The 54,277-nt window shown below is 68.9% G+C and carries 60 protein-coding genes and 3 pseudogenes (1 of these 63 cut by a window edge); 21 read left to right on the plus strand and 42 right to left on the minus strand.

Going from position 1 to position 54,277, the window contains the following annotated elements:
• Positions 1-78 precede the first annotated feature (78 nt).
• Positions 79-351 (minus strand): hypothetical protein, encoded by a 273-nt coding sequence (locus tag JAP66_RS29655; protein ID WP_199435177.1) that lies wholly within the window; start codon positions 349-351, stop codon positions 79-81.
• Positions 352-448: 97 nt separating this feature from the next.
• Positions 449-1,081 carry a dihydrofolate reductase family protein gene (locus JAP66_RS29660; protein WP_199435178.1) on the minus strand — a complete coding sequence of 211 codons (633 nt, stop codon included), beginning with the start codon at positions 1,079-1,081 and terminating at the stop codon, positions 449-451.
• 163 nt (positions 1,082-1,244) lie between these two features.
• On the opposite strand from JAP66_RS29660, the gene JAP66_RS29665 reads away from it, so the two are divergent.
• A complete protein-coding gene (locus tag JAP66_RS29665) occupies positions 1,245-2,135 on the plus strand; it encodes a LysR family transcriptional regulator (RefSeq protein WP_199435179.1) in 891 nt (296 codons plus the stop codon).
• A 96-nt stretch (positions 2,136-2,231) separates the two neighbouring features.
• On the opposite strand, the gene JAP66_RS29670 is transcribed toward JAP66_RS29665, so the two are convergent.
• The 3 genes from JAP66_RS29670 to JAP66_RS29680 form a co-directional block, all read right to left on the minus strand.
• Complete coding sequence (locus JAP66_RS29670) at positions 2,232-4,346, minus strand: PQQ-dependent sugar dehydrogenase (RefSeq protein WP_199435180.1); 2,115 nt, start codon at positions 4,344-4,346, stop codon at positions 2,232-2,234.
• 79 nt (positions 4,347-4,425) lie between these two features.
• Positions 4,426-5,385: a sugar phosphate isomerase/epimerase family protein gene (locus tag JAP66_RS29675; RefSeq protein ID WP_199435181.1), complete on the minus strand. Its 960-nt coding sequence runs from the start codon at positions 5,383-5,385 to the stop codon at positions 4,426-4,428.
• Positions 5,386-5,721: 336 nt separating this feature from the next.
• Complete coding sequence (locus tag JAP66_RS29680; protein ID WP_199435182.1) at positions 5,722-6,303, minus strand: TetR/AcrR family transcriptional regulator; 582 nt, start codon at positions 6,301-6,303, stop codon at positions 5,722-5,724.
• Between the two features lie 38 nt (positions 6,304-6,341).
• On the opposite strand from JAP66_RS29680, the gene JAP66_RS29685 reads away from it, so the two are divergent.
• Positions 6,342-6,788: an SRPBCC family protein gene (locus JAP66_RS29685; protein ID WP_199435183.1), complete on the plus strand. Its 447-nt coding sequence runs from the start codon at positions 6,342-6,344 to the stop codon at positions 6,786-6,788.
• A gap of 40 nt (positions 6,789-6,828) precedes the next feature.
• Here JAP66_RS29685 and JAP66_RS29690 read toward each other — a convergent pair whose 3' ends face one another.
• The 6 genes from JAP66_RS29690 to JAP66_RS29715 all read right to left on the minus strand — a co-directional run bounded on the left by JAP66_RS29690 (position 6,829) and on the right by JAP66_RS29715 (position 11,285).
• A complete protein-coding gene (locus tag JAP66_RS29690) occupies positions 6,829-7,701 on the minus strand; it encodes a YybH family protein (protein ID WP_199435184.1) in 873 nt (290 codons plus the stop codon).
• Positions 7,702-7,772: 71 nt separating this feature from the next.
• A complete protein-coding gene (locus tag JAP66_RS29695) occupies positions 7,773-8,798 on the minus strand; it encodes a sigma-70 family RNA polymerase sigma factor (protein WP_307849776.1) in 1,026 nt (341 codons plus the stop codon).
• A gap of 59 nt (positions 8,799-8,857) precedes the next feature.
• The gene (locus JAP66_RS29700) at positions 8,858-9,364 is read right to left on the minus strand and encodes an alpha/beta fold hydrolase (protein WP_199435185.1); all 507 of its coding nucleotides are present in this window, start codon (positions 9,362-9,364) and stop codon (positions 8,858-8,860) included.
• Between the two features lie 108 nt (positions 9,365-9,472).
• Positions 9,473-9,775, minus strand: coding sequence for an ArsR/SmtB family transcription factor (locus JAP66_RS29705; RefSeq protein ID WP_199435186.1), 303 nt, complete (start codon positions 9,773-9,775; stop codon positions 9,473-9,475).
• A 64-nt stretch (positions 9,776-9,839) separates the two neighbouring features.
• Positions 9,840-10,013, minus strand: a complete 174-nt coding sequence (locus JAP66_RS33370) for a hypothetical protein (RefSeq protein WP_372449025.1) — start codon at positions 10,011-10,013, stop codon at positions 9,840-9,842.
• 120 nt (positions 10,014-10,133) lie between these two features.
• Positions 10,134-11,285: an alkaline phosphatase PhoX gene (locus JAP66_RS29715; RefSeq protein ID WP_199435187.1), complete on the minus strand. Its 1,152-nt coding sequence runs from the start codon at positions 11,283-11,285 to the stop codon at positions 10,134-10,136.
• A 336-nt stretch (positions 11,286-11,621) separates the two neighbouring features.
• Here JAP66_RS29715 and JAP66_RS29720 point away from each other — a divergent pair, with 336 nt between their 5' ends.
• Positions 11,622-12,281 carry a lytic polysaccharide monooxygenase auxiliary activity family 9 protein gene (locus JAP66_RS29720; protein ID WP_199435188.1) on the plus strand — a complete coding sequence of 220 codons (660 nt, stop codon included), beginning with the start codon at positions 11,622-11,624 and terminating at the stop codon, positions 12,279-12,281.
• 82 nt (positions 12,282-12,363) lie between these two features.
• On the opposite strand, the gene JAP66_RS29725 is transcribed toward JAP66_RS29720, so the two are convergent.
• The 4 genes from JAP66_RS29725 to JAP66_RS29740 all read right to left on the minus strand — a co-directional run bounded on the left by JAP66_RS29725 (position 12,364) and on the right by JAP66_RS29740 (position 15,589).
• A complete protein-coding gene (locus JAP66_RS29725; protein WP_199435189.1) occupies positions 12,364-13,605 on the minus strand; it encodes an RNA polymerase sigma factor in 1,242 nt (413 codons plus the stop codon).
• Positions 13,606-13,607: 2 nt separating this feature from the next.
• Positions 13,608-13,937 (minus strand): YciI family protein, encoded by a 330-nt coding sequence (locus tag JAP66_RS29730; protein ID WP_199435190.1) that lies wholly within the window; start codon positions 13,935-13,937, stop codon positions 13,608-13,610.
• Positions 13,938-13,990: 53 nt separating this feature from the next.
• Positions 13,991-14,599, minus strand: coding sequence for a dihydrofolate reductase family protein (locus tag JAP66_RS29735; RefSeq protein ID WP_199435191.1), 609 nt, complete (start codon positions 14,597-14,599; stop codon positions 13,991-13,993).
• Positions 14,600-14,689: 90 nt separating this feature from the next.
• Complete coding sequence (locus tag JAP66_RS29740) at positions 14,690-15,589, minus strand: alpha/beta fold hydrolase (RefSeq protein WP_199435192.1); 900 nt, start codon at positions 15,587-15,589, stop codon at positions 14,690-14,692.
• Positions 15,590-15,761: 172 nt separating this feature from the next.
• On the opposite strand from JAP66_RS29740, the gene JAP66_RS29745 reads away from it, so the two are divergent.
• Positions 15,762-17,231 carry an AlkA N-terminal domain-containing protein gene (locus tag JAP66_RS29745; RefSeq protein ID WP_199435193.1) on the plus strand — a complete coding sequence of 490 codons (1,470 nt, stop codon included), beginning with the start codon at positions 15,762-15,764 and terminating at the stop codon, positions 17,229-17,231.
• A gap of 14 nt (positions 17,232-17,245) precedes the next feature.
• Positions 17,246-17,752 (plus strand): methylated-DNA--[protein]-cysteine S-methyltransferase, encoded by a 507-nt coding sequence (locus tag JAP66_RS29750; RefSeq protein WP_307849777.1) that lies wholly within the window; start codon positions 17,246-17,248, stop codon positions 17,750-17,752.
• A 9-nt stretch (positions 17,753-17,761) separates the two neighbouring features.
• Here the strand turns inward: JAP66_RS29750 and JAP66_RS29755 are convergent, their stop codons facing one another.
• Together JAP66_RS29755 and JAP66_RS29760 are read right to left on the minus strand one after the other, a co-directional pair.
• A complete protein-coding gene (locus JAP66_RS29755) occupies positions 17,762-18,322 on the minus strand; it encodes an anthrone oxygenase family protein (RefSeq protein ID WP_199435194.1) in 561 nt (186 codons plus the stop codon).
• A gap of 59 nt (positions 18,323-18,381) precedes the next feature.
• Positions 18,382-19,626: an erythromycin esterase family protein gene (locus JAP66_RS29760; RefSeq protein ID WP_199435195.1), complete on the minus strand. Its 1,245-nt coding sequence runs from the start codon at positions 19,624-19,626 to the stop codon at positions 18,382-18,384.
• A gap of 107 nt (positions 19,627-19,733) precedes the next feature.
• On the opposite strand from JAP66_RS29760, the gene JAP66_RS29765 reads away from it, so the two are divergent.
• Positions 19,734-20,357 (plus strand): TetR/AcrR family transcriptional regulator, encoded by a 624-nt coding sequence (locus JAP66_RS29765; RefSeq protein WP_199435196.1) that lies wholly within the window; start codon positions 19,734-19,736, stop codon positions 20,355-20,357.
• A gap of 18 nt (positions 20,358-20,375) precedes the next feature.
• On the opposite strand, the gene JAP66_RS29770 is transcribed toward JAP66_RS29765, so the two are convergent.
• Entirely contained in the window at positions 20,376-20,990 is a 615-nt protein-coding gene (locus JAP66_RS29770; RefSeq protein WP_199435197.1) for a TetR/AcrR family transcriptional regulator, read from the minus strand.
• 174 nt (positions 20,991-21,164) lie between these two features.
• On the opposite strand from JAP66_RS29770, the gene JAP66_RS29775 reads away from it, so the two are divergent.
• The 3 genes from JAP66_RS29775 to JAP66_RS29785 all read left to right on the plus strand — a co-directional run bounded on the left by JAP66_RS29775 (position 21,165) and on the right by JAP66_RS29785 (position 23,126).
• The gene (locus JAP66_RS29775; RefSeq protein WP_199435198.1) at positions 21,165-21,485 is read left to right on the plus strand and encodes an alpha/beta fold hydrolase; all 321 of its coding nucleotides are present in this window, start codon (positions 21,165-21,167) and stop codon (positions 21,483-21,485) included.
• Positions 21,430-22,062, plus strand: coding sequence for an alpha/beta fold hydrolase (locus tag JAP66_RS29780; RefSeq protein ID WP_199435199.1), 633 nt, complete (start codon positions 21,430-21,432; stop codon positions 22,060-22,062). The genes JAP66_RS29775 and JAP66_RS29780 overlap by 56 nt, the downstream gene beginning before the upstream one ends.
• Positions 22,063-22,283: 221 nt before the next feature.
• The gene (locus JAP66_RS29785) at positions 22,284-23,126 is read left to right on the plus strand and encodes an SDR family oxidoreductase (RefSeq protein WP_199435200.1); all 843 of its coding nucleotides are present in this window, start codon (positions 22,284-22,286) and stop codon (positions 23,124-23,126) included.
• A 152-nt stretch (positions 23,127-23,278) separates the two neighbouring features.
• Here JAP66_RS29785 and JAP66_RS29790 read toward each other — a convergent pair whose 3' ends face one another.
• The 3 genes from JAP66_RS29790 to JAP66_RS29800 form a co-directional block, all read right to left on the minus strand.
• A complete protein-coding gene (locus JAP66_RS29790; RefSeq protein ID WP_199435201.1) occupies positions 23,279-24,472 on the minus strand; it encodes an MFS transporter in 1,194 nt (397 codons plus the stop codon).
• 87 nt (positions 24,473-24,559) lie between these two features.
• Positions 24,560-25,156 (minus strand): TetR/AcrR family transcriptional regulator, encoded by a 597-nt coding sequence (locus tag JAP66_RS29795; RefSeq protein ID WP_199435202.1) that lies wholly within the window; start codon positions 25,154-25,156, stop codon positions 24,560-24,562.
• 191 nt (positions 25,157-25,347) lie between these two features.
• Positions 25,348-26,052, minus strand: a complete 705-nt coding sequence (locus JAP66_RS29800; RefSeq protein WP_307849778.1) for an ANTAR domain-containing protein — start codon at positions 26,050-26,052, stop codon at positions 25,348-25,350.
• 1,148 nt (positions 26,053-27,200) lie between these two features.
• Here JAP66_RS29800 and JAP66_RS29805 point away from each other — a divergent pair.
• The 5 genes from JAP66_RS29805 to JAP66_RS29825 all read left to right on the plus strand — a co-directional run bounded on the left by JAP66_RS29805 (position 27,201) and on the right by JAP66_RS29825 (position 32,287).
• Positions 27,201-28,115 (plus strand): polyprenyl synthetase family protein, encoded by a 915-nt coding sequence (locus tag JAP66_RS29805; protein ID WP_235999738.1) that lies wholly within the window; start codon positions 27,201-27,203, stop codon positions 28,113-28,115.
• 125 nt (positions 28,116-28,240) lie between these two features.
• Positions 28,241-29,215 (plus strand): 4-hydroxy-3-methylbut-2-enyl diphosphate reductase, encoded by a 975-nt coding sequence (locus tag JAP66_RS29810; RefSeq protein WP_199435204.1) that lies wholly within the window; start codon positions 28,241-28,243, stop codon positions 29,213-29,215.
• Between the two features lie 217 nt (positions 29,216-29,432).
• Positions 29,433-30,239 carry a class I SAM-dependent methyltransferase gene (locus JAP66_RS29815; RefSeq protein ID WP_199435205.1) on the plus strand — a complete coding sequence of 269 codons (807 nt, stop codon included), beginning with the start codon at positions 29,433-29,435 and terminating at the stop codon, positions 30,237-30,239.
• A gap of 152 nt (positions 30,240-30,391) precedes the next feature.
• Positions 30,392-30,976, plus strand: a complete 585-nt coding sequence (locus tag JAP66_RS29820; RefSeq protein WP_199435206.1) for a TetR/AcrR family transcriptional regulator — start codon at positions 30,392-30,394, stop codon at positions 30,974-30,976.
• A 360-nt stretch (positions 30,977-31,336) separates the two neighbouring features.
• A complete protein-coding gene (locus JAP66_RS29825) occupies positions 31,337-32,287 on the plus strand; it encodes an NAD-dependent epimerase/dehydratase family protein (protein WP_199435207.1) in 951 nt (316 codons plus the stop codon).
• Between the two features lie 46 nt (positions 32,288-32,333).
• On the opposite strand, the gene JAP66_RS29830 is transcribed toward JAP66_RS29825, so the two are convergent.
• Both JAP66_RS29830 and JAP66_RS29835 read right to left on the minus strand, forming a co-directional pair.
• Complete coding sequence (locus JAP66_RS29830; RefSeq protein WP_199435208.1) at positions 32,334-32,966, minus strand: VC0807 family protein; 633 nt, start codon at positions 32,964-32,966, stop codon at positions 32,334-32,336.
• Positions 32,963-33,712, minus strand: a complete 750-nt coding sequence (locus JAP66_RS29835; RefSeq protein ID WP_307849779.1) for an alpha/beta fold hydrolase — start codon at positions 33,710-33,712, stop codon at positions 32,963-32,965. Before JAP66_RS29835 ends, JAP66_RS29830 begins: the two co-directional genes overlap by 4 nt.
• Positions 33,713-33,930: 218 nt before the next feature.
• On the opposite strand from JAP66_RS29835, the gene JAP66_RS29840 reads away from it, so the two are divergent.
• Positions 33,931-34,527 (plus strand): TetR/AcrR family transcriptional regulator, encoded by a 597-nt coding sequence (locus JAP66_RS29840; RefSeq protein ID WP_199435209.1) that lies wholly within the window; start codon positions 33,931-33,933, stop codon positions 34,525-34,527.
• Between the two features lie 134 nt (positions 34,528-34,661).
• Here the strand turns inward: JAP66_RS29840 and JAP66_RS29845 are convergent, their stop codons facing one another.
• A complete protein-coding gene (locus JAP66_RS29845; RefSeq protein WP_199435210.1) occupies positions 34,662-35,066 on the minus strand; it encodes an MmgE/PrpD family protein in 405 nt (134 codons plus the stop codon).
• On the minus strand, positions 35,032-35,718 hold the full coding sequence (locus JAP66_RS29850; RefSeq protein ID WP_443706219.1) for an acyclic terpene utilization AtuA family protein: 687 nt from the start codon (positions 35,716-35,718) through the stop codon (positions 35,032-35,034). The genes JAP66_RS29845 and JAP66_RS29850 overlap by 35 nt, the downstream gene beginning before the upstream one ends.
• 11 nt (positions 35,719-35,729) lie before the next feature.
• On the opposite strand from JAP66_RS29850, the pseudogene JAP66_RS29855 reads away from it, so the two are divergent.
• A pseudogene (locus tag JAP66_RS29855) lies at positions 35,730-35,975 on the plus strand (alpha/beta hydrolase fold domain-containing protein); the annotation flags it as partial.
• A 71-nt stretch (positions 35,976-36,046) separates the two neighbouring features.
• On the opposite strand, the gene JAP66_RS29860 reads toward JAP66_RS29855, so the two are convergent.
• The 12 genes and pseudogenes from JAP66_RS29860 to JAP66_RS29915 form a co-directional block, all read right to left on the minus strand.
• Positions 36,047-37,126, minus strand: a complete 1,080-nt coding sequence (locus JAP66_RS29860) for a sensor histidine kinase (RefSeq protein ID WP_199435212.1) — start codon at positions 37,124-37,126, stop codon at positions 36,047-36,049.
• Positions 37,119-37,792, minus strand: a pseudogene (locus tag JAP66_RS29865) (response regulator transcription factor). The gene JAP66_RS29860 and the pseudogene JAP66_RS29865 overlap by 8 nt, the downstream one beginning before the upstream one ends.
• Before the next feature lie 38 nt (positions 37,793-37,830).
• Complete coding sequence (locus JAP66_RS29870; RefSeq protein ID WP_235999731.1) at positions 37,831-38,370, minus strand: VanZ family protein; 540 nt, start codon at positions 38,368-38,370, stop codon at positions 37,831-37,833.
• 77 nt (positions 38,371-38,447) lie between these two features.
• Positions 38,448-39,713: a serine hydrolase domain-containing protein gene (locus tag JAP66_RS29875; RefSeq protein WP_199435214.1), complete on the minus strand. Its 1,266-nt coding sequence runs from the start codon at positions 39,711-39,713 to the stop codon at positions 38,448-38,450.
• A gap of 190 nt (positions 39,714-39,903) precedes the next feature.
• Positions 39,904-40,332, minus strand: coding sequence for a DUF7878 domain-containing protein (locus JAP66_RS29880; protein ID WP_199435215.1), 429 nt, complete (start codon positions 40,330-40,332; stop codon positions 39,904-39,906).
• 132 nt (positions 40,333-40,464) lie between these two features.
• Positions 40,465-40,989, minus strand: coding sequence for a GNAT family N-acetyltransferase (locus tag JAP66_RS29885; protein WP_199435216.1), 525 nt, complete (start codon positions 40,987-40,989; stop codon positions 40,465-40,467).
• 2 nt (positions 40,990-40,991) lie between these two features.
• Positions 40,992-42,020 carry a DUF1349 domain-containing protein gene (locus tag JAP66_RS29890; RefSeq protein WP_199435217.1) on the minus strand — a complete coding sequence of 343 codons (1,029 nt, stop codon included), beginning with the start codon at positions 42,018-42,020 and terminating at the stop codon, positions 40,992-40,994.
• Positions 42,021-42,023: 3 nt separating this feature from the next.
• Positions 42,024-42,566, minus strand: coding sequence for a dihydrofolate reductase family protein (locus JAP66_RS29895; protein ID WP_199435218.1), 543 nt, complete (start codon positions 42,564-42,566; stop codon positions 42,024-42,026).
• Positions 42,567-42,708: 142 nt separating this feature from the next.
• Entirely contained in the window at positions 42,709-43,566 is an 858-nt protein-coding gene (locus JAP66_RS29900) for an alpha/beta fold hydrolase (RefSeq protein ID WP_199435219.1), read from the minus strand.
• A gap of 45 nt (positions 43,567-43,611) precedes the next feature.
• Entirely contained in the window at positions 43,612-44,979 is a 1,368-nt protein-coding gene (locus JAP66_RS29905) for an erythromycin esterase family protein (RefSeq protein WP_199435220.1), read from the minus strand.
• A gap of 163 nt (positions 44,980-45,142) precedes the next feature.
• The gene (locus tag JAP66_RS29910; RefSeq protein WP_199435221.1) at positions 45,143-45,511 is read right to left on the minus strand and encodes a hypothetical protein; all 369 of its coding nucleotides are present in this window, start codon (positions 45,509-45,511) and stop codon (positions 45,143-45,145) included.
• A gap of 152 nt (positions 45,512-45,663) precedes the next feature.
• Positions 45,664-46,203, minus strand: a complete 540-nt coding sequence (locus JAP66_RS29915; protein WP_199435222.1) for a hypothetical protein — start codon at positions 46,201-46,203, stop codon at positions 45,664-45,666.
• Between the two features lie 245 nt (positions 46,204-46,448).
• Here JAP66_RS29915 and JAP66_RS29920 point away from each other — a divergent pair, with 245 nt between their 5' ends.
• From JAP66_RS29920 to JAP66_RS29930, 3 genes are all read left to right on the plus strand, one after another.
• Positions 46,449-47,612: a sensor histidine kinase gene (locus JAP66_RS29920; RefSeq protein ID WP_199435223.1), complete on the plus strand. Its 1,164-nt coding sequence runs from the start codon at positions 46,449-46,451 to the stop codon at positions 47,610-47,612.
• A gap of 5 nt (positions 47,613-47,617) precedes the next feature.
• Positions 47,618-48,268: a response regulator transcription factor gene (locus tag JAP66_RS29925; RefSeq protein WP_199435236.1), complete on the plus strand. Its 651-nt coding sequence runs from the start codon at positions 47,618-47,620 to the stop codon at positions 48,266-48,268.
• Between the two features lie 113 nt (positions 48,269-48,381).
• A complete protein-coding gene (locus JAP66_RS29930; RefSeq protein WP_199435224.1) occupies positions 48,382-48,816 on the plus strand; it encodes a VOC family protein in 435 nt (144 codons plus the stop codon).
• 239 nt (positions 48,817-49,055) lie between these two features.
• On the opposite strand, the gene JAP66_RS29935 is transcribed toward JAP66_RS29930, so the two are convergent.
• Positions 49,056-49,601, minus strand: coding sequence for an amidohydrolase family protein (locus tag JAP66_RS29935; RefSeq protein WP_210770790.1), 546 nt, complete (start codon positions 49,599-49,601; stop codon positions 49,056-49,058).
• Between the two features lie 125 nt (positions 49,602-49,726).
• Between JAP66_RS29935 and JAP66_RS29940 the strand changes: the two genes are divergently transcribed.
• Positions 49,727-50,335, plus strand: a complete 609-nt coding sequence (locus JAP66_RS29940) for a sigma-70 family RNA polymerase sigma factor (protein ID WP_235999732.1) — start codon at positions 49,727-49,729, stop codon at positions 50,333-50,335.
• Between the two features lie 88 nt (positions 50,336-50,423).
• Positions 50,424-50,615: a hypothetical protein gene (locus JAP66_RS32540; RefSeq protein ID WP_235999733.1), complete on the plus strand. Its 192-nt coding sequence runs from the start codon at positions 50,424-50,426 to the stop codon at positions 50,613-50,615.
• 407 nt (positions 50,616-51,022) lie between these two features.
• Here the strand turns inward: JAP66_RS32540 and JAP66_RS29945 are convergent, their stop codons facing one another.
• The 4 genes and pseudogenes from JAP66_RS29945 to JAP66_RS29960 all read right to left on the minus strand — a co-directional run.
• Positions 51,023-51,796, minus strand: coding sequence for a DUF7662 domain-containing protein (locus JAP66_RS29945; protein WP_199435225.1), 774 nt, complete (start codon positions 51,794-51,796; stop codon positions 51,023-51,025).
• Positions 51,797-51,954: 158 nt separating this feature from the next.
• On the minus strand, positions 51,955-52,434 hold the full coding sequence (locus tag JAP66_RS29950) for a DinB family protein (protein ID WP_199435226.1): 480 nt from the start codon (positions 52,432-52,434) through the stop codon (positions 51,955-51,957).
• 346 nt (positions 52,435-52,780) lie between these two features.
• Positions 52,781-53,335, minus strand: coding sequence for a peptidoglycan-binding domain-containing protein (locus JAP66_RS29955; protein ID WP_199435227.1), 555 nt, complete (start codon positions 53,333-53,335; stop codon positions 52,781-52,783).
• A gap of 438 nt (positions 53,336-53,773) precedes the next feature.
• Positions 53,774-54,277 (minus strand): annotated as a pseudogene (locus tag JAP66_RS29960) (dihydrofolate reductase family protein); it runs 63 nt beyond the window's last position.

A 54,277-nucleotide genomic window follows, 5' to 3' on the forward strand; every position in this document is an offset into this window, starting at 1 on the left:
AGACCCGGACATGCTCACCGGCGATGTGACCGGCGGCCAGTCCCTCACCGGCCTCCGCCAGTGGCGCGGGACGGACCCTCACCGCCGACCTCCCGTCCGGGCTGGGTCGCCTCCGCCTCCGCCAGCGCCCCCGGATCCCACCGCCGAGAGGTGCAGCTCCTCACGCAGGAACCCGGTGATGCCGCGATACCCCAGACCTACGGCCATACCCCGCCGCACTGCTTCCCCCAGCGCCTCCAGCATGCGGGCGTGGTGGCAGCGCGCCACGGCCTCACCCTCGATCAGGGCCGCGGCCAGCTCCCGATCACTCACCTGCCACCACGCCGACACGGCAGCAGCAGAAGAGGTCATCGTCTCCGGCACACACCGAGCCTACCAAAACTATCGAACACATGTTCGACACCTTCGGGTGAGACGCGTGTCGGCTGGGTTGCCCGGTCGAGCCGGTTCAGCTGCCGGCCCGGGTGAATGTCACATGCGCGACTCCGCTTGGCGAGGAGGTGGCCTCGATCTCGTAGTTCTCTTCGAGGCCCTCCAGTCCGTCCCAGAGCCGCACGCCCCGGCCGAGCAGGATCGGGACCAGCACCGTGTGCATGTAGTCGACGAGCCCGGCAGCGAGGAAGTCGCGAATCATGGTGGGACCTCCGCCGATGCGTACGTCCTTGCCGCCCGCAGCCTCGCGGGCCGTCTTGAGCGCCTCGTCGGGCGAAGCGTCGATGAAGTGGAACGTCGTGCCGCCCTCCATCTCGATCGACGGGCGAGTGTGATGAGTGAGGACGAACACCGGTGTGTGGAACGGCGGGTTCGGACCCCACGCACCCTTCCACTCCGGGTCCTCGTGCCATCCGGGGTGGCCGAACTTCCCTGCACCCATGATCTCGGCGCCGATCCCCGGATCGTACTGCTGGACGAAAGCGTCATCGACGCCGCCGCTGCCACCGGGCCGCCACCACCGGGTGGCGAACATCCATTCGTGCAGCCTTTCCCCGGCATGACCGAAATGTGCCTCGTGACTCTGCCCCTCACCGGTGCCGAAGCCGTCGAGTGAGATGGCGAAGTTGTGGACGCGGGCGCGTGACATGGCCGGTGCTCCTTCGGTGTTCGGGGGCATTGGTTTGCTCGACCAAGTCGGTCAGATTGCCGACGTGGTGCGGCAGGGTCGGGGTCATGCCACTGAGCGTGCGACGGAGCGACTCATACGTCTAATGTCAATGCTCATGCAGACTCATAGATAGGGTCGATACATGCTGGATGTCACCCGCCTGCGCGTGATCGACGCGGTCGCGCGGCACGGCTCGGTCACCGCGGCTGCGAGGGAGTTGCACTACACGCAGCCGACGGTCAGTCACCACCTCGCCAGGCTCGAGGCTGAGACCGGCGCGCAGCTGCTGCAGCGGACCGGGCGCGGGATCAGGCTCACCCCCGCCGGGCAGCTGCTGGCCTTCCGGGCGACCGAGATCCTCGGGCGAATCGATGCCGCCGACGCCGAACTGTCCGCACACGTAGGACTGAGCGCCGGGCGGGTGCGCCTGGCCAGCTTCTCGTCCGTGATCGGCTCGCTCATCCCGCGGGCGGTGGCGGCGCTGACCGACAAGCATCCCGGCCTGCAGATCGGCCTGACGGACACGCAGCCACCCGAGGCATTGGAAATGCTGCGTACCGGCAGGATCGACGTCGCGGTCATCTTCCGCTACGACGACACCGACCCCGAACCGGACGACGTTCGCCTGCATCACCTGCTCGACGATCCGCTGTACCTGCTGTCCACCCGACGCGGGCACTCGCTGGACAGCCTGCGCGACGCCACCTGGATCGCCGGCTGCGACCGGTGCCGCAGCCACCTGTTGTCGATATGCGCCGGTCGAGGGTTCGAACCCAGGATCGGCTACACCTCCGACGACATGGTCGTCATGCAGGCGCTGGTCGCCGCCGGCCTTGGCGTGACGACCAGCCCCGGGCTGGCCCTGCGCGCCCACCGCGTCAAGGGCATCGTGGCGAGCGAAGTGCCCGGATCGCGCCAGCACATCTACGCGGCGACCTACGGCGAACCACCCGACCCGCCCGCCACCACCGCGCTCCTGGCAGCACTCACCGAAGCCGCGGCATCGGTCGGCGATGTCCGGCCAGCGGACTGATCACTGCGCGGGGCAACCAGACTGCGCCATCGACGAGCCCGCCCGTGGTGCCCCGCAACGAGCGGGGCACCACGGGCGGGCGAATGCCGTGCGATGTCAGCCGGTCGGCTCCAGTGCGACCTCGGCGTGACCGGTGAGCGCGGGCACGCCGTCGGCACCCGGGTCGGTGTAGGTCGCGTGGAACACGCCGCGCAGGTCGTCGTGCTCCGGGTCGTGGCCGCTCGGCTCCGTGGTCTGGATGGACCCGGTGCACCCGGCTGCCGTCGTCTGCCCGTGACCGTGGTCGTCGTGGCCCAGGATGTAGGCCACCTCGACCCGCGAGCAGTCGACCGGCTGGTCGTCGGCGACCTTCACCTCGAACTCGACCGTGTCACCGAAGGCGAAGGGCTGCCCCTCGACGGGCTTGACGAGCTCCACCACTGGCGCGGCGTTGCCGACCACGACCTCGACTTCGGCCGAGGCCGAGCGGCCGCGGTGCTTACCGCCGACGTCGGTCACCTTCAGCGTCGAGGTGTAGACGCCGTTCTCCTGGTACGTGTGCGTGGGGTTGGCCCGCCGGGAGTCGACCGTGCCGTCGGAGTCGAAGTCCCACTCGTACCGCAGCCGGTCGCCCTCGGGGTCGTGGGTGCCTTCGCTGGAGAACGAGACGGTGAGCGGAGCATGCCCGCTGGTCACGTCGGCCGATGCCTTCGGTTCCGGCGTGTGGTTGCCGTTCGGCCCGATGTAGTCGATCCGGGCCAGCTGCGCCTCCGGAAGCTCCGCGAAGTAGCCCTTGCCGTACTCCAGGATGTAGAGCGCGCCGTTGGGACCGAACTCCATGTCGATCACACCGAACACCGGGATCGACGGGACCACGTCCTCGATGGAGGCGACCCCGCCGTCGTCGCCGAGGCGGAACGCCTTGATGTAGTCGCGGGTCCACTCGTAGAACAGCGGCGCCCCGTCGTAGTACTCGGGCCACGCCACCGGCGCCCGCCCGCGCGTGTCCGCCGGGTCGAAGTCGTAGGCCGGTCCCGCCATGGGGCCGATCCCGCCGGTGCCGAGTTCCGGGAACCGCTCGGACTCGCTGTAGGAGTACCACACCTCGGGCTGCTCGACCGGCGGCAGCTCGGTCAGGCCGGTGTTGTTCGGCGAGTCGTTCACCGGTGCGGAACAGTCGAACGGCTCCCCCGACTGCTGGGTGGCGAAGTCGTAGTCCACATAGGGCATGTCCGGCGTGACGCAGTAGGGCCAGCCGTAGTTGCCCGCGTCACGCGCCACGACCCAGCGGCCCTGCCCGGCAGGCCCGCGCTGCGGGTCGGGTGACCCGGCGTCCGGCGAGTAGTCGGCGACGTAGAGGTCACCGGTCTCCTTGTTGACCTCGATGCGGAACGGGTTCCGCAGGCCCATCAGGTAGATCTCCGGGCGCGCGCCCGAGGTGCCCGGCTCGAAGAGGTTCCCTTCCGGGATCGAGTAGGAGCCGTCCTCGTTCACGTGGATGCGCAGCACCTTGCCCCGCAGGTCGTTCGTGTTCGCGGAGGTGCGCTGGGCGTCGAACGCGGGGTTGCGGTTCGCGCGCTCGTCGATGGGGGCGTAGCCATCGGACTCGAACGGGTTGGTGTCGTCACCGGTCGACAGGTACAGGTTTCCCTCGCCGTCGAAGACGATGTCGCCGCCGACGTGGCAGCAGATGCCGCGATCTTCCTTGACCTCAAGGATCTGCTGCTCGGTGGTCAGGTCGAGCTTGTCGCCGACCAGCTGGAACCGGGACAGGCGCTGGACTCCCTCGAACGGCGCGAAGTCCGCCGGTGTACCGGTCGTCGGCGCGTCGCCCTCGTTGACGTCCGGTGTGGACGGGTCGTCGGTGGGCGTGTCCATCGGGGGTGCGTAGTAGAGGTACACCCACCGGTTGCTCTTGCCGTCGAAACCGGGGTCGACGGCGACGCTCTGCAGCCCTTCCTCGTCGTGGCTGTAGACGTCCAGCTCCGCGGCGAGCTTGTTCAGGCCGGTGTCCGGGTCGTTCAGCCAGAGTTCGCCGGCACGGGTGGTGTGCAGCACCCGGCCGTCCGGCACGACCGCGAGATCGATCGGCTCACCGGGGGTGTCGTTGAGCGTCACCTTCTGGAACGCCGCGTCGTCGGGCCGCGCGGGCTCCGCCGTCGACGCCGGCGGCGCTATGGCGAGGGCGACCCCCGCTGCGGCGAGCGTTGCCACCATGCGTGATCTGCGCATGGTCACCTACCTCTCATCACTGTTCGGTCGGGTGGGGACGGTTCGATCGAGGAGGGGATCCGGTCGGATCGGCCCTGCCTCAGGTACGCAGATCACGGAGGTAGCGGTAGCCGACCTCGGCGCTCCGCAGCGGGCTCACGTCCGGGGTGTCGTTCTCGACGATGTACTCGAGCACCGAATGAGCCCGGAGGATCCGCGGGAAGTCGATCATGCCGGTACCGAGATCGGCCATGTCGCCGCTGTCGGCGTGCCGGTCCTTGACGTGGTACTGCAGGACCCGCTGCGGCGCGCGGCGGATGACGTCGATGGCGAAGCCCTCGGGGTCGGCGGCGCCGTCGCCGCTCTCGATCCCGCCCCGGACCACCCAGTACAGGTCGATCTCCAGGTGCACCAGCGAGGGGTCCAGCTCGGCGGTGAGCACGTCCCACGGGGTCCTGCCACCGCCGAGGTCGATGGTGAACTCGTGCGCGTGGTTGTGGTACCCGTAGCGCAGCCCGGCCGACCGTGCGACCTCCGCCTCCTGGTTCATCTCCTCGGCCCAGCGGCTCCAGTCGTCGGCACTGGACGAGTTCAGATACGGCACGACCATGAACGACTGGCCGAGGGTGGCGGCGTTGGCGACCTTGGTGTCCAGGTCCTGCCGGTTCGCGCTGATGCCGTCATGGCTCGAGGTCGCCGAGATCCCGAGGTCGTCGTAGAAGGCACGCAGCTCCCCGGCGGTGCGGCCGAAGTAGCCGAGGGCCTGCTCGACCTTGGGGTACCCGAGGTCGGCGATGGAGCGCAGCGTGGCGTCGAACCCTGGCGAGCCCCACAGCGCGTCGCGCAACGTCCACAGCTGGATGCTGATCAGGCCGGGTGGAACGTGCGGCCTGCCGGTCGCGCGGCCTGCGGCGTGTGCGGGCGCCGCACCGATGCCCGCGGCGAGCAGCCCCGCCCCGACGACACCGGACAGCGCTCCGCGCAGCACGGCACGGCGGTTCGTTCCGCGTTCGGCGAGCGAGCGCCCCAGCGCCGCGTCACCGTCGAATCCGTAACACATGGTGGCTCCTACCTTCTCTCGATCGGTGGTGCTGAAAGCGGCATCGTCGGAGCCCCCCTCGGGCGCAGCGCCCGCCGCCGGGCGTCCCGTGACCGGCAACTGTCCGCTGGGTTTCGTATGACCGGGAACACTAAGCGGACTTTTGATTACGGTCAACATAGGTTTGCCCAGGTTGAACTGAAGAGCGATCTTCTGGATCACATCCGGCGTCAAGTTACCGCCAAGTAACTTGCCGATGCTCGTGAGTGCGCACGCGAGTTAGAACACTGTTACGCATTCACGACCGGTGACCGGCACCAGTCGAGATGACGGATACGCCCGCTGCCACCGGCGAGGTCACTCGCGGCTGTCGGCGCCGAGTACCAGGTCGACGAACGCCTCCATCGCCTCGTCGGCCGCCCGCACGTCACCGGTGACGAGCACATCGTGGAGCAGGCCGCGTGCGACGGCGAGACCGAGGCGGGCATGCACCCTGGCGGACGCCGGGTCGTGGCCTGCGCGCTCCAGCAGTCCGGTCAGCGCGTCGAGCCACGGACCGACCAGGTTCGCCCGCAACGCCTCCGCGTGCGGCTGTGCCTGCATGGCATGAGCCGACAGTTCGAAGAACAGTGGCCCGTACCGCAGCGCGGGCCCGACAACGAGAGACCAGAAGCGCAGCACCGCCACGCGCGGGGCGACATCCGCGGCGTCGGCCAAGGCTTCGAGAGTGTCCCGTTGCCCGCGTTCGACGACATCGACGATCTCGGCGAGCAGTCCCTCGCGTGAGCCGAAGTGGTAGATGAGCATGCGGTGGCTGGTGCCGATCGCCGCCGCGAGCCCGCGCAGGCTCCGGTCGGTCACACCGTTGTCCGCGAGGTGCTCGATCGCCGCGTGCAGCAACCGGTCCCGCCCGGCGACCGTGGTCGCTCCATCCCGCATGTACCATATGGTACAGACGGCGAGCCGGAGGTGCGCTGATGGTTGTCACGGCGGAGGAAGACGTCGACGCGGCACCGGCGGCACTGTGGGCGATCCTGGCGGATCCGGAGGCATGGCCGCGGTGGACGGGGTCCATCGACAACGTCGAGGTGCTCGACGGGAACCTGCACCTCGGGTCGCGGGTGCGGATCACCCAGCCCGGGATGTGGCCGCTGCTGTGGACCGTCTCCGAGTTCGAGCCGGGACGGGCTCTCACCTGCACCGCATCGGCGGGCGGGGTCGGCACCGCCGCGTCCCACACGGTCGGCCCGCTGGACGGGGGACGGCGGAGCCGCCTGCACCTCGGACTGACGCAGCGCGGAGTGATGGCGCCCGTGGTCTCGCTGTTGCTCGGCCACCGCGTGCGCCGCTACGTCCGGCTCGAGGCCGCGGGCCTCAAGGCCGCCGCCGAGGACCACGCCCGGCGAGCGGCAGGCGAACACTGACGGCCGATGACCAGGCCCCGGGCCGGTGAGGCGGTGCGGCTCAGCCGGGACGCAGGGTGGTCTTCGCCTCGCCGGTGGCGGGATCGTGGGGAAAGGACAGATGCTGATGGATCATCAGCCAAGCGCCGTCTCTCCGTTCGAACACCCGGGTCCCGCGTGACCAGGTGTCGACGGTCTCGCCGGAGCCGTCCTCGACCCGGACGTGGTTGAGTCCCCACGTGACGGCGATGTCGCCCCGGACGAGGATCTTCAGGTCGGGTACGTCCAAGCTGACGGAGGCGTCGGCGGCCGCCGCGAGGCCGCGCGCGCAAACCTCCCGCACCGCCTCGGCCCCGACGTACTGAAGGGGCTCGTCGTGCTCGTAAGAGACGACGTCACCGGCGATGCGGGCCATCATCCCGTCCAGGTCCTTCGCCGCGGTTTCGTTGAACCAGTTCCGGTGCAACAGGCGCACCTCCTCCTCGGCCTGCTCGGGGTCGGCGCCGTCCTGCCGATCGCCGTCCTGGGGTGGAGCCGGGTCGGCGAGGGGGAACGAGTGATGCTCGTGTGCGACGACCCATCGGCCGTCCTGCTTGCGCAGGCCGAGCGTCAGCCGCAGGCGGTTCTCCGGGTCGGCGGCGAGGTCCTCCGGTGTGCCGCAGCGCAGCAGGGCGTAGGCGAAGGCGACATCGTCACCCGCGACGATGTCGAGCGATTCGATGTCGAACGAGGCGCCTTGCGCCTGCCAGCCGAAGAACGGAGGCCAGGTCTCGCGGTAGGCATCGATGCCGCGCACGCCGCGGTGGGGTGGTGGCACGTCGAACATCACGATGTCCGTGGCGTGGTCGGCGAGGACACCGTTCATGTCGCCGGAATGCACTGCTGCCGCCCAGCGCTCGATCAGGGTCCGGATCTGCTTTTCGTCTGCGGGCATCGCGCTTCGTCCCTTCCAGTGGAAGCTCTGTCAGGACTACAACCCGCGCGGATCCGGAAAATCATCGCGAGTCACCGCATCGATTTCGGCAGCTCCGCCGGCAGGCCGAACGCGGTGAGGTCGGCATCCAGGAACGAGACCACCTCGGCCACCCGCCGGCCACGCAGGACCACCAGGTCCAGGCCCGCCGCGGCATGGACGGCCCTGCTGTCGTCCCACATGTACGTGCCGAAGGCGAGGTGCCCGTTGGCCCACGTCGGCAGAAAGCGCCAACGATGCCTCAGGGGTCCCTCGAGCAGGAAACGGCGAATTCCGTCGTGACCGGCGTACCACGCCGGCAGCGGCGGCATCGCGTACTTCGCGTCCTCGGTCAGCATGGCGACGATCGCGTCGACGTCCCCGGCCTCCCACGCGCTCATGTACCGCCGGGCGACCTCGCGTACGGACCCGTCGCCGAGCGCTTCCAGGGTTCCCTGCTGCGTGGCCTCCGGCAGCAGTCCGGCCATCGTCCTCCGGGCCCGCTGGAGGCTGCTGTTGACCGCGGCGACCGTGCTCTCCAGCACGTCGGCGACCTCGCCGGCGGCGTAGCCGAGCACGTCGCGGAGGAGCAGGACCGCCCGCTGCGCCGGCGACAGGTGTTGCAGGGCGGCGACGAAGGCCAGCTCCACGCTCTCCCGCGCCACGACCCGCTCCTCCGGGGTCAGTTCCGTCGTCCAGCTCATCAGCCGGTCCGGGTACGGTTCGAGCCAGACGGCCTCGGCCACGGCCGCGCCTTCGGGACCGAGATCGGTGGGCAGCGCGCGGCGGCCCCGTCGCTCGATGAGCGTCAACGACCTGTTCGTCGCGATCTTGTACAGCCACGGCCGGATCGACCCGCGGTCCTCGAACCGTCCCAAACCTCGCCAGGCCCGATCGAACGTCTCCTGCACCGCGTCGTCCGCGTCATGGACGGAGCCGAGCATCCGATAGCAGTGCGCGCGCAACTCCTCCCGCAACGGCCCCACAAGCCGGCCGAAGGCCTCGTCGTCACCGGCGCGCGCCGCGGCCAGCAGATCCGCCGCCGTCGCCTCGTCCATTCCCCGCCCTCTGCTCGTCACAGGAGCAAGACTACGAAGCCCGGCTCGGACCCCGCCGTCACCCGGTGCCGACGCGATCGTCAGCCGAGCAGGAAAGTGCCTGCTTGCCGGGTGACCGGTTCCGGCGCCGTCCAGAACGCGGAATGGTCGTGGTCAGGCAGAGTCAGCACGGTGACGTTAGGCAGGATCGCGGCCAGCGCGTTGGCGCCCTCACGGATGAAAGCCTCACCGTTACCGCCGACGGCCACCGCGATCGGCACGTCGATCGACCAGCGGTCGGTGGGCAGCGGTTTGCCGTCCTGGAGCCCGCGGAGGATCCGGCCGTCGTAGGCGTAGGTGTGCGCGTACTCGGCCATTGCGTCCCAGGAAGGGTCCTGCTTCATCGCTGGGATGTACTCCGCCGGGACACCGATCATCTCGGTCATGAAGTACTCGACGGCCTCGCTGCGCCTGCCCGCCGCGACCAGCGCTTCCTGGTGTTCGACGTAGTCGGCGGGCGCCGGAGGCCGGGAGTCGTCGACGATGAACGGCGGCTCGTAGAGATAGAGCCCTTTCACCTTGCCGCCCAGTGCGCCGGCCGCGTCCATGGCGAGCCCGCAGCCACCAGAACCGCTGTCAGCGCCGCAGAGCCGCCTGCGACATCGATCAGTGCGGCGATGTCGTCGATCTCGCGCGCCGGGTCGTAGGGCTGCGGGTCACCAGGAGCCGAGGGGATCCATCCGCTCCGACCACAGGGCGGCGAATCCCTGCACCCAGTCGCTCAGCTCGCGGATCGATTCGGGGCGCAGCCGGTAGATCCGCTGCTGGGACCGCTTGGTCACCTCGACCACGCCCGCCTCGGCGAGCAGCCGCAGATGCCGGGACACCTGCGGCTGACCCATACCCAGCGCGTCGACGATTCCACCCACCGGCTGCGGGCCGTCCCTGAGCAACTCGACGATCCGGAACCGGTTCGGCTCCGAGATCGCCGTCAATCGCTGCTGCACGCTGTCGACCACGCCCTGAACATACAGGGTAATATATATACACGCAAGCACATTTATAGGCCGGACGTTGCCCGAGCTAGTCGGAAGCTGTCACAACGCTTATGGTGCGGCGGTGACCTGCTCGGTCAGGAGCAGGTAGATGAACCGCAGGCTGACATCGCCGCGCGGAGTGGGCCCTGGTGTCGTCGAGGTCGAAATCGGCGGCGATCACGCGGGAACGTTCGCTGGCGCGTACGAACTCGGCGATCACATCGGCCAGCGTTTCGCCGTCGGTGACAACGAAACTGCCGTCGCCACCCGTGGCGTTGCGGACGCTTCCGGCCCTTGTCAGACGGTCCTCGGGGAATACCGGTTACCGACTGCCGCCTGTTTACCGGGAGGTGCGGAAGGGGCCGGTGATCTCGTAAGTGATGCCGCCGATGGGCAGGCCCCAGGTTCCGCGCTGTGAGGAGAAGTACAGGCGGTCACCGGCGGGGTTGAAGGCGACCCCGCAGAGCTCGGAGTCGGACTGGCCGGTCACGCGCAGGAACGGTGCGACGATGTCGTCGGGGGTGATGACGCAGATCTCCATGTTGCCGCCGTCTTCGGCGACGTAGAGGTCGCCGACGTGCGTGTCACCGGTGATGTTGTCGACGCCGGTCAGCGGGGGGTTGGAGGTGGAGTCGTCGTCGTAGACGGTGCTGAGGGTGTTGGCCGCGGCGTCGTAGGCCCAGACCTTGTTGTCACCCTTGGTGGTGAAGAAGCACTTGTCGTTGGTGTAGTAGGCGCCCTCGCCACCGTTGAAGAGCTTGGCGCCGGATACCTGCTTCATGGTGGGGGTGGGCACGCCGTCGGGATCGGGAACGTCCATCCAGGACAGGCTGCCCGCGCTGTCGACCAGCACCTGCAGCGTGCCCGCCGACAGGTCCGGCCACACGGTGGGGACGAAGCGGTAGAAGCATCCGTCAGAGGTGTCCTCGGTCTGGTAAACCACCTTGCGGACCGGATCGCAGGCGGCGGCTTCGTGCTTGAACCTGCCCATCGCGCGGCGCCGCACCGGGGCTTTGCCGCCCCACGGGTCGGTTTCCCAGGTGTAGCCCAGGTCGTGCTCCTCGCAGGACAGCCAGGTGTTCCACGGAGTGGCGCCGCCGGCGCAGTTGAGGCTGGTTCCCGACAGGATCGGGTAGGCGTCGACGATCCGCGCGTTGCCGTCGAACTTCACCGCGCCCACGCCGCCGAGCAGCGGGATCTCCGAGTTGGATACGTAGATCCAGCCGTCGCCGTCGCTGAAGCAGGCACCGCCATCGGGCGCGCTGTGCCACACGTGGCCAGTGCCGGGCACGGTCCGGAGCGACCGCGCGATGACTCGGCTGGTGAAGCCGGCGGGCAGTTGGATGCCGTTGGCGTCAGCAGTCCGCAGCGGGCCGTACGGGCTCGGACCGGTCTGAGCCGGGTAGGCGATCGCCTGCCGGGTGACGCTGAAGCCCAGTGCGGCCGCACTGGTTCCGACAACCGCGGCGCGGAGGAAGCTGCGACGGTCCACGGCTCTTCCCTTCTCCCAGGTGATGTCGCGCCGGCCCCCGTCCGCGGCAGCCGGACGAAACGAACCGTAGCGACACAACGTCGCAACCCGGTGCGGCGTCTCTGAACCCCAGGTTGCCAGATGACGACATCGAGCGATATCGGGCAGGTGAACCATCAACCGCCACCAGGGAGGCTCCGAGAACCGTGCGATCACCTCACGAGACGCGGAACGGTCCGCACACGATATCCCGTCCCCGTTGAAGTTCACGCCCCTCGCGTATACGCTTACTCCCTGTGTGGGAGCGCTCCCAATATTGATCATCATTCTGATCAACGGGAGAATGGAGGCTCAACCATGCGTATACGCACTACCTCCGGGTCGGTTGGCAGACGGCGCCGCATCCTGGCACTGGTCATCAGCGCGATGGCCTTCCTGGTCATCGGGACCCCGGCGGCCTCGGCCCACGGCACCATCGTCGATCCCGCTTCCCGTGCCTATCATTGCTGGCAAGCCTGGGGCGACGACCACACGAACCCTGCCATGCAGCAGGAAGATCCCATGTGCTGGCAGGCATTTCAGGCCAACCCCGACACCATGTGGAACTGGATGAGCGCGCTGCGGGACGGTCTCGGCGGAAACTTCCAGGCAAGGACCCCCGACGGTCAACTGTGCAGCAACGGGCTCACGCGCAACGACTCCCTGAACAACCCCGGACACTGGAAGACCACCAACGTAGGCAGCAACTTCTCGATGCGACTGTACGACCAAGCCAGCCACGGTGCTGACTTCTTCCGGGTCTACGTGAGCAAGAACGGGTTCGACCCAACCACTCAGCGTCTCGGCTGGGGAGACCTCGACTTCATCATGCAGACCGGCAGCTACCCGCCGGCGAACAACATCACGTTGAATGTCCAGACCTCTGGCTACAGAGGACATCACATCGTCTTCACGATCTGGCAGGCCTCGCACCTCGACCAAGCCTACATGTGGTGCAGCGATGTGAACTTCGGCTGAGAAGGTCCGGCCAACCAGCACTCCGAAGCACCTCAGCCCGGCGCCGGCCTGTACTCGGCGCCGGGCTGCCCTTCGACGGGCACTACCCCAGCTGGTCGCGGCGGCGGGTGAGGTAGGCGATCTCGGCGGTGTTGCCCGCCAGCTCGATGGCTTTGTCGTAGGCCGCGCGTGACTTCTGGCCGTAGCCAAGCCGGCGCAGCAAGTCGGCGCGGGTCGCATGGTAGGCGTGATAACCGGCCAGCTTGTCGTCGAGACGGTCGACGGCCGCCAGTGCCACCTCCGGGCCGTCGAGCTCGGCGACCGCGATGGCCCGGTTGAGGGCGACGATCGGCGAGGGGTCGAGGCGGACGAGCTGGTCGTAGAGGGCGAGAACCTGCGACCAGTCGGTGTCGCGTACGTCGCGGGCGGAGGTGTGCACGGCGTTGATCGCGGCGAGGATCTGGTAGCGCCCCGGAGCCACCCCGGTAGCCGCGGCGGCGAGGCGCTCGCGCACCAGCCGATGGCCCTCGGCGACCAGCGCCGCGTCCCAGGCCCCACGGTCCTGCTCGCCGAGGGGGACCAGTTCGCCGCTCGCCGAAACCCGGGCGGTGCGACGGGCCTCGGTGAGCAGCATCAGCGCCAGCAGCCCGGCCACCTCACCGTCCTCCGGCAGGAGGGCACGGATCAGGCGGGTGAGCCGGATCGCCTCGGCGGTCAGGTCGTGACGCACGGGATCGGTGCCGGGACCGGTCGCCAGGTAGCCCTCGTTGAACACGAGGAAGAGGACGGCGAGTACGCCGGAGACGCGTGCCGGAAGATCCTCCGCGGACGGCACCCGGTAAGGGATGCGGGCCGCCTTGATCTTGGCCTTCGCGCGGGTGATCCGCTGCCCCGTGGTGCTCTCGTGCACCAGGAAGGCGCGGGCGATCTCGGGCACGGTCAGACCGCCGACCATGCGCAGCGTCAGCGCCACGCGGGTCTGCATCGCCAGGGCCGGGTGGCAGCAGGTGAAGATCAGCCGGAGCCGCTCGTCGTCGACGGCGCCGAGAGGCTCCGACGGCACAGCCGGGTCGTCCCACACCATCCGAGCCTCCTTCTGCTTGTCGTCGCGCTTGTTCTCCCGCCGGATCCGGTCGATGGCCTTGCGGTTGGCGGTGGTGGTCAGCCAGGCGCCGGGATTGGGTGGTACGCCGTCGGCAGGCCACCGCTCGACGGCGGTCGCGAAAGCCTCGGCCGCCGCCTCCTCAGCGATGTCGAGGTCGCCGAAACGCCTGGTCAGAGCGGCGACCACCCGCGCCCACTCCTCGTGGTGGGCGCGGGTGATCGCCTCCCGGACGCCGGTCACGCTCACTCGCCCAGGAACGGCCGCACCTCGATCTTCCGATCGCAGACCTTCGACGCCTCGGCGGCGAGCTCGAGCGCCACATCCAGATCGGGGGCCTCCCACACCCAGACACCGGCGAGGTACTCCTTCGACTCCACGAAAGGCCCGTCGCTGAACACCGCCTCCTCGCCCCGGTTGTCGATGACCGTGGCCGCGTCGGTGTCCGCGAGTCCGCCCGCGAAAACCCAGTAGCCCTCGGCGATCAGCCGGTCGTTGAACGCGCTGATGGCAGGCCGCCTGTCCGTGCGGCCGGGATTGCTCTTGTCATCGATCACGGAAACCAGGTACTGCATCTGAAGATCATCTCCTGTGGTGTCAAGACAGCGTGGTTCAGTGGTCAGCGACTTCAGGCCGTCGCATACCGCGGGCGCCCGCCGGGCCGGTAGACCTGGATCGTCACGCCTCCCGAGGTGGCTCGCGACTCGACCAGGTCAAGCGCCGTGTCCGGGCCGGTGGCGGGGAACAGCCGCGTGCCCTGGCCGACGACCACGGGATAGGTGAGCAGGATGATCTCGTCGACCAGCTGGTTGCCGAACAGCCAGCGGACCAGGCTCCCGCTGCCGTGCACCTGCAGCTCACCTCCCGGCTTGGCCTTCAGTTCGCGGAGGGCGGCCGCGACGTCACCGGAGAGGACGGTCGTGTCCGCCCACTGCGGGTCGGTGAGCGTGGTCGACGCCACGTACTTGGGCCGCGTGTTCAGGGCCGCCGCGATGGGGCTGCTGCTCGGATCCTCCATCACGCCCCAGGAGCCGGCGAAGATCTCGTAGGTCCGCCGGCCGAACAGGAAGGCGTCGGTGCGCTGGTAGACCTGACCGAGGAGCGTCTCGGCCTCGTCGTCGAACAGCGGCAAGGCCCATCCGCCGCGCTCGAATCCGCCCCTGCGGTCCTCGTCCGCCCCACCGAGCCCCTGCATCACTCCGTCGACGGAGACGTTCGTGACAGTCGTCAGTTTCATGGGTTCCTCCTCCTTCAGGCGCCCCTCGTGGGCGGGCCTCACCCCTTCCACGAACACGACCGCCCCGATCCGACACCGCTCCCGGATTTCTCAAGCCCCGTTGCCCAGATGGTCGCGGATGGTTCGGTTGACCAGGCCGGGGTGTTCGTCGGTGATCCAGTGAGTTCCGCCAGGCACGTCGATGAACGTCAGGTCGGTGACGTAGCGATCAAGTCCTCGGCGGGAGGCGGGACGGATCCATCTGTCGTCACCGGCATGCATGACCAAGGTGGGTACGGTGACGGTCAGCGGGGAGATGTGCCGTACCACGTTGCCGTTGGCCGGTGTTCCGTCGGGTGATTCGGGGCCCTGGCCTTCGGCGTGGAACCAGCGCAGCGCGGCCGCGAGAGCTCCGGGTTCCTGCCAGCCCTCGACGTACCGGGCGAGTGTGCCGGGCTGTATGAACGGCTCGTCGAGCGCGGCGCGCAGCACGGCGAAGTCGTTGGCCGAGAAGAACTCGACGGCATCGGGGCGCCGCGCGGTGAGCATGTAGCGACTGGCCTCCTGCTGGTCGGAGTCGTGGTGCAGCGCATGGTCGAACAGGGCCGGATGCGGTGCGTCCAGGATGACCAGCGCCCGCAGCATATCGGGATGGTGCAGGGCGAACGACCAGGCGACCGCGCCGCCGACGTCGTGGCCGACGAGTACGAACCGCTGGTGCCCGAGATCCAGGGCGAGCCGGCGAATGTCCTCGACCATCGTGCAGGTGGTGTAGGCGTGGACATCCTCGGGTTTCGCGGACAGGTTGCAGCCGCGCAGGTCCGGCGCGACGGCATGGTGGTCGCGGGAGAACTCGGCGAGCTGTTCGCGGTACTGGTACCAGCACTGGGGGAACCCGTGCAGGAACATGATGAGCGGACCTGCTCCCGCGCTGACGTAGTGCAGCCGGGTGCCGTTGACATCGGCGTAATCGTGGCGGACAGCGGTTTCGTCGAACTGGGTCGTCGTCATATCGCTCTTTCCTTCGGCGGAAGTGTGAGTGCGGCACCGGGGATTCGTGCGTTGACGAGTTCACCAGTCGCTGCGCGGGTGGTCTGGCGAGTTCACGACCGCACCACCGCTCGCCCACGGTGACGTCGCATTCTCGCTAGCTCTGCCCGTGCCCTTCGACCATGCTGGACGGGTGCATCAGGACGTGGAGCGGTGTGTTCGTGCGGTGCGGTCGAAGGACGCGCGATTCGACGGCTGGTTCTTCACGGCGGTGGTCACGACCGGGATCTACTGCCGCCCGAGCTGCCCCGTGGTGCCGCCGAAGGTCGAGAACATGCGGTTCCACCCGAGCGCGGCGGCTGCTCAGCAGGCCGGGTTCCGGGCGTGCAAGCGGTGCCGGCCCGACGCCAGCCCAGGCTCCCCGCAATGGAACGAGCGCGCCGACCTGGTCGCGCGGGCGATGCGGTTGATCGCCGACGGGGTGGTCGACCGGGACGGTGTCACCGGTCTGGCCACGCGGCTGGGCTACAGCGTCCGGCAGATCCAGCGGCAGTTGCTGGCCGAGTTGGGGGCCGGGCCGCTCGCGCTGGCGAGGGCGCAGCGCGCGCAGACGGCGCGGCTGTTGATCGAGACCAGCACGGTGCCGATGGGCGATGTCGCGTTCGCCGCGGGGTTCGCCAGCGTGCGAACGTTCAATGACACTGTGCGTGAGATTTTCGGCCTCACACCAAGCGAATTGCGCGAGCGCGCCGTGCGGCGACAGCCGTCCGCCGCGCCGGGATCGCTGGTGCTGCGGCTGCCGTACCGGGCGCCGCTGTGCCCGGCCGACCTTTTCGGTCAGCTCGCGGCCGCCGCGGTGCCAGGGGCGGAGGAATGGCGTGCCGGAGCCTACCGGCGCACGCTGCGCCTACCGCGTGGCCACGGCTTCGTCGCACTCCGCCCGTTTCCCGAGTACATCGACTGCCGGCTGACCCTCACCGACCTGCGGGACCTGTCCACCGCGATCGCCCGTTGCCGGTGGCTGCTCGACCTCGACGCCGACCCGGTCGCCATCGACGACCTGCTCCGCGCCGACCCGGTGCTCGCCCCCCTGGTGGACAAGGATCCTGGCCGCCGAGTACCGCGCACCGTGGACGCCGACGAGTTCGCGGTGCGCGCCGTGCTCGGGCAACAGGTATCCACCGCGGCAGCCCGCAGACACGCGGCGCGCCTGGCCGCCGCCCACGGCTACCCGGTTTCCGATCCGGCAGGCGGCCTGACCCGCGTGTTCCCCGATGTGGCGGCGCTGGCGGCCCTCGATCCGGCCACGCTCGCCGTCCCCCGAGCCCGGCGCGCGACACTCGCCACGCTGATCAACGCCCTGGCGCGGGGCGAGATCGATCTCAGTGCCGGCACCGACTGGCGCCGGGCCCGCGCCCAACTCGCCGAGGTGCCCGGGATCGGCACCTGGACTGTCGAGGCGATCGCGATGCGCGCGCTCGGTGATCCCGACGCCTTCGTCCCGACCGATCCGGGCCTCCGGCGCGCCGTCCGTGACCTGGGTCTGCCCGGCACAACCTCGGCGCTGGCCGGGCGTTCGGCGGCTTGGCGGCCGTGGAGCGCGTATGCCGTGCAGTACTTGCGGGCGGCCGGCGACCACGCCAGCAACCGGCTTCCGGCGTGAGGAAGGGACCGGTCGTGCACAAGGCACACACCGTCGTGGACAGCCCTGTCGGCCCGCTCACTCTGGTCGGCGTCGACGGAGCGCTCACCGGCCTCTACATGGCCTGCCAGCGGCACCGGCCGCCGCAGGAGACGTTCGGCGAGCCCGACGCCGCGCCGTTCGGCCTCGTCATCGAGCAACTGGCCGAGTACTTCACGGGGGTCCGCGGCGAGTTCGACGTGCCGATAAGGCTGACGGGCACACCGTTCCAGCGCACGGTGTGGACGGCGCTGCGCGACATTCCCTACGGCGAGACGGTGTCCTACGGTGAGCTTGCCCAGCGGATCGGGAGGCCGACCGCCGCGCGGGCGGTCGGCTTGGCCAACGGCAAGAACCCGATCGGCATCATCGTGCCCTGCCACCGCGTCGTGGGTGCCACCGGCCATCTCACCGGCTACGGCGGCGGGCTGGAACGGAAACGGCACCTGCTCGACGCCGAACGAAATGTGGTCGTCCACGGCAGGTCTTCGTCTCGGCCGTGATCCGGCCGCCTAGCCGTGGGCTCGGCGGGTGGCGGCGTGTCGCATGTCGTCGGCGGTTTCCGGTGCCCTCGCCGACCTGGGCCGCCGCGCCATGCGAATCGCCAGGATCAGAAGCACGAAAGCGCCGACAGCGGCGGCGAATCGGATGTCGTGGAAGACTCCCCAGGTGCTCAGCCGCTCCTCGTAGTCGTCCGGGAGACGCCCGGCCGCCCATTCCCTGATCTCGCCGTTGATCGGTACGTTGCCGAAGACGGTCGTCACCAGCGCGGTGGCGGCGAGACCGGTCGCGGCTGTCAGCAAAGCCCGCGCAGCACCGCGGGTGACGACTGCGGACCAGACCAGAGTCACGATCGTCGTGCCCATCAACAGCGGCATGATCGTCCCGTTTCGCTGCATCAGCTCGACCCGGTAGGTCAGGTGCACGTCCAGCGGGACGGCGGCGAAGGTCGGCGCGACGTTGGCCCAGCCGTACAGGAACGCGCCGGCGAGCAGGCCGGCCGAGAGCAGGGCGAGTCCCGTGGCGAGCCTCGCGTGCACAGTGGGGGGAGGGTTCGTTGTCATGGTGGACATGAGCTCGCAAGCTCCTTCTACGGCCGGCCGCCGGACGATGTCGGCGACGATGGTTCGGGTCACCGCGGTCTGATGCGTTGGTCGGTGGTCTGCAGTCGTGGCACGTAGGCCACCGCATCCAGCGCGTCGAACGCCGGTATGCCAAGGAAACCGTTCTCCGCGCGGAACTTCCGGACGGACGCGGCGTCGTCGATCTCGGGCCGCGCGGCGCGCAGATCGGCGATCGTCAACGCCGCGTCGCTCTCGAAAGCCGCCTCGACGCTGTCCGGCTCGGGCTCGGGCAAGGCATGTTCGACGAGTTCGAGGCCGGTCGGTTCGTCGGGGTTGAGCGCTCCCGCGGCGATCCGCCCGTGGTTTCCGGTCGCGGCGATCGCCACGTAGTCGTCCCCGAGTGCGTTTCGCAGATGGTATCCGGCGGGGAAGAGCCCCGCCGCTCCTTCGTGCTCGACCGGCGTCGCGCGAATGTGGACGTTGTGGACCGCCAGTACGATCTTGCTGTCAGGTTCGAGTTCGAGTCGCCGCAGAACCGACTCGGCCATGAAGGCGTCCAGTGAAGTCGTCCCGACCGCCAGCCCTTGCCCGGCCATGTCCCGCTGGAAGTGGTCCACGAGCCAGGCACCCCGCAGGTAGCTCATTGCCGCGTCACGTTCGGCCGTCCGCCGGGTGGACATGCTTTCCATCCGGCCGAGGAGCCTGCTCAGCGTCGCCGTGACGGTGTCCCGGACTCGCTCGTCGGTCGCCAGGTAGTTGTGCAGGGCCTTCATCGGTGCCGCGTCGTGGTAGGTGCCGGCCGCGGTGATCGCCCGTTCGAGCAAGGGAAGCGTGTCCGGGTCGGCCTGCCTCGACCAGTCGGCGACCCTCCGCAGTTCGGGAAGGGGTGATCCGCCACCATCACCGGCAAGGGTGCCTGCGAAACGCACGGCGCGGCTCGCCGTCGCGTTGTGCGCCCGGAGCCAGCGCAGCGCATCGTGCATCTCCCGGCAGTCGGTCAGGGCCATGGTGGCGGTTCCGGTGAGTCCGGCCAGCTCGCCCGGGCCACCTCGGACCCAGTCGTCGACCGCCTCGGACGCGACATACGGTGCTTCGAAGGCGTACACGGTGAAGCCGCAGCGTTCGACGAGGAAACGCAACAGGCGGTGTCGCAACAGGTAGAACTCGCGAACGTGGTGGGCGCTCTCCCCGATCGCGACCACGCGCGCGTCACCAACCAGCGCGCGCAGCGGTTCGAGATCGTCGAGCGGCGCGGCCGGGTCGATCGTGTCGGCGGCCATCGCGCTGGCCTTGACCCACTGCGCGAACCTCATGACCACTTCCCCCCGCCGGCACGATCACGACTGGACCGTTAACTCTTACAGCAATGACAAAGCTAGCGATCTCTTACGTGCATGTCAAATATTGCTAGAGTGGGAGAATGCCCGAAACGAGGACCCGCCGACCCCGGCGCGCCGACGCCGAGCGCAGCCGAGCCGCGATCTTGCACGCGGCCGCGCGAGTTCTCGGTGAGCAGCCGGACGCCGGCCTCGACGACATCGCCGCGGCCGCGGACGTCACCCGCCAGACCGTGTACGCCCATTACAGCTCCCGCCAGAACCTGATCAGCGCGGTGATCGACCACGTAACCGCCGAGGTCGTCGCGGCGCTGGACGAGGCCGGCGCGGAACACGCGGAATCGGCCGAAGCCGCCATCGTGCGGTTGCTGGACGCGAGCCGGGTAGCGGTCGACCGCTACCCGTTGATCCTGCGGCCACCGCCGGTGGACCCGCACGAGTCGCACGGTCTCCACCGCCCGATCTTCGACCGGTTCGCCGAGGTCATCGAGCGTGGCAGGCGCGCTCACGAGTTCACCGACCGGCTCCCGCTCGACTGGCTGGTCGCGGCGACCATCGCGCTCGCCCATACCGCCGCCGCCGAGGTCGCCGGCGGACGAATGACGGCCGACGATGCCGAGGACGCCCTGCGGCAGAGCGCGCTCAAGATGCTCCGCGACGAGGTGTCCCCGGGTGCCCGGGGACCGACGATCACGACCGCGCATTGACCATGGCCCGGAGAACGATCAGTCGTTCCGCGGTAGCAGCCCGTTGGCGACGATGTCGGTGGCGCTCTGGAGCAGGTCGCGCAGTTCGGGTTCGGACCGGCGCAGGCGGTCCGGGCGCCAGCCGAGGCTGATGATTCCGTTCCAGGCCGACCAGAGGACGGTGGCGACCTCTTGCGGGTCGACCGGCCGCACCGCTCCTTCGTCGATGCCGCGCCTGATCGCGTCGACCATCCGGCGGTTCTGTTCGTCCACCGACCGGGCGAGGCGGTCGGCCAGTTCCCGGCCTGCGGGGTACTGACCGGGCTCACCCGGGAAGGCGAGCATCCGGAAGTACTCGGGATTCTCGAGGTAGAACCGCAGGTACTCCTCCGCCGCCGCATAGAGCCGCTGCACCGGATCCCGGTCCGGCGTGTACGCCAGGTCCATGAACCGCCGGTCCGCGTCGAGGGCGCCCTCGACGACGGCCGCGTGCAGGCCGGCCTTCGAGCCGAAGTGGTTGTAGATCGACCCGACCGCCACTCCGGCCCGGCCGGCGATCTCCTCCACGGTCACGTCCTCGATCGAACGCTCGGTGAGGATCTCCTGCGCGGCGCGCAACAGCGCGTCGATCGTGCGCCGGCGGCGCGGGTCCATGACCACCCCCGGATCTTGTATCCATTGCAAGAAGTGCGACCGAATGCTAGCTTAAGCTGGCAAGTTCTTGTAACCACTGCAAGAAGTTGGCCGGAGGCTCAGCGTGATGTTCGGGCGGGCAGGGTGGTCGGTGGCGGTCGGTCGCGGTGAATCCGCACCACGAAGGCGCCGGCCATGACGGGCCACGCCTTCCGGGACACCCGCCTCGGCGCCGCGCGTGAGGTCGAGCTGCCCTCGGGCACGGTGCGCTACCACGACGCCGGGACGGGACCCGTCCTCGTCTTCGTGCACGGCTACCTGGTCAACGCGAACGTCTGGCGCAAGGTCGTGCCACCGCTCGCCGGGCACTTCCGGTGCATCACGCCGGACTGGCCGCTCGGTTCCCACACGGTGCCGATGCGGCGGGACGCCGACCTGACTCCCCCCCGGCATCGCCGGGGTGATCGCGCAGTTCCTCGATGCGCTCGATCTGCGCGAGGTGACCCTGGTGGGTAACGACTCGGGCGGCGCCTACAGCCAGATCGTCGCCGCCGCGCACCCCGCGCGCATCGCCCGCCTTGTGCTCAACAGCTGCGAGACCCCCGAGTGCACCTGGCCGCCGACGCCGGGCGGGTTCGGCCTGCTCAAGGCCACGGCCGCGCACCCGGCGAGCTACCGCACGCTCTACCAGCTCCTGCGGATATCCCGCACCTGGCGCTGGCGCAACACCTACGGGTGGCTGGCGAAGTACCCCATCGACGCACACGTGATGAACAGCTTCGTTCGCCCCGTCCTCACCGACCCGGCGATCCGCCACGACGGCCGCAAGGCGATCGGTAGCGTGTCGGCCCGCCACAGCCGCGCCGCCGCCGACCACCTCGCCGCGCATTTCACCAAGCCGCTGCTGCTGGCCTGGGCCGCCGACGACCACGTCTTTCCGCTCACCCACGCGCAACGGTTCGCCACCCGGCTCAACGCACCCCTCGAAACCATTCCGGACAGCTACACCTACACGGCCGAGGACCAACCACACCGCACAGCCGCCATCCTCCGGGACTGGATGCACTCCACCGTCGACAAGGGACGACCATGACGAACAGGCCCGGCGACTGGTAGTGTCGGCGATCTCGGATCCGCAACCTCCCTCCTGATCATCGGGGGCGGCGCAAGATCTCCGTTGTCACGTTGGAGGGTCTTGCGATGGATGGAATCACACGCGTCCCGAACACATCGCACGCCCGTCTGTGCCTGCTGACCGTCGTCAGCGCCAGGAAGGACGCGGGAAGCAGCCCCACGAGGATCGTCGGGAGGAGCTTGGCGCGGCAGCTGCTGGACGCCGGGGACCGGGTGCGTGTTCTCGCCGAGCCCGAGCAGGTGGACGGCTGGCCTGACGGGGTCGAGGTCGTCGAGGGGTCCATCACCCGGCCGCTGGAGCACGCCGGGGTCTTCACCGGCGTTGACGGCGTCTTTCTCGCCGGGGCCATACCGGCGACGGTGCGGGATGCGCTGGAGATCGCCAAGGGTGCCGGTGTGCGGCGGATCGTCGTGCTGTCCTCGCACGGGCCGGAGTACGAGGAGACCTATTCGCCGGAGACCTGGTTCTGGCTGGCCATCGAGCGTGCCGTCGAGCGCTCGGGGATGGGGTGGACGCACATCCGCCCGTCGGCGGTGATGGGGGCGATGATCGAGGGCACCTATCCGGCCACCGGATCGGACTGGCCGGACACGATCAGCGGTGAGCGCATCGTGCGGGAGGCCTTCCTGGACGGCGGCCACTATCCCTTCATCCACGAGGACGATCTCGCCGCCGTCGCGGTGGCGGCGCTGCGTACCGACGACCATGTCGGCGCCGTCGTGGAGGCCGTCGGACTGCCGATCAACACCCGGTCGCGCGTGACGAGCATCGCCGAAGCCATCGGCCGCGATATCTCCGCCGTCGAGGTGGCGCCGGAGGAAAGTCGCGCGACCTGGCGGCGTCGCGGCTGGCCCGACAGCGGCATCGACGTGACGCTCTACGCCCTGCAGGAGTACGGCGCGCGGCTCACCGAACTCACCCGGTGGACGCTCGACCAGCGCCCGACCGTGCGCGAGAGCACCGGTCTCCCCATGCGCGGCTTCGACGACTGGGCGAGCGAGAACGCCCACCTGTTCCGCTGAACGTCCACTCCGCCACGAAGTGCGCATCTCCTTCGGCGTGATCCCCGACCACGCCGAACACCGGACACCGACCCCCGGCCCGCGCGAAGTCGCCCTCTACAAGGCTTTCCGGCAACTCACCCAACAGGCGGTCACGGACTCGGCGCACGAACCTACGTCACTGTGGAACTGCTGCGGTCCAGCTCACCCCGTCGTGAAGCGGGGCCGGGCTTGGGGCGCCCGGCGAGTTCCGGGATGAGGGTCGCGATCCCGAGCACCGCCATCGCGGCTCCCACCCACAACGGGGCGCGCAGACCGAAACCGCTGATCGCCAGGCCGCCGATCGAGGATCCGAGGATGACGCCGAGGGTGATGAAGGAGGAGTGGACCGTGTTGACCAGCGGGCGGGCATTCGCGGTGCGCTGGACCCGGGTGATCATCGCCGGGTTCATCGTCACCCCGACCAGGCCGATGCCCAGCATGAATCCCACCGCGGGGAGGCGCAGATCGGCCAGCAGCGCGAACCCGGTCAGGAAGAGCAGATTGAGGATCAGGCCGTAGACCAGTACGGGGATCGTGTACCGGTCGGCGAGGCGGCCGACCGCGGTGTTGCCGACCACGGTCGCGGCCCCGTAGGCGACGAGCAGGAGCGGCACCGTTCCCGCGCTGATCCCGGTGACCTCGGTGAGGATCGGGGTGAAGTAGCTGAACGCGGAGAACGTCGCACCGATGATGAGCGTGCTCGTGGCAAACACCAGCCACAGCCTGGGATTGCGGAAGGCGGCCAGCTCCCTTCGGACGTTGCCGCCGTCGTCGGCGGGCCGAATGCGGGGCACCGCGGCGATCGTGCACAGGGCGGCGAGGGCCGTCAGTACCGCGATGGCCCAGAACGCGGCGCGCCAGCCGAACCGGGTGCCGATCAAGGTGGCCAGTGGCAGTCCCAGCAGTGTGCCGAGCATCAGGCCGTTCATCACCGCCGCGATGGCTCTTCCGCGTACCTCCGGGCGCGTGAGCTGGGCGCTCAGTGAGATGGAGACTCCGAAGAACGCGGCCGCCGCGGTCCCGGTGATGAGTCGGGCCACGAGCATGACTCCGTAGCCGGACGCGGTGGCCGCCAGCAGGTTTCCCCCGAGAAAGATCACGAACAACGCCAGCAGCGCGTGCTTCGGCGGCAGTTTGAGCACCGCGACGGTCAGCAGCGGGCCGCCGAAGCTCATGGCCACCGCGAACGCGGTGATGAGGTAGCCGATCTGCGGGATGGTGGCAGCCAGCCCCTGCGCCATCTGCGGCATCAGCCCGGCCACGACGAACTCGCTGGTGACCATGGCGAAGATTCCCATGGCCAGGACGTAGACAGCACGAGGCACTGTGGCGCTCCTCAATGTCGCACTAGTTTTGTATAGTTCAGTTCAAAACTCGGGCACAAAAGGGCGGGAGTGGTACCCGCAGGGTGCTCAGCAGGTCAGGGCGTCCAGCGCGGTGGCCGCGATACCGTCGAGAGCCGCCCGATCCGCTCCCCCTTGGCCGGCGACACGGATTCCGGCGATCACACCGTTGACGAAGCGGGCCAGCGAGTCGGCATCGCGCGTGGACGTGATGTCGCCCTCGCGCTTTCCTGTCTCGATCGTGGCGCGCAGAACGGTCAGCCTGTGCGCCAGGTCGAGCTCCAGCATTCTCGCCGTCTCCGGATCACGCCCAGCGAGCTCCACTGTCGTGTTCACGGTCAGGCAGCCGATGCTGCCGCCCTCGCGCCTGTTGCGGAACTCGCCGTCGACCACGAGGGCGAGCAGCGCCCTGATCCGCTCGATCGCCGGCCGTTGGCGGTCTTCGAGGAGGGCGAACTGGGCCGCGTTCATGGCATCGATGTAGCGGGCGAGAACACGGGTGAACAGGTCGTGCTTGCTGTGGAACGTGTTGTAGATGCTGCTGCGGCCCAGGCCGGTGGCCGCGCACAGGTCCTGGGTCGACGTCGCCTCGTAGCCGTTCGCCCAGAAGGTGCGCATGGCCGCGTCCAGTGCCCGCTCCTCGTCGAACCTTCTCGGTCGTGCCATAACCGCACCGTAGCATGTTTTGGACTGGACGATGCAAAATTCGCCGTGATCGTCGACACCCGCATCCGCCACCCCGCGACGCCCCGCAAGACTCGGAGCCTCCGCGATTCTTCCGGACAGCCTGAACAAGAAGCCAGGTTACGGCCAAAAACACGAATATGTAGAAGAGCCACGAGAGACCGAGTGCGACTCTATCGGCGTGGGAGGTCGCCGGTGGTCGTGATGGTGTTCGCGAGCTTTCGGATCTTGATGTTGCGGTCTTGCGAGATGCGCATGAGCAGGTCGAACGCCTCGTCCTCGGTGAGTTTGTGGCGCTCCATGATGATGCCGAGGGCTTCGCCGATGTCCTGGCGTGTGCCGATCGCCTCGTGCAGTTGTGCGTTGGTGTGGGCACTGGCGAGCGCGACAGCGGCGTGCGAGGCGAGGATCCATCCCGTTTGCTCGGAGCGTTCGGTGAACGCGCCCGGCTGGGGGGAGTACAGGTTCAGCGCTCCAAGATCATTCTTGCCGTCGGTGAACAGCAGGAAGCCCATCATGCTGCCGACGCCGAGCTCGCGTGCCTTGGGTGCGAACCGGGGCCACCGTTGCTCGGTGGTGGTCATATCGGCGATCCGGTAGACCTCTTCTTTGTTGTAGGCCGCGTCGAAACACGGCCCTTCTCGTAGGTCTGCCTGCATGCGGTCGGAGGCTCGGACCACGTTGTCGGTAGCCGTCATCGTCACGACGCGGCCGCCACGCAGGACGAGGATTCCGGCAGCCTCGCAGCCCTCCACCAGGTCCGCCGCATGAACCACGATCCGGTCCAGGGTGTGCTGCACCGAGTCCTGGGCCAGCAGGTCACGAGCCATTCGTGCCATTGCGATCGCCAGCTCCTGCCAGCCTCGCGCCTCCGACACGATCCCTCGCCCTTCTCGATCTCAGCCCTCAGGCAACACCGTGCCGCACCAGGAGACCGGTATAGGTTGCCTACAGTCGTGGAAGATTAGCGTACCCGCCCACAGGGCACTCTGATCACCAGAGCTGCCACTGCGCCCGGGAGCGGGGCAGCTTCAGATTCCGCCGGTTGAGCAACGGCAGCCGGCGGAATCACCCCTTCCATGCGGTGGCGCAATGCCTACAGGCCGGGCCGGGTGCCCCCCGCCGTGGCGACGGCCACGATGACCTGTCGGTCCATGGTTCTCTGAGTGCCCGCCAGGTGGTCAGGCTGGCGAGGCCGTACTGGTCGGCGAGATGGAGGTAGCTGGGTTCAGGGATCTTGCGCACACGTGGAGCATTTACGCCATTGTCCAAGGACTTGTGAAACCCTATGCGCGGAGAAGCGAGGTAGCTCAACCGAACGATCAGGACCGCCTCAAGCTCCACGGACCATGAAGCACGCGGGCCGTAGAGTCGCCGAGTTTCGTCACCAGACCACTCCTTGTCGGCGCCAGAACTGGTCGGTTACGAGGAGACCGAGACGCATCACCCGATGCAGTACCGGTTCGGTGTGGTCACCCACCGAGCCGATAATCCGCTATGACATCGCCAACCGGACCTGCAGGTGCATCCGTCCGCGCTGATGCGGCTGCAGGCGACGTGCACGATCACGTCACGGCGTTTAACAGGCTCGACTTCTATACATGTTCCGCCCGAGCCGAGGTTCCTCCCGGCGCATCTTCCTGCTTTCCTGAGGACATCGGCCGGTCCACGGAGATGGTTTCCGAATTCGAGGGACACATGTACCAATATGTCGACAAAATCGGGGACGACTGCTGGATCTCGGACGAGCAGGAACGCCGAGTGTGGATACCGGAGGCGTTGTGCGACCGCTGACGGTCCGCGCTCTGAACCGCCTGGGCCTGCCCCGGCGTTCGGATGCCTGGGAGTGGGACGCGGATCCCCTCTGCACCACCAGCACGGACGGGAGGTTGACCTCGTGACCGCGACCTCGCCACGCGAGGCTACCCCGACCGGCTCAGTACCGGGCTGGCTGGCCCATGCCGAGGCCACCGTGGCCCCGGTGCTGCGATCCACGCTCGATCAGCTCCACCCTGACCTGGTGCAGATGGCGACGTATCACAGGGGATGGACCGATTCCGCCGGGAGGCCGACACCGGACGCGTCCTCGGGCAAGGGTTTGCGGCCGGCGCTGGCACTGTGGTCCGCTCAAGCCGCCGGAGCGTCACCCGAGACCGGAATCCCGGCCGCGGTCGCGGTCGAACTCATCCACGACTTCAGTCTGGTGCACGACGACATCATGGACGGTGACACGATTCGCCGCGGACGAGACACCGTCTGGACCGTATATGGCACCGGCCCGGCCGTCCTGCTCGGCGACGCACTGCACGCCCAAGCCACCGTCACCCTCGTCGCCGCAAGGTCGCACAGTCGCCAGGCCGTCGCACGCCTGGCCGAGACGACCGCCGAGCTGTGCCGCGGGCAGGCTCAGGATCTCGCGCTGGAGCATCGCGACCAGGCCAGTGTGCAGGACTACCTGGCGATGGTCGAAGGCAAGACCGGTGCACTGATGCGATGCGCCACCACCCTCGGCGCGATCCTGGTCGACGCCGAACCGGATCTGATCAGTGACCTGGACCGGATCGGCCACCACCTCGGGGTTCTGTTCCAAGTCGTCGACGACATGCTCGGCCTCTTCGGAGATCCGTCGGTCACGGGCAAATCGATACGGTCGGACCTGTCGCGACGCAAGAAGACCCTCCCGATCCTCGCCGCCGCGGCTTCGACCACAACGGCCGGGCAGGAACTGGCCGACCTGCTGCACCGGTCCACACTGGACGAGCACGACCTGAACCGGGCGGCCCGGCTCGTCGAGGAGGCCGGGGGAAGCGCCCGAGCGTGGGACGAATGCGTCTGGCATCACGATCAGGCCGTCGCGGTGCTCACGCGGATGCGCCTCGATGCCGACAGCGACGCCGTCCTGCGTGACCTGCTGACCTACCTGCTCAACCGCATCCGCTAGCCGCAGCCCGCCACCCCGCTCTCGGCGACTGTGGTCACACCAGCGCCGCTGCGCTCACCCCGCACCGGCTACATCTCTGCCTGTCCCCGGCAAGCCGCACCGGCCGAACCACGGAGAAGGAGACGATGAGCGCCTCGTCCAAACGAGTTCTGCTGGCCGCGCCGCGTGGATTCTGCGCCGGGGTGGACCGGGCCGTCAACGTCGTGCGGGAAGCCCTGGCACGCTACGGGCCACCGGTGTACGTAAGGCACCAGATCGTGCACAACACCCAGGTCATCACCGAACTCACCGCCGCAGGCGCGATCTTCACCGACGACCTCGACGAGATCCCCCACGGCGCGCGGGTCGTCTTCTCGGCACACGGCGTGTCCCCCGCGGTAAGTCAGCATGCCCACCGTCGCGGCCTGCGAGTCATCGACGCCACCTGTCCCCTCGTGTCGAAGGTCCACACCGAGGCCCGTCGATTCGCTCGTGATGACCAGCAGGTCGTACTCATCGGGCATCCCGACCACATCGAGATCGAGGGCACCCGCGGGCACGCACCCGAGCACACCCACGTGGTCGACCCCGACGACCCGGACGCGGTGGACCGCCTGGAACTGGACCCCGACCGGGGGGTGGTGTGGCTCTCGCAGACCACCCTCGCGGTCGACGATGTCGCCGGCGCCGTACAGCGACTCCGCGAACGGGTCCCGGCGCTACACGACCCGCCCAGTGATGACATCTGCTATGCCTCCACCAACCGCCAGCAAGCCGTGACCACGATCGCGCCACGCTGCGAGCTGGTACTGGTCATCGGCTCGGACAACTCGTCGAACTCGCGGCGCCTTGTCGAGGTCGCGCTGCACGCGGGAGCTCCGGCCGCGCACCTGCTCGACCGGGCCGCACAGCTACGACCGGAGTGGCTGGACGCGGTGACCACAGTGGGTGTCACCGCAGGCGCCAGCGCTCCCGAAGTCCTGGTGGAGGACCTACTCGCGGTGCTGGCCACGCACGGTTTCGCCACCGTCGAGCTCGTCACCACGGCCGAAGAGAACATCCGCTTCGGGCTTCCGGCGTCACTGCGACCCGCATCCGGACAAAGGGGAAACCCCACGTGAGCCCGCCACGAGTTCCGACACAGTCCGGTTCTCTGCGGCGAATCCGGATGGACCGCTGGTGGGACCCAGTCACGAAGCCGTACTCACAGCGGTCGACCTGCCCACACCATCACCTTCACGTTCGACGACAACCACACTGCCGCCGCAACGATCGCGGTGCACTCGTGACTCGATCAGAACCTACCTCGGATTCCCGCCCCAACGGATTGGAGCGTCGATGACCACTACGCCGCCCCGATACGACGCGGTATTTCACGCCGAAGCCGGCCGGGAACACACCCGGCTGGCGGCGCTGGCGGACACCTTCGACCCCTTCAGCCACGCACGCGTGGCGGACCTACCACTGGCGTCACATCCACGGGTGTTGGAGATCGGGCCGGGCCTGGGCACCCTTGCCCGCTGGATGACCGGCACCTACCGGCCGACCGAGCTCGTGCTGCTCGGCCGAGACCAGGCGCTGCTGGACCAGCTGCGCGGGATCTCCACACGACAGTTCAGAGTGGACCTGACCGCCCCGGGGCTCGCCGAAATGGTCCCTGCGGACACTTTCGACCTGATCCACTGCCGGTTCGTGCTCATGCACCTACCCGACCCTCAGCACGTCCTCGATCAGGTCGTGACCTGGCTGCGACCGGGCGGTTGCCTACTCGTCAGCGACGGCATCGACCTCACACCGGCCTCCGGAGACGCGGACGTGCGTGTCCTGATGCGCACGCTGTGGCGCACCGCGCGAGAACGCATCGGGACCAACCCCGACTGGGCACGTCACTACCCCACACCATTGCGGCAGGCCGGTCTGACTCGTGTCGGGATCGCAGCTGACGTTCCCATCCTGACCGGCGGTGGTCCGTGCGCCACGTTCCTGCGCCTCACATTCGACGAGCTCGCCCCCGACCAGCCGGATACGGCGCTCGGCGAGCACCCCGGCATGCGCCGCCTGCACCAGTCTGACCTGATGACGCCCGCACCGATGGCCATGATCACCGCATGGGGAAGACGCCGTTCCCCCACCGCGCACTGCTGAGGCGACGGCGGCCCCTACCTCCGCCCATGGGTTGCTCCGGCCGTGCCACCGCAGACACGCTCCCTGTCAAGCTCGGCGACGAGTGTCGACCATGGCGGCGAGGCGGAGCGGCCCGGGTTGCGCGCGGCCCTAGTGAGTGTATAGTCACTCACATGGCCAGGGAGCGAGTGTCACTGTCCACCGCCGAGGCCCGCCGTGAGGCCGTCGTGGCCAGCGCCGTGACCGTGTTCGCGCGGGGCGGGTACGCCGGCACGCCCATCACGGCGGTGGCCGAGCACGCCAGGATCTCGCCCGCGTACGTGTTCAAGCTGTTTCCCTCCAAGGTCTCGTTGTTCGTCGCGGCACTGGAGCGGTGCTACGAGCGGATCGTCGACGCGCTCGAGGGCGGTGCCGCGCGGGCGGAGACACCAGCCCCCGCGGACGTGCTGCACTCGATGGGCGCGTCCTACGCCGCCCTGATCGCCGACCGCGACCTGCTGATGCTGCAAGTACACGCCCAGGCCGCGACGGGTGCACCGGAGATCGCCGAGGCCGTCCGGCGCGGCATCGCCCGTGTCACGTCCTTCGCCTCCAGCCGCTCCCGCGCCTCCGCCGACGAGGTGCAGCAGTTCATCGCCTACGGGCAGCTCTGCCACCTGCTCACCACGCTCGACGCTTTCGGTGTCGACGAGCCGTGGGCGGCGACGCTCACCGCCGGCATCCGTCACCACTGGCCGGAGGGAGGTGAGCAGACATGAGCCGCCCCGCCGTGCGTTGGATCTCCCTGATCCCGCTGGCAGTTCTCGACGTCATCATGTTCGTCGCCTGGAGCTGACCCCACCCACGCTCGCGGCCCCGACAGCGGGCCGTTCTTTTGAGCCTTCGAAGTGATTGACCAGTCACTCACAACCATAAGGAGTTGTCATGTCGCCGGAAGCCGGCAACCGGGGCCGGGTGCCCACCGAACGCATCGCCTGGCAGGCCACGCTCACGGTCCTGCTGACGGCCGCCGTGCTCATGCTGACGGCGTGGAACTGACGGGGGTGGCGTGCCCGGCCGGGCCGGCCGGGCACGCCACCCCCGTCAGTTCCAGCACAGACCCAGCCCGGGAGAAACTCATGAGCAGCACCAGCACAGAACTCCACGTCGTACTCGGCGCCGGACCGGCGGGCACCGCCGTCACCGCCGAGCTCGCCGGCCGCGGCCTCCGGGTACGGCACGTCGACCGGAAACCGATCAGCGGCGCGCCCGCCGGCGCCGGGACGTACCAGGCCGACGTCTCCGTGCCCGAGGAGGCCGTTGCCGCCACCGGCGGCGCGTCCGTCATCTACCACGCGATCAACGTGGCCTACCACCGGCAGGTGGACGTCCTGCCCACGATCACCGACAACATCCTCGCCGCTGCCGAGCGGCACGGCGCGAAGCTCGTCGTGCTCGACACGCTCTACCCGTACGGCGAGGCCGACGGCGAGCACATCACCGAGACCACCCCGTGGGCCGCGACCGGCCGCAAGGGCAAGCTCCGTGCCGAGCTCGACCGGCGCTACCTCGACGCGCACTCGTCCGGCGCCGTGCGCACCACGATGGGGCGCTCGGCCGACTTCTTCGGTCCCGGCGTGTTCAACTCCACCCTCGGCGGCGCGTTCTTCCCGGCTGCGCTGACGGGGCAGCCCGCACTCGCGCTCGGCGACATCCAGCTGCCCCACAGCTACAGCTACATCCGCGACGTCGCCCGCGGGCTCGCCACGCTCGGCACCACCGACAGCGGCGATGGACGGATCTGGCACCTGCCAACCGTTCCGGCGGTCAGTACGGCCGAGATCCACCGCATCGTCGAGGACATCATCGGCCGGTCCGTCACGGTCGACCTGCTCACCGAGCCGGAACCGTACGGCCCGTTCGACGAGGTCTTCATGCGGGAGTACGCGGAGATCTTCTACCAGCACCGGATTCCGCAGAACATGGTGTCCACCGCCTTCGAAGGCACCTTCGGGCAGGTCCCCACCCCGCTGCGGGAGGCGTTGCGGGCCACCGTCGAGTGGTACCGCGACCACGTGCTCCGAACCTGAAGCACGTCCGTCCACAGTAGAGGACCGGAGCACCCGGCCCGGTCCTCTACCGCTTCGAGGACGTGACCTCGGCGCGGGCCTGGACCCGGCCCGCGTACCACGCGGTCCAGGCGGACAGCGCGGCGACCAAAGCGATCAGCAGCGCGACGCTGAGCCCGGCCATCACGTCCACCGGCAGCAGGTAGACGAGTGGCACGCGCAGGGCGGCCTCCAACAGGAGGGCGAGGCCCCACACCGCCGTCATCCGGACGAAAGCCCGCCGGAACCCCGGGAGCTCGGCGCACAACCGGTCGATCTCGGCGCGCTTCGCCGCCCCCGAACCGGCCCGCACGGCAACCAGCACCAGCGGCGCGTGGCTCGCGCAGCTGGCGAGCATGATCAGCGCGGCGGCGCCGGTGGCGAAGGACTCCTTGAGGATGAGGAACCGGGGGTCGCCGGTGACGAACGAGAGCGCCAGGCCGACGCCGAGCACGGTGGCGAGCAGGGCGGCGAACCCGTCGAACGAGCGTTGCCGCACCGCCGCCCAGCCCAGCCGCAGCGCGGCGAGGAGTGCCCCGGCCAGCAGCGCGACCCGCTCGTCCTGACCGGCCAGCCGCAGCCCGTAGTAGGCCGCGAGCGGCAGCCCCACGTCCCACAGCAGCAGCGGGATCGGCGAGCCGCCCGGCTTCTGTGCCGTCACGACTCGACCTCGGCCAGGAACGCCAGTACCCGCGCGTTGACCTCGGCGGCGGACTCGCCCGCGATCGAGTGGGTCGCCGCGGGCCACAGCTCCGCGCGGACGTCCGGCAGCAGCTCGCGGGCCCGCGCCACAGCCCGGCGCGCGTCGTGCATGACGCTGCGGCCTGCGATGAGCGCCAGCACCGGTACGTCGATCGAGCGCAGCTGCGCGTCGGTGAACTGTGTCGGGGTCGGCAGGGCGATCCGGTAGGTTCGCATGCCCTCGTTGATGGCCCCGGCGACCGGGTCGGCGGTGAGCGACTCCGCGTCGCCGGAGATCCAGCGCAGGAACGCGGGCCGCCCCCACCGGCTGATGCCGGGGATGAGGGCGAGTGCCGTGCGGGCGAGCAGCGCGAGCGGGAAGCGGGCGAAGGTCTGCACCGGGTCGATCAGGGTCAGCGAGGCCAGCCGCCGCGGCGCCCGCACTGCCAGGTTGGTCGCGAGCCAGCCGCCGAACGAGTACCCGAGCAGATGCACGGCGGGCAGCTCCAGCACGCCGAGCACCGTGTCGAGCCAGGCGGCCTGATCCGCGGCCCCGCGTATCGGCGCGGTCTGCTCGCTGCGCCCCGGCTCCCCGATCAGGTCGAACGCGTAGACCGGCCGGTCGGCGGCGAACGCGGCGAGGTTGGGCTCCCACATGACCACGGCTCCCGCCCGGCCGGGCAGCAACACCAGGGGCGTCGGGCCGGGCTTGCCGAAGCGGTACACACGCGCGCCGTGCCGAACTCGGTGGCGATGTCGTGCCGCGCCGCCGGCTCGGGCAGCGCGGCCAACCCCCGGTCGTAGGCGGCGTCGTACTCCGCCCGGGCCCCCGGTGAGACGAACCGGCCAACCGTCATCGCGACCTCTTCCGTTTGGCGATACGATCGTATCGTAAAGACGGTCGAGCGGTTTCGCAATCCGGTCGTATCGCGAAAGGGGGACGCGTGCCCAAGCGCGTCGATCACGAGGAGCGACGGCACCTCATCGCCGAGGCCGTCCGCCGCATCGCCGCCGACCGCGGCCTGGAGGCGGTGAGCCTCGGCGAGGTCGCGGCGGAAGCGGGTATCTCCAAGGGCCTGGTGCAGCACTACTTCCCGTCCAAGGACACGATGCTGCGGCACGCCACCACGACGCTGCGCCACCACGTCGAGGACCGGATGAGCACCGCACCGGCCGACCTGCGCACGACGCTCGTCGCCCTGTTCCCGCTTGACGACGCGGGCCGCACCGAGGCCCTGGTGGCGAACGCGTTCCTCGTCCGGGCGCTCAAGGATCCCGAGATCGCGGACCGCTTCCGCACCGGCCACGCCCAGCTCCGCGACGCCGTCGCCACCCTGATCGCGAACGAGCAGGCCACCGGTGCCCTACCCGCGGACCTGGACCCGGCCAGGGAGGCAGACCTCCTGCTGGCCCTGGTCTCCGGCCTCGGCGACGCCGTCCTGCTCGGCCACCGCACGCCCGCGGAAGCCGAAGCCCTCATCGACCACTACCTGTCCCGCCTGGCCCACCAGCCAGGTGAGCACCCCCACCCCGATGGCTAGGTTGCAAGCACGGGCCGCCAGCTCAATTGATGGAGCTGCGGTGCGACGAAGAAGGGCGTGCGCCTGGTGAGCAGGCGACGGCCGGGGTGCGTCGCAGGCAGGTCCTCAACACGGATCACGAGGTCTCCCTTGGCTCACCGGGCAGAGGAGGCGGAGCCGCCGGCGACGCGTTCGTCGTCGAGGGCCAGCACGTCGGTGAGCGTGGTGACGGTCGCGGCGCGGTCGATGTTCGATATCTCGTCGAGCATCCGGCGGCACCGCTGCGCCGACGCCAGCGGTTCCACCAAGACCGCGAACTTCTCCTCGAACTGCTTGTCGGTCATCGGCGTCCGATGACCACCGGGCGCGTCGCACACCTCGCGGACGAGTTCCTCACCGGAGGCGAGCTGGATGGTGACCCGGTTGGGAATGCGAGCCGGCAGCATCGCCGTGAGGGCCGGATCCGCACGAACCTCGACCCGGGCCGTCAACGCGGCGACCACAGGGTCGGCGAGCGCGTCCGGGTCATAGGAGGACGGGGTCAGCTTCCCACACCGCATTGTGCCCGTAGAGGCGAAGGTCGAAGGCGTACTCGTCGTCCGCGAACCCCAGCGTCTGGCTCACCCGCTGCCTGATCATCGTGCGCATCAGGTCCGCCCAGGCGTCGATGTCGGCGAGGATGAGCGGATCCCGGATCGCCGAGAACGACATGGTCTCGTAGCCGGTGATCCGCGCGCCTTCCAGCTTGATCGTGTACTGGTCGGCGACGTGGAACTCCGATCCCTCGACCCGGACGGTCCGGTCGTCGACCGCGGCGTACTGCGCGTCCCGGACGTCGAGGGTGCCGTCGGGCTCCCGCATCTCGAACGGGTTCGCGGTCTCGTAGAGCATGTGGGCGGCCACCGAGATCGGCGTGCACGCCACCGTGGGGTCGAGCGGCTCGATGGTGAAGCCACCGGCGTCGATGGTGGCGAGGACGCCGCCCGCGCGCGGGTTGCTGGTGCACTGACCGCCGCACTCGACGATCTTGGCGGCGTGCCAGGTGGGCCCTGCGGGCATGCCCTTCATGAGCGGGTAGGCCGCCGCCACGGCCGTGTCGGTCGCACGGCCTGCGAGCACCACCTGGGCACCCGCCCGGAGCGCCTCGACGATCGGGTTCGTGCCCCATCGCGCCGACGATGTGGGTGCAGCTTTCGAGGGGCTCCTGAGCACCGCTACCCCGCCGCGCTCGACGCTGCTACGTGGGACTCGCCGGAGTCGTGGACAGGCACCGCGAGCTCGGCATCGACCCGGACCGGATCGCCCTCTACGGCACCAGCGCGGGCGGTTGCCTGGCCGCGGCGACGGCCTTGCTGGCGCGCGACCGCGGCGGTGAGAACCTGGCGCCCGATGCCGGACTGAGCGTTCGAATCCGTGGATACCGACGGGACGCGCTTCGCCGGGCACTCCGCGGTGAGGAGCCGCCCTGATCCAGCTGACGCGCTGCTGTTCCTCCTCGCGCGTCGTGAGTGCGTAACAGTGTTCTAACTCGCGTACGCACTCACGAGAGGTGACCGGGAAGTCGAACCGTGACGAGGAGACCACCGCCTGCGCGGGGTCTGAGGTCGAGGATCCCGTCGTGTGCTCGGACGATGCTGTGCACGATGGCCAGCCCGAGGCCGACGCCGGCGTGCTCGTCGGTGCGTATGCGTTCTGTTCCGCGTTGGAAGGCTTCGGTGAGGGTCGGTACCAGCTCCGCTGGCACCGGGTGGCCTGTGTTCTCGACCCGCAGCACGCTCGCGTCGTGCTGCGATTCGGTGTGGACCGTTACGGTGCCCCCGGCGGGGAGGTTGTGGACGATGCCGTTCTGGACGAGGTTGGTCACCATCCGCCGGATAAGCGCCGCGGAGCCGACGGTCTGTGTCGCCTCGCCGGTGACGTCGAGCGTGATCCTGCGCTTCTCGGCGAGGGAAAGCAGTGTTTCGGCGGCTTCTTCGGCGATGAGGGAGAGCTCGACGGGCTCGCTGGTGAAGCCGCGGTCGCCGCGGCTGAGCAGCAGGAGGGCCTCGGTGAGGTCGATCGCCCGCGTGTTGACGGTGTGGAGGCGTTCAATGAGTTCACGCTGGTCCCGCGCGGGGTCGTTGCGGGCGACGTCGAGGAGTGTCTGCGAGATCGCCAGCGGGGTGCGCAGTTCGTGGGAGGCGTTCGCGGCGAACCTTTGCTGTTCGGCGACGTGTGACTCGAGTTGTTCGAGCATGGTGTCGAACACGTCGGCGAGTTCGCGGAACTCGTCTTTACGGCCTTCCATGCGGATCCGGTGGGACAGCGATTCGTCCGACGCCATCCGTGCCGCGTCCGCGATCCGGGTGAGCGGTGCGAGCATCCGGCCGGCGAGGATCCATCCTCCCAGGACGCCGAACACGAGCAGGAACGCCAGTGCTGCGGCCGCTGGTGGGACGAAGACGCGCAGGAGGACGCGCTGGTTGGGTGCGACCCCGAGCAGGCCCTGCTGGTTGTCGGGTACGTAGCGCAGCAGGAACACCCATACAACGGCCAGCAGGAGAGCGCCGGCGAGGAGGAGGAATCCGGCGTAGCTGATGGTGAGTTTCAGCCGGGCGCTGAGCCCTGGGCGCCTATTCACGAGTACCACCGGTGTCGATCCGGTAGCCGACGCCGGGCACCGTGGCGATGAGCCATGGTTCGCCGAGTCGTTTGCGCAATGCGGAGACGGTGATGCGGACAGCGTTGGTGAAGGGGTCGGCGTTCTCGTCCCAGGCCCGCTCCAGTAGCTCTTCGGCGCTGACGACACCGCCTTCGGCGGCGACGAGGACCTCGAGCACGGCGAACTGCTTCCGGGTGAGCGCGACGTAGCGTCCGTCGCGGAAGACCTCCCGGCGGAAGGGGTCGAGCCGCAGGCCCGCGATCTCGCTGACCGGAGGCCGGGCGTGCGCGCGCCTGCGGTCGAGCGCCCGCAGCCGCATGACAAGCTCCCGAAGCTCGAACGGTTTGGTGAGGTAGTCGTCGGCACCGAGCTCGAACCGGAAGCCTTGTCGTCGATCCGGTCGGCAGCGGTGAGCATGAGGATCGGGATGCCGCTGCCGGAGGCGACGATTCGCCGGGCGATCTCGTCGCCGGAGGGGCCGGGGATGTCGCGATCGAGGACCGCGAGGTCGTAGGAGTTGATGCTGAGCAGCTCCAGGGCAGTGTCACCGTCGCCCGCGATGTCGGCGGCGATAGCTGCCAGCCGGAGACCGTCACGGACGGCTTCGGCCAGGTAGGGCTCGTCCTCCACGATCAGCACGCGCATACCTGAAGCCTAAGCAGCGCGGCATATCGCCGACATATTCAAACCGGACGCCCCGTAGCGCACCACCAGCGGCGCGACGCCAGCGCGGCCAGCCCGGCGCCGGCGGTGTTGAGCAGTACGTCGTCCACAGAGGACACCCGGTCCAGCCGTAGGACGTACTGCACGGTCTCGACCAGGACCGAGCAGCCCGCCGCGAGCGCCAGGATCCGCGGTACCGACGCCAGCACCGCGAACCGCAGTGGTGCGAGGAACCCCAGCGCCGCGAACACCAGCAGGTTGCCGACGACCTGGCCCGTCGACATCGTGAGCAGGTCCTGCAGCGGTACCAGGCTCACCCGACCGGGGACGGCGCCGGCCCGGCCGCCCGGCAACATGATCATCCAGACCCACGGCACGGTCCCGTAGACGATGCCGACATCGGCCAGCGACGTGCGCCACGCCCACGCCGGCGTGGCGCCGGTGGCACTCCGACGGCGTGCCAGAGCCCACACCGCCAGCGCGGCCAGCGGCAGTGCGGCCACTGTGATGAGCGCCACACCGGTGAACGTACCGACCCAGCCGTGCCAACCCTCGACCATGCCACCTCCGCTTCCCTCCGACTGCGAAACCTGCCCGGGGCCCCTTGTCTTCGTGTCCGCCAGGCCGTGGCCGCGCATCAGCGCCGGCCGACGATGGCCTGCCTCTCCTGTTCGAGGATGTCCTGCATCGGCAGACCGTCGTAGTTGCTGAGGACGACGCCGACCCAGCCGGTGTACGGGTAGATGTTCCAGCTGGCGGAGCTGCCGGCGTTGACGCCGCCGCGCCCGATCACCCACTGGCCGTTGACGATATGGGCCGTCGGCCCGTAGGTCCTGAACCCTGGGGAGTTGTCGGGTTCCTGGCCGGGCTTGTCCCGCCAGTTGGGCCTCTTGGCCGCGGTGAACACGTCGGCGTAGGGCCGGTCCAGCACCGTACCGTCGCGCAGCCCGTGCGCGAACCGGGCCAGGTCCGGCGCGGTGGCGAAGCCGCCGTCCCCGACGGGATCGATGAAGTTGCGGCCATTGTTCTTGCCCGGCTGGTACGGGCTCGGGCTGCCCTTGTCCAGGTTGCGGACGGCGTCCACCCGGCTGCCGTCGGCCTGCAGCATGTACGAGTGCGCGATGTGCTCGTCGGTGCGCCACTGCGGCCTGGTGTAGAACGCCGAGCCGGTCATGCCGCAGCGCCCGAAGACGTGCTCGTGCACGTAGTCCCAGTACGTCGTGCCGGTCACCGCCTCCAGGATCTGCGCGGCGATGTCCAAACCGACGCTGGTTCTGTCGGCTGCCGCGCCGGGGACGCCCTCCAGCGTCGCCTGCCGGGCGTACTGCTGGTAGAACTCGTGCACCTCCTCCCGGCTGTGGAAGATGCGTTGCAGGTCCAGCTCTGGGGCGGTCAACCCGGTGGTTTCGGTGAGCATGTGGTGGATGCGCACCTGCTCGGCGATCTCCTTGGCGAAGCCCTCCAGGTACGTTCCCACCGTGTCCGACAGCTTCACCTTTCCCCGCTGCGCCAACTGCAGGATGGCCACCGCGACGAACGGCTTGACCGCCGAGCCGAGGTTGACCGCGACGCCCTCGTGGTTGCGGATCCCGTTCTCCTTGTCGGCCATGCCGTAGCTGCGCGACAACACCGTCCGGCCCCGGTGCGACAGCAGCACCACACCGGAGAACTTGTCCTCCGCGGCCAGCTTCGCGATGTAGCGGTCGTAGGCTCCGCCGGGCCGGGGGTCCGGCGGGATCCGGCCGTCCCCGGGCTGTTCGGGCGAGAAGGGTGCACCGGGGCCGGTTGGGGCCGGGTCGGCGTGGCCGAGCCGGGTGCCCGCCGCCACCACGCCGGCGGCCGCCAGCCCGCTCCACCCGAGCAGCTGCCGCCGGTCGATACCACGTACGGAATCCAGGTCCATGATCACAGTCCTCTCCTGACCGGCAAACTGACCGCTGGTGCGTTGTGGTCCATGCCTCCACAGAAGACGCAGGACTGTTGCGGTGGCGTATGCGTTTTTCGATACGCCCGCGATATCCGGCGATCACCCGCGTGCCAACCACACCACCGTGCTGACAGCTCCTACGCCGGTCGCACGCGACGTCGAGCGTTCAGCCGAAGAACTCGTCGATCCACGGGCCGAGCAGGTCTACAGAGGACTGTCGGAGCGTGCCGGCGAACTCGTCGATGGCGCGGTCGATCTCGTCGGGTGAGAGCACCGAGCCGGCCAGCTCCTCCGCGTCGTTGACGACTTGCCAGCCGCCGTCGACGGGCACGATCCGCACCCACCACGTGCCGTCCTCGGACAGCTCGTGCCCGTCGAGTGAGACCGACTCGAGCACGAACGCCCCACGCCCGTCGCCCTGCGCCTTCCACCCGCGCAGTGCCACGGCGAGCTCGACGACCGGGAAACGGACCTCGGCGAAGATCTCCCGGTCGCCGTCAAGCACCGCGAGATCCGCTTCGACGTTGACGAATACGTCGCCCTCCGAGCGGTTCGTCAGCGCCTCACCGGTCAGTGCGGAGAACCTGAGCTCCATACCTGTCCTCTCACCAGGGTATGGCTGCTTCCGGTGGCGGCCGCCCGCGCCCCTGGGTGCTTCTGCCTGATGACGAAGCTACCCGGTGCCTTGACCCGCCCGCACGTAGTACGTGTGGACTCGGCGCCGGGCCTACATGTCGGCGGAGTCACGGGAGTGCGGGATCTCGGCGTTGGAGAAGTACGGCGCCGTGAACGGCAGGCTGTCGTCGCCGAGCCAGGTCTGCAGCGCGGCGTACACCTTGGCGTAGTACCCGTCACGGTAGGCCTCCGGCGTCACCCACCAGCTGACGTCCACGTCGTGACGGGCCAGGTCTTCGGTGAGGGGCCGACGTGCTCCCATCGGGTAGAGGTAGCAGCAGCCGAGGTAGGTGTCGTCGCTGCGGTAGATGCCGTAGGTGAACGACCTGCCGTCCCGGAACTCGCACTCGTGCCACACCAGGTCGACGTAGTTGTATTCGTCGGTGACGGGACCGGAAGGCCAGCTGCCGCCCCGGGTGCGCCTGATGAGATCGATGCTGGCGTTGATCCCCGCCACGTCGTCGGCGAGGTGTTCGCGGCCGAGCGCGCGGATCTCGAGGTCGTCGAAGGCCAGTGCCCGCGGCACCTCGACTCCCGGCGGCAACTGGATGCGCTTGACCAGTCCCTGGTAGTCCATCTTCATCGACCTTTCTGTCCGGTGACGAAGTCAGCGCAGGCGGCCAGCAGGACTTCGCTGCCCTGCCGGCCTCCTTCCAGTTCCTCGGTGGACCGGCATCGCTGCCGGCTTTGCACCCGCGTCCCGCCGGCGTGGTCGCGGAAGGTCATCTCCATCACCGTGTCGCCACCGGCGAAGCTGGTCTCCATGATCAGGCGCTGGCCGTCGACGACATCGAGATAGCGGCCCGCCATCGCTTCCCCGGGCTCACCGTCCACGCTGGTGTCGACCCGCCAGCGCCCCCCGGGTCGAACGTCCAGGCTGACGGTCGCTGCTGTCCCGCCGAACCAGGACGCGAAGGCCCGCGGCTCGGTCCAGGCCTGCCAGACCTGGTCTCGAGGCGCGGGGAGGTCGCGTTCGACGACGTACTCGAGCGGCGGTGGGTGGGTGGTGTCGTGCAGGTCATGGACGACATCGTTCAGGTAGCCGATGTGGGCGAAGCTCGCGCGGCAGCCCTCGCCCGTGGGCGACTGGGTGAGGAATCCGATTTCACAGTCTTGCTCGCCGAGGTAGAAGTGGCGGATGAAGTGCCAGCGCTGCCCGTCGGTGGAGGCGTGGAAGGCGTACGAGCCGGCTCGACGGGCGAGCTTGAGCCACACCGCGTCGGCGTCGATGTGCAGGCCGGCGGCGTCGTCGGAGCGGCCACGCGTCACCACCGAGACCACCATCGGCTTCCGCTGAGGGGAGACCTCGTAGGCAAGCTTCGCCCAGTGGTCCGGTGTCAGCCGCACGACGAGAGCGCCCGCGTCGAACTCGCTGGCGAAGTCGACCGAGACCCGTGCGGTCATCGTGAACTCCCGGTGCGGGGCGCCTCCCAGCAGCGCGCACCCGGTGGCCGTCACCTCGCCGGTGGCCGGGTCCACGAACCAGTCGGTGCGCGCGCCGGTGGTGATGGTGAGCGTGTCCTCGTCAGCCTGCACGGTCAGCGGGGAGCCAGACCACCGCAGCGGCATCGGCACTCCGGTGAGCCGGACGACCTCGGGCCGGTCCATGGGTTACGTCCGGCTCCGCATGGCGATGACCACGACACCGTTGTCGAAGGTGGTGGTGCCGATGGTCTCGAACGTGGCGTGCAGCCCTGGCGTGAGCAGCACGTCGTCCGGCCCACCCACGCCGGCGAGGACCGGGTGGTACCACAGATGCAGCTCGTCGAGGAGCCCCGCTCCCGCGAGGCTCTTGGCGACCGGACCGAAGCCGTGCATCAGGATCGTGCCGGCGGTGTCCTTGAGCCGTGCCGCGGCTTCGGCCAGGTCTCCCTGGACGACCGTGGTGGCGTTCCATTGAGGATCGGTCAGGGTGGTGGATACGACGTACTTGGGCATGGCATTGATCCGCTCGGCGTAGTCTCCCTCTCGCCCTGGCCAGGCCGACGCGTAGACCTCGTAGGTGCCTCGGCCCATCAGCATGGCGTCAGCCTCGCGGAGCTGTCGCAGGGCCAGCTCGTCGGTCTGTTCGCTGATGAAGTCGAAGTGCCATCGGTCCATGTGGTTGATGACGCCGTCCAGCGACACGAACGTGGCGTCAACGATCTTTCCCATGGTGGCTCCTTCTCGGTGGGGCTCCTCGACATCCGGCACGTACCCAACGGGGTCGGCTGCCTGGCCGGGTGCCAGCGTGGCATGCGGACGTCACGCGTGCCTCCGTCCGCGTGCGTACCCGCGCATGCGTCCCCTGACGTACTCAGTCGGTCTTGTCGGGGCCGGCGTGCGAGGCGGCCGCGATCTGATCGGCGACGAGTGCCGGTTCGTCGAGCTGGACGAAAGTGCGTGCCCCCGGGACCTCGATGAACTCCGCGGCCGGGAAAGCCGCTGCCAGCCGCTTGCCGAGGGCGGGCTTGAAGGCACGGTCGGCCATGCCCCACACCACCCGCACGGGCACGTCGACGTCCCGCATCCGCGCCGACACCTCGTGGAGCTCGTGGGGATCGATGCCCTTGAGGAAGCGGACGGCGTCGGCGCGGATCTCGGGGTCCGTCAGGCAGGGCTCGATCCAGGAGCGGGTCTGCTCGGCGCCGAGCTGGTTTGCCAGCAGCCCGAACCCGAGCGGGGAGTGCCGGAACGCCCTGGAGCGCATGGGGAGCAGGTTCATGCGCATCCTCATGTCGCCCCGGAGCAGGGGGAAGATCAGGTTGAAGGGGAACGGCGGGAAGGTGTCGAACGCGTCGCAGTTGAGAAAGACGACGCGGCCGATCCTGCTGCGGTCGGCGTCGAGCGCGTACTGCGCCAGTGCACCACCCGTGTCGCTGCCCACGAGGGTGACGTCGTGCAAGTCCAGTGCCTCGAGGAAGCCGAGCACCTGGCCCGCGACGCCACGCGGCGACTGGTCGGCATCCCGGTGCATCGGAATCCGGTGTGCGCCCAGCGGCCAGTTCGGCGCGAACGACCGGAAGCCTCGCGCGGCCAGCAGCTCGGCGACCGGCGACCACACGGAGCCGTCGACCAGGAAGGCGTGCACGAACACCACGGGTGGTGTGCTCGGGTCATCGGGTCCGGCGGTGCGGTACTGCACTCGTCCATGCGGGAGATCGATCGTTCTCATTGACCTGGTCCTTCCTCGTGATGGCGTGCGCCCGGCCGGTAGCGGCTAGTAGGTCCGGCTCGCAGTGGTCACCGGCAGGTAGATCGCGGCATCGAAGGCTGCGCGTAGTCCGTCGACAGTCATGGTGTAGTCGTTTCCGTCGTGGCCGGCCTCGAACACGGGCAGGATCACCCGCATCGTGTGGACGTCGTCGAGCCAGTCGAGCACCGCTGCCGGTCCCCTGGGCGCGCGCAGGTCGATGGCGAAGTTCGCGGGACGGGCTGCGTGGAGGGTGGCCTCGAACATTCCGGCGCCCGGCGGTCCGATCGGCTGAGGCATCGGTCGCCGTCCCGGAGAGCTGATCTCGCCGGCGCCGAACCAGGTGCCGATCGACACGTAGCGCTCACCGAGGCGCCGTTTCAGGATGCCGCCTGCCAACGTGCCGCTCTGCTCCTCCTCGGGGGTGCGGACGGTGACGGTGGGCGTGGCGGCGGTGTGTACGTTGGCGGCCCAGTAGACGGCCTTTCGGTGCCCGGTCAGGCCCTGCCACCACCGGAGCGAGTCCGCGATGAACCGCTCGCGGTGGGCGCGGAACCCGCTTTCGACGTAGTAGTTGCGGAACCAGCCGAGGATCGCGCGGGCGTGCTGCTCGGCGTACTCCCGCTCCCATCGGTCGGGGCCGGCCACGTCCTCGACGAGGGTGACGACCCGCCCGGCCGCGGCGATGAGGGCCAGCTTCTCGGCATCATCCAGGCCGCCGTACCAGACGAACGGGTTCTGGCCCTCGGGCGGGCGCAGGTCGGCGAGGTCGGCCTCGAGCTCGCCGATCCGGTCCGGTGCGCGGGTGCTCACGTAGCGGGTGATGTGGTCGAAGCTCAGCTCCCGCAGCTGAAGCAGGTCGGTGCCGAGGAAGCGAACCTTGTCGGAGTGGCTCTCGTTCCAGGCGCGCAGCCACGTCACCAGCTCGAGGATCTCCTCCGTGGCCAGCAGCGGCGAGGCCATCTGGCCGACGAGCGTGCGGGGGTCCCCCTGCCCGGTGGTCAGATAACGATCGATGAGCACGCCGCTGGCGAAGTCGTCCTCGAAGGCGACCGTGCGGAAGCCGTGGTGCTCGATCATCCTGCGGACCAGCCGGTGCTTGACCTGCAACTGCTCGCTCGAGCCGTGGGTGGACTCGCCGAGCCCGACCAGCCGGGCGTCCCGGATGACCCGGTCCAGCCACCTCAGGTCGCGTGCCGGTGCGCCGGGTGCGATCTCGATGGCATGGGCGTGCCTGTCGATCCACGATTCGATCGGTTCGCACGGGGCCTTCGAGTGGTGGTCCGCGGCCGTGGCGGGAGTGGCGACCGACACCAAGGGAAGACAGACGCTGACGGCTGCAACGAACAGCGACTGCCACTGAGACAACCGGCGGGACCGGGCCGCGTTGGGCATGATGCTCTCCTTGTCCTGGCTGGCGAAGAATCGTCGATGGTGGACACGATCAGGGCGAACCATTTCCGCGGGTCACCGGTCGTGAGTGCGTAACAGTGTTCTAACTCGCGTGCGCACTCACGAGAGGTGACCAGGCGCGATGCCGCACCTGCATGGGTTGTAGTCAGGATCGCGGCGCTACGGGGCGTCCCCTCTTCCGCATCGCGAATGCGAGGGTCACGCCCATGACGAGGGCGACGAGTGCTCCCGCGAGACGGATTGCCGTGCCGACAGCCTGCCCCGCGCCATCGACGCCGGCGAGAGTGAAGGCACTCGGGACGACCTCCGCGAGAGCGACCAGTGCCGCGACCAGCGCCGGCCAGCGATGGTCCGGAAGGAACGCGACCAGGCAGGCTCCGGCAACCAGCAGAACGGCGCCTGGAGGCACGAGTGGCATGGCCATCCCGGCTGCCTTGGCGAGGCCCATGCCGAGCACGCCGGCGAAGAGCCCGGAGATGGTGATGAGTCTGAGGGTGGAAATGTTCTTGGTCACGTGGACAGCGTCGTCGCGGAGAGCTCGTGGGGCGTCAGCGTGATGACGCAACTGGATGTACGCGACCAGGCGTAGCGAGGTTTCCCCGCACGCTCTCAACGTGGAGGTGGCCCGGGCGAGCTCCTCGCCCGGGCCACCTGAGTGCGGTCCCGTCACCGGGCCCGGCCGGTCCGGTCGGTGACCATGCGGGCGCCGAGTGCCGTGGCTGCGACGACAGCTGCAGCTGCGAGCAGGATGACGTCCTTCAGCACGTACTGCGCCTCGATAGTCGGCAGTCCACCCGGGAACATCTCGCCAGGAAACAGCACGACCGGCATCATGATCCCGCCAAGCCAGCCCGCCATCACGACGAGGCACCAGCGCAGTCCGCGGCCGGTGAGCAGGGACAGGCCGATCAGGGTCTCGAGCACGGCCGTGATCAGCACCGCAGGCCGTCCGTCGACGACGCCGAAGGTCAGAGCCTCGGTCGTCTGCATGACCAGTCCCTCGGCGGGCGAGGCGCCGGGCACGTACTTGAGAGCGCCGAAGCCGGCGATGACCAGGCCGAGGCTGATCCTCAGCGCGGCGACGCTGTGCGCGGCGAGCCACTCAGCCAGGGTTGCCGTGAATCGCGGCACGCGGGGCCTGCCTCCGTCGTCGGGCGGGGGCACCGCGGTTGTCGAGGCGATCCGCGGAATCGTGGTGGGAGCCATGGCGGTCTCCTTCTCGGTGCTGGCCGCCGGGTCGGCGACCGGATGCACGGAACGATTCCGCGGAACCACCGTCACCGGATCCGCCCGGCGGCGGCACGTGTAGTGCGCTCGTGGCTGGTGGGCCCGACCCGCCCGTACGACGCCGGAGGTAGCCGTGCCTGCGTTCCCACGAGGACCCGTACACACCGGAGATGGGGCAGGATTGACTCCCACCGAACACCTCGGCACCAGGAGTGGAGGACCACATGGGCGGGATCCCCGTCCCACTCGTCCACGAGGCGCCTGCCAGGCGTCGGCCGTCGCGTGCCGTGATCGACGGTGTGCTCGTCGCAGTCCTGACGACCGTCGTCGTGTTCAGCCTGCCCTTCGTGGCCGAGGGCGATGGCACCGACCGTCCACTCCCCGTGGGCTTCGGTTTGGTGCTGGCGGCGGCCGCGGCGACAGCCGTGCGTGGCCGCCACCCCGCTGTGGCCGCCCTGATCGCGGTCGCTGCGACGTCGACGTACCTCGCACTCAGCTATCCCTACAGCCCGGTGTTCGCGTTCGTGTTGCTGACCGTCTACACACTCGCGCGCCGCCTGCCGCTCCTGCGGTCCGCGCTACTCGCCCTGGTCTGTCTCGTGATGCTGAGCGCGCACGTGCTCAGCAACGATGCCGCTCTCTCCGGTGCGATCGGGCTGCTTCCTGCGACAGCCTGGATCGCCATCCCGTTCACCGTCGGCGCCGCCCGCCGGATGGTGGTTGCGGCGGCGGCGCGGGAACGTGCGGCCACCGACCGGCAGCTCGTCGACGCCGAGCGCCTCCGGCTTTCGCAGGAGGTGCACGACGTGGTCGGACACGGGCTGGCGGCGATCCAGATGCAGGCCGACATCGCGCTGCACGTGGCGCAGCAGCGGCCCGGGCAGATGCGCGAAGCCCTCGCCGCCATCAGCACTGCCAGCGGGCAGGCGCTGACCGAGCTCCGCGAGACCCTGCGCAGCACCCACCCGGACGGCGAGGCGAAGGCCACCCGTGCTCCGACCCCCGGTCTGGCCCGGGTGCGCGAGCTGTGCGACCGAGTCGCCGACGTGGGCGTCGAGGTCGACCTCACGATCTCCGGCGAGCAGCGGCCGCTCATCGAAGCCGTCGACGTGGCGGCATACCGGGTGCTCCAGGAGGCACTGACCAATGTGGTCAAACACTCTCCGCACCCGCGCGCGGAGGTGCGGATCAACCACACCGCGGACTCGGTGACCGTCGAGGTCACGAACCAGAACCTGGCGCCGGCACCGCCCGCGCCGGGGATCGGCATCAGCGGCATGCAACGCAGGACCGCTGCGGTCGGAGGCACCTTCTCCGCCGGCCAGGGCACCCGGCCGGCGACGTTCACCGTCTGCGCCACCTTCCCACGAAGCCAGGAGACCCCATGAACCAGCTGATCTCGATGATGCTGGTCGACGACCAGGACCTCGTCCGCCTCGGGCTGCGCACGCTCTTCGACGCCGAGGACGGGTTCGAGGTCGTCGCGGAGGCAGCCGACGGCCTGGCCGCGGTCAAGGAAGCCCGCCACCACCGGCCCGCCGTGATCCTGATGGACATCCGCATGCCCGGCATCGACGGTCTCGACGCCACCCGCCGGATTGCCGCCGACGAGACCCTCGCCGACGTCAAAATCATCGTGCTGACCACCTTCGAGCACGACAACTACGTCTTCGAGGCACTCCGAAGTGGCGCGAATGGCTTCCTCCTCAAGAGCACACCCCCGACAACCCTGGTCGAGGCGGTCCGAACCGTCGCCGACGGTGCGGCCCTGCTCTCCCCGACCGTGACCCGAACCCTGATCAGGGAGTTCGTGGAGATCGCGCCGCGGACAGTGACACCGCACCCTCGCCTGGAGCACCTCACCGAGCGGGAACGGGAGATCGTCGGCCTGGTCGCACAGGGCATGAGCAACCAGGAGATCGCCGACCATCTCGTGCTCAGCCCGGCCACCGCACGTACCCATGTCAGCCGCGCAATGATCAAACTCGGCGCACGAGACCGGGCGCAGCTGGTCGTGTTCGCGTACCAATCCGGCCTCGCCTGAGGCAGCTCAGGAATGTCCTGTCTCATCGAAGGCGGCACCGTCTCAGACCTCGACCCGCGCGGCGATGACACCCGGGTCCCGGTGAACAGCCTGCGCGCCACTATGCTGGGCCAATGCCGTCGGTCAAGCAGTTCCAAGTCACCTTCGACTGCGCAGAACCTGAGCGCGTCGCTCGTTTCTGGTGCGAGGTGTTGGGGTATGTCGTACCGCCGCCACCGGAGGGGTTTGCCACTTGGAACGACTTCGATCGCTCGCTGCCGCCTGAGCGTCAGGGTTCAGCGTTCGCCTGCATCGATCCCTCGGGTGTGGGCCCGCGACTGTTCTTCCAGCGCGTTCCCGAAGGGAAGGCCGTCAAGAACCGGGTGCATCTCGACGTGCGGGTCGGCACCGGTCTCGTGGGTGAAGAGCGCCTCGCCGCGCTCGAGGCCGAGTGCGCACGACTGGTCGCGCTCGGCGCGGTACGCGTGCGACTACTGGCTGCCGATGGCGACGAAGAATCGTGCATCGTGATGCAGGACATCGAGGGCAACGAGTTCTGTCTCGACTGAGGAACATCTGGGTCAGGAGATGTACCGGGACGTCTTCGCTGGCACGGGAGTGGTACCGCTACATCAACTACGCCGACGTGGATTTGGCCGCCCCTCAGTGGAACTCCGGGTGTGTGGACGAGCCCCTCGTGGTTCCCCGACAGAAAGCCGCGACGGCACCCCCGCTTGCGCGATCGGCAGCACGGCCACGGCGGTGGTAGCGGCACGCGGAACGCCATCCTCGTCGTTCCCGTCATCACTCAGCGGTCCTGGCGGACGCCGCGCCGCCAGACGTCGCAGATGGAGCTGGTCGCGGTGACGTCGCTGGTGGGGTCACCGTCGACCAGCAGGAGGTCCGCGCGCAGACCTGGGGCGATCCGACCGCGGTCGGCCAACCCGAAGTGGCGGGCGGGCACACTGGTCGCTGCGGCGAGCGCCTCCTCGCTGGTGAGTCCGGCCCGCGTCAGCAGGACCAGTTCGCGGTGCATGCTCTCCCCGTGCACCGGGGCGAAAGGGGTCGCGTCCGTGCCGGCCAGCAGCGGCACACCCGACCGGTGCAACGCTCCCGCCGCGCGCACAGCATTCCCCGCGCTGCCGGGTGAAGCGTGGTCGACACCGCCTGCTCCCTGCTGGCCGATCACCTCGAAGTACACCAGCGTGCTGACCACGAACACGCCCTGCGCCGCGATCCGCGCGGCAAGTTCGGACGCACTCTGTCCCGCGTCGGCCCAGACGTGCGCGAGACCGTCGACACCCGCGTCGAGAGCGATCCCGACCTCGGACGCCGTGATCGCGTGCGCGATCAACCAAGAGCCCGGTCTCGCTGGCCGGTGTAACACGCTGAGGCCCCAGTCACATCCGCGGCCCGCGATGTCACATCACGGACGCCCCTGGTCCTCTTATGGGCGCACCGTGACAGGAGGGCACCACCATGACCGACCGTGACTCCGCCACGCAGCGGTTCGTCGAACATCGCGAACTGCTGTTCTCCATCGTCTACAACATGCTCGGCAGCGTCGCCGACACCGAGGACGCACTCCAGGAGACCTGGCTGGCGTGGACTGACGCGGACCAGGAGCGGATCGAGAACCCGCGCGCCTACCTCGTGCGAATCGCGGTCAACCAGGCCCTCGCCCGCCGGAAGGCCATCAGCCGTCGCCGGGAGACCTACATCGGGCAATGGCTGCCCGAACCACTGGTCACAGACCCAGCCGACACAGCCGACGCGGCCGACGCCGTGCTGCACACCGAGTCGTCCTCGGTGGCGCTTCTGGTCGTGCTGGAAACCCTCAGCTCGACCGAACGCGCGGTGTTCGTCCTGCACGAGGTTTTCGGCTACGCCCACACCGAAATCGCTGACGTCATCGGCCGCAGCCCCGCCGCGGTGCACCAGCTCGGACACCAGTGCCCGCCAACACGTGCACGCCCGCCGGCCCCGCTACCAGGTCGACACCCGCGTCCAGCGGGAGGTGACCAAACGCTTCGTCACCGCCGCGATCGGCGGCGACCTCCAAGCACTCCTCCGGATCCTGGCCCCTGACGTAACACTGTGGACAGACGGCGGTGGCAAGGGACCCGCCACGAGCCTCCAGCCGGTCCACGGCCGCGACGCGGTAGCCGAACTCCTCGTGGCCGTCGGATCCAGCGCCCCTCAGAGCCTCGAAGTCCGCTACCGCCACGTCAACGGAGACTCGTCCGCCCTGCTCTTCATCGGCGAGTCACCGTTCGCTGTCCTGGTTCTCGACCCGACACCGGACGGCGACCGGATACGAGGTATCTACTCGGTCACCAACCCGGACAAGCTGACCCGGGTCCGCTGACCCGTTGCGGTTGACGCGGTCTGGCGGGCACAGCCAGGCCGTGAGCGGCCTGCGTAGCCGACTCGTCGGGGCCGGCGGTCGACGGCCCGAAGCTGGGGCTCATCAGATCGACGCCGGAAGCTGTCGAGCTTGGTGTCGCGACGCGTTCATCGCGCCCAGCAAAGCGCTCGACGCCGATCCGGGCTTCACAGGTTGCCCCGGCTCCGGCTATCGGGGCCCGTACGCCGACAGCGGCATCCATGCCATGACTCGAGCGTGGTCATCGAAACCTGTTCCGGACAGCCGCTTCACCGGGGTTCAGCCGAAGCGGGTACTCGTCATCCGGAGTGCAGAACACCGGGTCTCGTCCGGCGCGGCAGCAAACGTCAGATCCACCGCGGCAGGAGCCTGTTGATGGTGCTCGTCGGCTACTCCGCGCCCTTGTCCCGGTTGATCACCACGACGTCCCCGTCGAGGTAGGTCAGAGCCAGCGCAGCATGCTCGGCGAGCACGCGGGCGGTCTTGCGGCCGAGCGGCAGCGTCTCGGCCTCGCCGCGGGACTCGATCGTCGCGTGCAGCGCCACGGCCAGCGTGACCGTGCCGCCGCAGTAGAGGTGCGCTCGGAGTTCGTCGTGGATCCGCTGGTTGGTCTGCTGGGTCGGCCCGGGCCGGCGGTAATGGTAAGTACGGTGGCGGAGGTCGTCGGATTCGCCGATGTAGACCTTCGGCAGCTCCTGATCGGCAGCGTCGGCCAGGGTGAGGCGGTAGATGCCCGACTGACAGGGCAGAGCCGGGAACACGACGTCGCCCGCATCGTCGAGGGTGACGTGCCCAGCGCGCTGCCACTCCATGGTGATCCGCACGTCGAGCTGCGCGGCATCGGTCTCCTCGACGAGCACCGCAGCCGCCGTGTCGTGCAGCGGTCGGTGACCGCGCGCCCGGTAACTGCCACCGACCTTGCCGCGGGCGAACCGGACCTGGCGGCGCTCAAGGTCCACGGTGTCAACATGCCAGTCGGCGTCTCGCCATGCCTGTGCATGGCTGTGGCTGCTGTTGGCCCACCACTGACGACTCTCGTAAGCCGACGCCGGGAGCTCGCCGACCAGCGTCGCGATGTCGCCGAAGCCGAACTCGGCATGCCGATGGCCCGCCCTGGCCAGCTCGGACAGCCGCACGAACAGCGGCTGATACTTTCCGGCCATACCCACCTCCTCGCCGCCATATCGTGTTCGTCAGCATGGTGCGCCGGCCAGGTCACCGGTCGTGAGTGCGTAACAGTGTTCTAACTCGCGTGCGCACTCACGAGAGGTGACCAGGCAAACGCCGCGCCTTCCTGGGATCAAGGAAGGGTTCTCAGAACTCAGTCGGCAATTACCTGTTCGCGCAGGATGTCGGCGTGTCCGCAATGGTGGGCCAGCTCCCGCAGCACTTGCAGGTACACCCAGCGAAGCGTGCGCGGTCCGGTCCGGTGGCCGGTCACGACGGCGTCCAGTGGCAGGCCTGCGACCGCCTTCCGGGCCGTGGCGCATGCTGCCCGGTGGGCTGCCGTGACCGAGGCGACGGTGTCGTCGTCGGAGAGCCGGAAGGATTCATCCGGACTCTGCACCAGGCCGAGCTCCCGGCGGGACGTGCCGCCGACGCACTCCTCGAACCACACCCGCTGCATCCACGTGACGTGCTTGAGCAGCCCGAGCAGCGTCGTCGCCGACGAGACCAGTCGGCGGCGGGCCTGGTCCTCGGTGAGACAGTCGAGAGTCACCTCAATGGCACTGCGATATTCCTCGATGAAGGCCTCGAGCTGGGTGCGTTCGTCGTCCAGCGGCACATCGAACGAACCCATCAGAGTCTCCTATCACGCTGCAGGCCGAGGGCCGCAGCAGCTCGTGCGAGCGCCGGCCCACGGCGACGTCGACAATCCTGGTCTCACGACTCTAGTGCGCAGCCCAAGGTGAGCAGCGGGGGCACCACGGATCCCCATTGACTTGTTCCGGGAGTGCATCCGACGGACAGGCGTCCGACGAAGGCTTTCTCTGAGCCTGGACCCGCTGTTCGTGATCCTGATCGTCTCGGTGCACCGGGAGTTCAAGGATCCGGCGCCAGCAGTGGACGGCGGGGACATCTGGTACTGGCACTCAGGCGCACCAGGCAGGTGGTTCGCGGACCACCTGCCTGGCGTGCGCTTACGGTTAGTCGCAGGTGTTGTACTTGTATCCCGCGTTTCGTCGGTGTCCGTTGCCGTCGTAGAAGGAATAGATGCCGTTGCTGTCCCGCCGCGCGCTGAAGCTCCAGTCCTTACCGCGGTAGGTCAGGTTGAGCACCTTGCCCCGGGCCGAGCTGCCGCTGGAGTAGCGGAGGTTGTCGTCGGCGCGGCCGAAGGTCACTTTGCCGACCACGCCATCAATGCCTATCTTCCACCTGGCTTGCAGCGACTTGGTCGCATACTCCGTGTTGGCGCCGAAGTGACCGTCAATGTCTGCTTTGTCGAAGGTCGAGAGGTTCTTCTCCGTGGCTCCCTCTGCCCACAGGATCTTCTGCCACAGGCACACAGCGTTGGAATTGTTGTGGTTGGCAATGCCATGGCCCATTTCTCCCTCGTCACCCCAGTCGCCCTTGAAGGTGTCGTAGCCGCGCACGTAACCATCACTCTTTGCGGCGGAGGCCGGCGTGGCGCTGAGCACCATGGCCACCACCGCCAGACCGACCAACCCCAGGCGCGCTACACGGCGCTTGATTGTTCTCATTTCTCCCCGTTCCCATTTGCCAGAATCGGACTTCTGTTCTGTCGACACCGCGACCGCATGTAGCCGCCCGCAACTAGCATGAGTACCCCAAATCGACGCCACAACAGGCCCTTGATCAGCCACCTCAAGTTAGCCCGCATTCAGTGATGCGGCCGAAGCCTTTTCCAGAATCGAGTGGACGCCGATCACTGATGTCTTTGTGTCGACTGGTTTTCGACTCTAGCCGCCTGCGGTGACCACCGCGTCGGGTGAACGCCTGACATCCATGCCGAGGCTCCTGACGCTGCCACGTAGCTTAAGTTGATCATGCTGCTCGGGGTGAGGGCGTGGAGCCTGATGGTGGCCGGCTCGGAGCATGGCGGCCAGAAACGTCGGTGTGCCGGATGTGCCTGAGGACTGGGGGTGCCCGCCTTGTACGAGGCGGCCGCCAAGGGCCCGCTAGCGCGCCACGCGGTAGCGGAGGAGGTAGACGACTTTCGAGTCGAAGGTGCGGGTCTCGACGAGTTCGAGATCCACCCGGCGCTCGCGCTGGGGAAAGAACGGAATGCCACCGCCAACCAGCACCGGGTAGACCTTGGCCCGGTACTCGTCGATCAGACCCGACGCGGCCGTCTCGGCGGCGAGAGTCGCGCCGCCGATCGCGATGTCGCCCTCCCCCGGCCCGGCTCGCAACCACTCGATCTCCTCCGCCAGGCCACCGGAGGCCAGGCGGGCATTGCCCTGCACCGCCGGCTACGTGGCGGAGAACACCACCTTGGGGAGCGGCTTCCAGAGCGCGGCCCACTCGAGCGTTGAGAAGTCGAGCGGCGGATTCGGGTCAAAGGTCTCCCAGTACAGCATCGTCTCGTACAACCGTCGTACCAACAGGTAGACGCCGACCTCTCGAGTGTCGTCGGTGGCGAAGCGAAAGACCTCCTCATCAGGTGCTGTCCAGTCGAAGTC

Origin of the sequence: Qaidamihabitans albus (genome assembly GCF_016464705.1) — a bacterium.
In the GTDB taxonomy this organism is placed as follows: Bacteria; Actinomycetota; Actinomycetes; order Mycobacteriales; family Pseudonocardiaceae; genus Qaidamihabitans; species Qaidamihabitans albus.

Excerpts from the sequence above, each read along its gene's own strand:
- JAP66_RS29760 (WP_199435195.1), bottom strand. The coding sequence starts at position 19,626 with ATGAGGTTCGCGCAGTGGGTCAAGGCCAGCGCGATGGCCGCCGACACG.
- JAP66_RS29845 (WP_199435210.1), bottom strand. The coding sequence starts at position 35,066 with ATGCGGTGTGGGAAGCTGACCCCGTCCTCCTATGACCCGGACGCGCTC.
- JAP66_RS29895 (WP_199435218.1), bottom strand. The coding sequence starts at position 42,566 with ATGGGAAAGATCGTTGACGCCACGTTCGTGTCGCTGGACGGCGTCATC.
- JAP66_RS29905 (WP_199435220.1), bottom strand. The coding sequence starts at position 44,979 with ATGCCCAACGCGGCCCGGTCCCGCCGGTTGTCTCAGTGGCAGTCGCTG.
- JAP66_RS29675 (WP_199435181.1), bottom strand. The coding sequence starts at position 5,385 with ATGTGTTACGGATTCGACGGTGACGCGGCGCTGGGGCGCTCGCTCGCC.
- JAP66_RS29930 (WP_199435224.1), top strand. The coding sequence starts at position 48,382 with ATGCCGTCGGTCAAGCAGTTCCAAGTCACCTTCGACTGCGCAGAACCT.
- JAP66_RS29805 (WP_235999738.1), top strand. The coding sequence starts at position 27,201 with ATGGCGACGTATCACAGGGGATGGACCGATTCCGCCGGGAGGCCGACA.
- JAP66_RS29775 (WP_199435198.1), top strand. The coding sequence starts at position 21,165 with ATGACGGGCCACGCCTTCCGGGACACCCGCCTCGGCGCCGCGCGTGAG.
- JAP66_RS29735 (WP_199435191.1), bottom strand. The coding sequence starts at position 14,599 with ATGAAACTGACGACTGTCACGAACGTCTCCGTCGACGGAGTGATGCAG.
- JAP66_RS29770 (WP_199435197.1), bottom strand. The coding sequence starts at position 20,990 with ATGGACCCGCGCCGCCGGCGCACGATCGACGCGCTGTTGCGCGCCGCG.
- JAP66_RS29755 (WP_199435194.1), bottom strand. The coding sequence starts at position 18,322 with ATGTCCACCATGACAACGAACCCTCCCCCCACTGTGCACGCGAGGCTC.
- JAP66_RS29885 (WP_199435216.1), bottom strand. The coding sequence starts at position 40,989 with ATGGACTACCAGGGACTGGTCAAGCGCATCCAGTTGCCGCCGGGAGTC.
- JAP66_RS29665 (WP_199435179.1), top strand. The coding sequence starts at position 1,245 with ATGCTGGATGTCACCCGCCTGCGCGTGATCGACGCGGTCGCGCGGCAC.
- JAP66_RS29870 (WP_235999731.1), bottom strand. The coding sequence starts at position 38,370 with ATGGTCGAGGGTTGGCACGGCTGGGTCGGTACGTTCACCGGTGTGGCG.
- JAP66_RS29940 (WP_235999732.1), top strand. The coding sequence starts at position 49,727 with ATGACCGACCGTGACTCCGCCACGCAGCGGTTCGTCGAACATCGCGAA.
- JAP66_RS29915 (WP_199435222.1), bottom strand. The coding sequence starts at position 46,203 with ATGGCTCCCACCACGATTCCGCGGATCGCCTCGACAACCGCGGTGCCC.
- JAP66_RS29955 (WP_199435227.1), bottom strand. The coding sequence starts at position 53,335 with ATGAGAACAATCAAGCGCCGTGTAGCGCGCCTGGGGTTGGTCGGTCTG.
- JAP66_RS29765 (WP_199435196.1), top strand. The coding sequence starts at position 19,734 with ATGCCCGAAACGAGGACCCGCCGACCCCGGCGCGCCGACGCCGAGCGC.
- JAP66_RS29730 (WP_199435190.1), bottom strand. The coding sequence starts at position 13,937 with ATGCAGTACCTGGTTTCCGTGATCGATGACAAGAGCAATCCCGGCCGC.
- JAP66_RS29825 (WP_199435207.1), top strand. The coding sequence starts at position 31,337 with ATGAGCAGCACCAGCACAGAACTCCACGTCGTACTCGGCGCCGGACCG.
- JAP66_RS29890 (WP_199435217.1), bottom strand. The coding sequence starts at position 42,020 with ATGGACCGGCCCGAGGTCGTCCGGCTCACCGGAGTGCCGATGCCGCTG.
- JAP66_RS29950 (WP_199435226.1), bottom strand. The coding sequence starts at position 52,434 with ATGGGTTCGTTCGATGTGCCGCTGGACGACGAACGCACCCAGCTCGAG.
- JAP66_RS29875 (WP_199435214.1), bottom strand. The coding sequence starts at position 39,713 with ATGGACCTGGATTCCGTACGTGGTATCGACCGGCGGCAGCTGCTCGGG.
- JAP66_RS29720 (WP_199435188.1), top strand. The coding sequence starts at position 11,622 with ATGCGTATACGCACTACCTCCGGGTCGGTTGGCAGACGGCGCCGCATC.
- JAP66_RS29655 (WP_199435177.1), bottom strand. The coding sequence starts at position 351 with ATGACCTCTTCTGCTGCTGCCGTGTCGGCGTGGTGGCAGGTGAGTGAT.
- JAP66_RS29880 (WP_199435215.1), bottom strand. The coding sequence starts at position 40,332 with ATGGAGCTCAGGTTCTCCGCACTGACCGGTGAGGCGCTGACGAACCGC.
- JAP66_RS29920 (WP_199435223.1), top strand. The coding sequence starts at position 46,449 with ATGGGCGGGATCCCCGTCCCACTCGTCCACGAGGCGCCTGCCAGGCGT.
- JAP66_RS29685 (WP_199435183.1), top strand. The coding sequence starts at position 6,342 with ATGGTTGTCACGGCGGAGGAAGACGTCGACGCGGCACCGGCGGCACTG.
- JAP66_RS29820 (WP_199435206.1), top strand. The coding sequence starts at position 30,392 with ATGGCCAGGGAGCGAGTGTCACTGTCCACCGCCGAGGCCCGCCGTGAG.
- JAP66_RS29740 (WP_199435192.1), bottom strand. The coding sequence starts at position 15,589 with ATGACGACGACCCAGTTCGACGAAACCGCTGTCCGCCACGATTACGCC.
- JAP66_RS29670 (WP_199435180.1), bottom strand. The coding sequence starts at position 4,346 with ATGCGCAGATCACGCATGGTGGCAACGCTCGCCGCAGCGGGGGTCGCC.
- JAP66_RS29700 (WP_199435185.1), bottom strand. The coding sequence starts at position 9,364 with ATGGACGCGGCCGGCGCACTGGGCGGCAAGGTGAAAGGGCTCTATCTC.
- JAP66_RS29660 (WP_199435178.1), bottom strand. The coding sequence starts at position 1,081 with ATGTCACGCGCCCGCGTCCACAACTTCGCCATCTCACTCGACGGCTTC.
- JAP66_RS29680 (WP_199435182.1), bottom strand. The coding sequence starts at position 6,303 with ATGCGGGATGGAGCGACCACGGTCGCCGGGCGGGACCGGTTGCTGCAC.
- JAP66_RS29945 (WP_199435225.1), bottom strand. The coding sequence starts at position 51,796 with ATGGCCGGAAAGTATCAGCCGCTGTTCGTGCGGCTGTCCGAGCTGGCC.
- JAP66_RS29795 (WP_199435202.1), bottom strand. The coding sequence starts at position 25,156 with ATGGCACGACCGAGAAGGTTCGACGAGGAGCGGGCACTGGACGCGGCC.
- JAP66_RS29900 (WP_199435219.1), bottom strand. The coding sequence starts at position 43,566 with ATGAGAACGATCGATCTCCCGCATGGACGAGTGCAGTACCGCACCGCC.
- JAP66_RS29815 (WP_199435205.1), top strand. The coding sequence starts at position 29,433 with ATGACCACTACGCCGCCCCGATACGACGCGGTATTTCACGCCGAAGCC.
- JAP66_RS29690 (WP_199435184.1), bottom strand. The coding sequence starts at position 7,701 with ATGCCCGCAGACGAAAAGCAGATCCGGACCCTGATCGAGCGCTGGGCG.
- JAP66_RS29810 (WP_199435204.1), top strand. The coding sequence starts at position 28,241 with ATGAGCGCCTCGTCCAAACGAGTTCTGCTGGCCGCGCCGCGTGGATTC.